Consider the following 55498-nt stretch of genomic DNA (forward strand, 5'->3'; position numbering starts at 1 on the left):
CACCCAGACGTAGGTAGCCACCAGGAGGGTTTCTGCGTCAAGATAGTACAGGGGGTGCTCTCTGTGGGTTTCCATAGCACCCCCTCTTTTTTACATCCCCTGGGGTAGGTCAAGTAGCACACGAAGGCATCTTCAAACTTGACCTCGCCCACCAAGCTAAGACCTTCAGCCGCCCCTCTCCCCCGAGATGGGGGTGAGGGGTCGGGGGAGAGGTGGTTAGAAGCAATCCGGGCCGGTTCGCGCCAGAACTCTTCCAGCCTTTTATAGCTGGTTGAGCCACGCTGGAAGATGGTGAGGGTCCAGCCCAATCCCACGATGGGCCAGCCCATCATCATCAGATAGGCGTTGAACTGTACAAACTGTCCGGCGGTCATCTCGCCTCGGATGACCATACCGCCGCCCATCCACAGCACGATCAGGGCAGCAGAGCCCATCAGCAGGCCCATCAAGGCCCGCACCGGGCCGTCCACGCGGGTCAGGGCCAGGCTCTTGGCGATGTAGTCCTTGTTGAGGGCTTGGAACGACTCGAGCTCGCGGTCTTCCAGGGCAAAGCCCTTGACCACCCGGATACCAGAGAAATTTTCTTGTGCGCGGGTGGAAATCTTGTCGAAGGACTCCTGGCTTTCGCGGTAGCGCCGATCAATCAGGCGCAAGACGTAGTACATGATCACAAAAATCGTAGGGAAGACCAGCGACAGGGCCAAGGCTAGCGGCACGCTCACTAGGTACATGGCTACGATAGCAAACACAATGAACATCAGCAGGCGGCTGCCCATGTTGATACCGCCCCCCAGCATCTCGCGCACCGCGCCCAGATCGGTGGTGAACTTGTTCATCAGGTCGCCGATGCGGTTTTTACCGTAGAAGTAGCTGTCCAGCGAGAGGGCCTTCTTGAACAGATCCATGCGCAGGTCGTGCTCGATGTAGCGGCTGGCCACCACTAAAAGCTGCCGGTTGGCCCAGGAGAAAAAGGCCGAAGCCACTGCTGCGCCAAAAATGGCCCAGACCCAGACCAGATAGGCCTCCCCGGCCTGAATTGCGTCAATGGCATGACGCAAAAAATAGGGCGACAAGGCCGCCACCCCCACGGAGGCAATTCCGGCCAGCATGCCCCACCAGTACTGGGGGCCATAGCGCCGCAGGTAAGGCATCAATGCTTTGAGGGGGCCGAATACTGACTGGTCAGTTCTGGGGGATGGGTCGGCTTGCATTTGCACCACTCTATTCCTCCGGGCGGTCTTGGAGCGTGAGCCTTTCCCTGTTTGAGGGGTCGCGGGGCCGGGATAGCCCCAAACAGGGGCACAGAAACCTAAGTCTATCAAATGCGGAGGTTCTTGGCTAGTTCATCTGCGACTTGGCGCCAGGGGGTTTCCAGGCCCACCATCCGCCAGGGCTTGGGCGGTTCCGATTTTTTCAGTAGTTTGCGCAAGGGGTTGGGCAAAGGCAGGTACTCGGGGTCATGCACGTACAGCAGTCCCTTAACCTTGCCCAGCCTCGAGAGGTAGCGGTGCATGCCGGCGGCCTCGAGGTCGGTCGGAAGCTCCAGCCCCAGTGCGAGGCTGGCGCCTTCCTGGCGAAGTTCGGCAGGGGCCTTGTCGGCCAGGAACAGGTTCAGCCCATGCTGGGCCAGCGCAGCCCGGAGGTCTGCCAGCCAGACCGGATCGTCGGTCAGCATGGGCTGGGTAACCAGCCCAATCAGATGGGTTCCGGGTTGCTTTGGGGGTTTGAAGGGGGGCTCGAGCAGGCGCTTGGTGCGTTCCAGGGCCCGCCGGGCCAGCATGGGGTTGCGGGTCAGGTTCTGCCCAATTTCCGCGGCCAGACCGGCCACCTCCGGCGAAAGCTCGGCGGGTACGGTCAGCGTCGGCGGCAGCCCTGGAACCAGTCGCCCCAGGGTCGCGGCCAGATCCACCATCCAGGGAGAAGGGCTGCCCTTGCGGTGCTCGATACCCAGTTGCACATCGGGCAGCAGCAAAAAATCTACCCCCTGGTTTTTCAAACTGAAGGCCTGTCCCAGCAACCGGCGGATCGGCAGGGGCATGGGAAGCTCGACCGAGTTCTCCTCCGGACGGACGGTTTCAACATCCAGCGCCTGCAAATAAGGCTCCCAGAAGGGCAGATAGCGGTGGCTCAACCAACAGTCGAGAAGACCAATGCGCACCGGATTATCCTAAGCGAGGGGACGCAGATGGGCAATCCGAGGCTCAGCCCACCCGCTCTGTGTCTGGTTTGACCAGTCCAGTGAGGGCTCCGGTCGGGGTCTGGGCCTGCAAAGGTGTTGGGTCTTTGGTGGGGGCCGACAAAAACTGGGTCAGGGCCTCGAGGCTCTCGAACTGGTAAAGCTGACCGCTCACCTGATCCTTGACCACAACCCAGGGGCCGCGCGCATCTTGCCACAGTTGCAACAAAAAGGTCTTGCTTTCCGACATAGCACCCTCTTGAGGCCAGAGGATAGCAAGACCGGCGTTATATCGTCGTTACAGTTTGCCGATTTCAGGCCTGGGCCAGCAGTTGCCGAACAAAACTGCGCAGGGCACGGGCTCCTAGTTGCAGGGATTCGGGCTCAACCCACTCCTCGGGGGTGTGCGCACCCCCCCCACGGTACACGCTCAACGTGATGGCCGGGATGCCCACTTCCACACCCGCCGAGCCATCGGTAGAGCCGGCGGTGAACTGGGCCTCGAGGCCCATCTCCAAAAAAGCCCGGCGGGCGGCTTCCAGCATGGCCGGGGTAGCGGTCATGCCCGCGGGGCGCTCACCCAAGACTTCAATTTCCAACCGAACGTTGAACCGGCGGGCTGCTTCCATCAAGGTTTCACGTACCTGGAGGGTCATGCGGCCCAATACCGAGGCTTCTAGTGCACGCAAATCCAGCTCGAAACCTACCTCGCCCGGGATGGCGTTGATGGCCTCGCCGCCCCACAGCTTGCCCACATTCAGGCTGGTATCGCCGGGGCGCTCGAGGGCGTACATCTGTGCAAGGGCCTGCCCCAGGGCCGGTACCGGTGAGGGCGCCTCGCGGTCGCCCCAGGCATGGCCGCCAGGGCCGATCAGATGGGCCCGCATCCGGTGCGAGCCGGCCGAGCGATGGACGATGCCGGGCAGATAGCCATCTACGGCGATCATCTGCTGGGGCTGCAGATGCTTCACCAGGTGCCGGGCCCCGCGCAGGTTGCCCAAACCCTCTTCGCCCACGCTAAAAGCCACCGTACAGCCCTGGGCTACCAGTTCCCCGGCCAGGGCCATCAAGACCGCTACCCCCGAGGAATTGTCCCCCACCGCCGGGCCATACCAGCGGTTTTTCTCCCGCCGCAAGGGTGTGGGGGTCAGAACGGTGTCAATGTGGGCGACCAACAGGGTAGGGCCATGGCCGGCCCAGACGTTGCCCAGTTCGTCGGTATAGGGCTCCAACCCCTGGGCCTGCAGGTTCCGGGCTACCCAGGCCCCGCGGGCGGCGTCGCCGCCGATTTCGGCAATCTCTCCCAGCAGCCTCACAGGATCGAGGGCAGTATGGGTGGTAAAGTCGCTCATTTACTGCTCGTCGCTCTTTTCTGCCAGCCCCTCGCGCAAAGCGTAGAGGGCCGCCTGGGTGCGGTTGTTGAGGTGGAGTTTCTGGAAGATGTCCGAAAGCCGGTTGCGCACGGTTTTTTCCGAGAGCGATAGCTCGGAGGCGATCTCGAGGTTGGTGTAGCCCTGGGCCACCAGGCGCAAAATCTGCACCTCGCGCTCGGAAAGCTCGGCATGGGCTTTAGGGGTGGTTTCCTGTTTGGCCTTGAAGTCCTGGATGATCTGCTCGGCCATCTCGGCATCCAGCAAGACCTCACCCTGATACACCCGCCGGATGGCCTCCAGAAGCTCCTTGGCATCCGCGTCCTTGAGCATATAGCCCCGTGCCCCGGCCTTCACCGCCTCAAAGACGTAGCCGTCCTGGCGGTACATGGTGAGCATAATGACCTTGGCCTGGGGCCATTCTTTTAGGATCTCCTGGGTGGCCTGCACACCGTCCAGGTTGGGCATCTGGATGTCCATCAGGATGATGTCGGGGTGGGCCTCGAGGGCGTGGCGCAGGGCTTCGCGCCCATCCTTGGCCTCGCCCATGACCTTAAAATCGGGTTCCGCTTCCAGAAGACTTTTGAGTCCCTGGCGAAAGAGGGCATGGTCGTCGGCGAGTAAGATGCGAATCATTGATATGTATTGTACACAGTAGCCCGACTCAAACGAGGGTGTAAGCACTGGGCATAACGTAATCTGGAGCAATGATGAACGGTTGGGTTTTACTGCTGCTGGCGATTGTGTCGGAAGTGATCGGCTCGACGGGTCTCAAGGCTTCGCAGGGCTTTAGCAAACTTCTGCCCTCTTTGGTGGTGGTGGTGGGCTATGCCAGTGCCTTCTACTTTCTGAGCTTGGCGCTCAAGACTATCCCGCTCAATACCGCCTATGCGGTCTGGTCGGGGCTGGGTACGGCCCTGATTGCGCTGCTGGGCTGGTGGGTGCTCAAAGAGCCCATGAACGGCGCCATTGCCCTGGGCATCGTGCTGATTATCGTGGGGGTGGTGGTGTTGAACCTGGCCTCGAGGGCGCAGGGATAGAGCTGATGGTCATGGCAGCTGCAAACGGTTTTTGCCTGCTTCACATGCCCCTAGGCTGCCCAGTGGCCCCCAAGACCTGCTGCCAGAGTTCGCTCTGAGGGTCAATTTGCTTGCGCTTTTGCGTAGCGAGTGCAAGGGGTACGTGGGTAAAGTGTTGATTCCAGTAGCCCACCATCATCTCGGTACGCCCACTCATACCGGCATGTACGGCATGTTGTCCTAGCGCAAGGCAATACTCCGAGTCCACCGCGTTGGCCGGTACGCTGCGGATGATGTAGCTGGGGTCAATGTATTTGATGGTGGTTTCCAGACCTTTTTGGTCGAAGTGGCGGGTTATGGCCTCCTTGAGGAAAAGCCCAATATCCTTGAGCTTGATGTTGCCCGAGGCATCTGTGGTGGTTTCCCCCTCGATCAAGTCCTGACCGGCCCCCTCGGCCAGAGCAATGACCGCATGGTGGCGGGTTCGCAGGCGTTCCTCCAGGGCCGCCAGAAAGCCTTCCAGGCTAAAGCGCACCTCCGGGACCAGGCAAAAGTTGACATCGGCGTTGGCCAGGGTGGCGTGGGCGGTGATGAAGCCGCTGTAGCGGCCCATTAGCTTGACCAGTCCGATGCCGTTGTAGGCTCCGCGGGCTTCGGCGTGGGCGGCTTCCAGCGCCCGGGTGGCTTCCTCTACAGCCGTGGCCACGCCAAAACTGCGTTCAATCCAGTGGATATCGTTGTCAATGGTCTTGGGAATGCCAATCACGCTGATAGGTAAGCCCCGCTTTTGCAGTTCTTGGGCCAGCGCCGAGGCTCCGCGCAGGGTGCCGTCCCCACCCACCGCAAACAGAATCCGTACACCCAGTTGCACCAAATGTTCAATCATGTCACCCGATTCCTGTGGCCCCCTCGAGGAGCCCAGCAAGGTGCCACCGTCGTCGTGGATGTCTTGCACCATCTCGGGGGTCAGGAGCAAGGGTTCGATGCCCTGGCTGGCCGCCACCCCGGCATAGCCGTAGCGGAACCCGTAGATGCGCTTCACGCCGTAGCTGTAGCTGAGGGTCATCACCACCGAACGAATCACGTCGTTCAGGCCGGGGCATAGCCCACCACAGGTCACGATGCCACAGGCAATTTCGGCGGGGTTGAAAAAAATGGTGCGGCGGGGGCCAGCCAACTCGAAAGTTATGGGTGGGTTTTGCAACTCGTCCAGCATAGAGGCCAGCAGTACCCGGCTGCTATCCTCTACGAAGACATCCCGCTGGCTTTGCAGGGGACTGGCGAAATGGCTTGTACCCAGGGTACGAATGTGGGTATTGGGAGAACCGTTTTGCACAGAGGCTATCTTATCCGTCGGTTGGGGCGGGGGCACAAGGGTCTTTAGCCCTCAAGCAGCCAGTGGATTTCGGTATAAGAGATGAAATTTCTTCTTCCCTGACGCAAGAAACCTATGTCTCTGGTGAGCCTGATAACCAAGGTGTACCCTGAGACTATGAGCAACCCCAACCCAAAGGCCAGTTTGGGGGTTTTGCTGGTAGACGACCATACCGTGGTGCGCCAGGGGTTGCGGATGTTTCTGGCAACCGATGAGGGGCTGCATGTGGTAGGTGAGGCCGAAAACGGGCAGGAAGCGTTGGATCGGGTAGCGCAATTGCGACCGGATGTGGTGTTGATGGATCTGCTGATGCCGGTGATGGATGGTGTGAGTGCCATTCGCCAGATCAAGGCCCGCTTTCCTGATGTGGAGGTAATTGCCTTGACCAGTGTTTTGGAAGACCAACTGGTGGTCGAAGCCATGCACGCGGGAGCTTCTGGTTATCTGCTCAAAGATACCCACCCCGAGGAATTGGTGGAGGCTATTCATGCGGCAGGTCGGGGCGAGGTGCGGCTGCATCCCGAGGCAGCCAAACGGCTCGCCCGCGAAGTGCGCACCCCCGAGATGCGTGAAGCCCTGACCCCCAGGGAAACCGAGATTTTGCGCATGGTGGGGCGGGGAATGTCCAACAAGCGAATTGCCCAGCAGCTCGAGCTTTCCGAACTGACCGTCAAGACCCACGTCTCTAACTTGCTTTCCAAGCTGGGGCTATCCTCGCGTACCCAGGCGGCTTTGTTTGCCATCCGGGAGGGGTTGGTTGGGCTTGAGTAACTTTTTGCATCGGCTCGAGGCCAAGACCCTGGCTGGATTTTTAGAGGCGACCCGCGACGCCATCCTAATTGCCTCATCCGAGCGCAAACTGGTCTACGCCAACCGTGCGGCCCAGGACTTGCTGGGCTATAGCCTGGAGGAGTTGCAGCAACTCGATATTCTGGACTGGATCGCACCCCCCTACCGCGAATGGGTGGCAGAACGCATCCGGCAGAACCGCACCGCCCAACCCGGCATTTTCGAGATTGCCTTGGTGCGGAAGGATGGAAGCTGGCGCTACGTGCGCTACGCCATCTTGTACCTAGAGATTGAGGGTCAGCGGTATGGTGCGGCCATTGCGCACGACATTACCGAAGCCCGTCAGAACTTGAAGAGCCTCGAGGCCCTCTACCTGGCCGACGAAAAGCTCTATGCTTCGCTCGAGCTCGATCAAGTGTTGCAAGCCCTAGCTGATGTGTGTGTAGATCTTTTGGGGGCAGACAAGAGCTGCATTCTGATCTGGGATGAAAACCACCAGCACCTGGTTACTCGAGCCCAGCGGGGTTTTACTTCCCAGTTCGTACAGGTCATGAACGAGTATTCTGGACGCGGCCTGATTGCCCATGCAGCCCGCAGCGGGGAGACGGTGGTGGTACAGGACACCTACCAGGATGCGCGGGTGGCCCGGCACATCACCGACCAAGAGGGTATTCGGGCCTTTATGCATATCCCTATTCGTCTGAATGGAGAATTATTTGGGGTTTTCAGCGTAGATAACCTACACCCCAACACCTTGGGTCATGAACAGCAGCGGGTTTTTTCCTCACTGGCGCGGCGGGCTGCCATGGCCATCCGCAACGCCCGCCTGTATGCCCAGGCCCAGGGTAAGGCGGCCCTGGAAGAGCGGCAAAAGCTGGCGCGCAACCTGCACGACTCGGTTTCGCAGGCCATCTACGGTATCGTGCTGGGGGTGCGCACCGCCCAAACCCAACTGGCCCGCAACCCCGAACTGGCCCCTGCCGCGCTGGACTTTGTGATGAACCTAGCCGAGGCCGCTACCGCCGAGATGCGGGCCTTGATCTTCGAACTGCGCCCAGAGTCGCTAGAGCAAGAAGGGTTGGTCGCGGCGCTTTCTAAGCAGGCAGCGGCAGCTAGGGCGCGCCACCAGCTTCGGCTCGAGGCCGAGCTGTGCCCCGAACCAGCCCTGAGCCTAGAGGCTAAAGAAGCCCTCTATCGCGTGGCCCAGGAAGCCCTCAACAACATCGCCAAGCACGCCAGGGCCAGCAAGGTTTTCCTGGGTCTGCACCAGGAAAATGGCACCGTGCAGCTCGAGATACGCGACGATGGCGTAGGCTTCGACAGCCAGCGCGAGTACCCCGGCCATCTGGGCCTGGTTTCCATGCGCGAGCGCATCGAGCGCCTAGGCGGTAGCTTCTGGTTGGAAAGTACCATGGGCGCAGGTACTACTGTGCGTGCTGTACTCAAGCTGGCCCACTAACCAACACCCAGATATTTTTGTCTGGGGTGCGTACCACCGCTTCCCAGCCTTGGTCGGTGGGGTGGGGGGTTTGTAGCCAGCTCAATTGGGTTTGGTGTTGGAGTCGCTGGTACAGTGCTTGCACATCGTTTACCCGTACCACCAGATCGGTGAACTGGCGGCTGGGTTGGGTGTGCAGCTCCAGTTGGTTTTTCCCATCGGGAAAACACAGCGTAGCGCTTTCAACATACTCTTTGGCCTCTTTGGGTGGATTCCTCGAGAGCAACTGAAAACCCAGGCTTTGATATAAGTTCAGGGCCGACTCGAGGTCGGGTACAAACAACACCACCCGTTCCAGACCCAGAAAAACAGCATTACACAACATAGAAGCCTCCTCGGTCGCTCCTCTACAGCTCGATTAATAGCTGGGCTGAGGGGCTTTGTCCTGCTGCAAAAGTTGTAGGGTAGAAAGGTGCAAGAGTTGCTGTGGCATTTGCTGGCCGCCACCCTGATTGGCTTTGCGGTGGGCCTCGAGCGCGAGCGTGCCAAGGTCGAGCGCCAGGGCTCGACCATCGGTGGGGTGCGCACCTTTACCCTGCTGGGCCTGCTGGGTGGGGTGGGCGCCCTCGGGCAAAACCAGTGGCTGCCCGTGGTGGGGCTGGCTGCGGTGGCGGGGCTGGCAGTGTACTCGCTCCGAAACAGCCGCGATGCTACCAGCCAGGTGGCCGCCCTGGTGGTGTATGTGCTGGGCGTGCTGTGTGGCCTGGGGATAGTACTGCCCGCGCTGTTCGCCGGGGCTTTGCTGTTGGGCTTTCTGGCCTTCCACGACGAGCTACACGCCTTCGCGGGTGGAATAGAGCGAAGCGAGGTGGAAGCGGCGGTGTTGCTGGCCCTGCTTCTGGGGGTGGTCTATCCTTTGCTGCCCGACGTCAACTATGGCCCCTATGGGGTATGGAACCCCCGCGAAATCTGGCAGGTAGTCTTGCTGGTGGCTGGGGTTAACTTTATGGGGTATCTGGCTCTGCGCTTGCTGGGCTCGAAGGGCTTGTGGGCAGCGGCCATACTGGGGGGGCTGGTTTCTTCTACTGCCGTTACCCTCTCGATGGTGACCCAAAGCCGGGCCAACCCCAGTAAAAACCTGCTCTGGGCCAGTGGGGCGGTGCTGGCCTCGCAGATGATGTTGGGGCGAATTCTGGTTTGGAGTGCCGCCATAGCGCCTGTTTTGCTGCAAAGGCTGTGGCCTGCGGTGTTGCTATGGTTGGTTTGGGGCCTGCTGGTGGCCTTCTGGCTGACCCGGCGCGACCCCAGCGAAGCCCAGCCGGTCTCGGTGCAGAATCCCCTGCAACTTCAGAGCGCCCTGCTTTTCGCGGGCGTCTATGCCCTGGTCAAGCTGCTGGCCAGGGTGGGCCTCGAGGTCTTTGGCAGTGCCGGGGTGTTTGTGGTGAGCGCTTTTTCGGGGGTGGCCGATGTGGATGCCATCACGCTCTCGCTGGCCCGGCTGGCGGCCAACGAGCAGCTAATGGTATCGGTGGCTTCCATTGCCATTGGGGTTGCTGCGCTGAGCAACACCGTGTTCAAAACCGCCCTGTCGTTTGGGGCTAAGGGATTGGGGGCATACGTGGCCCTTGGCCTGATACCAGGGGGTGTGCTGGCCTTGCTTGTTTTGCTTTTGATTTGATCCAATCCAGTACGCTACTTGCCAAACCTGCGCTCCCGCTTCTGGTAGTCGCGCACCGCCCGCAGAAAGTCCACCTTGCGGAAGGCGGGCCAGAAGGCATCGAAGAAGTAGTACTCGCTGTAGGCCGCCTGCCAGAGCAAAAAGCCCGAGAGCCGAATCTCGCCCGAGGTGCGGATGATAAAGTCGGGGTCGGGCACGCCGGCGGTATAGAGGCGCTCGGAGATGTGCTTCATATCCAGCTCGGCGGCCAGTTCTTCCGGCGACTTGCCGGTCTGGGCCGCTTCCAGCAGCAGGCTCTTGACAGCATCTACAATTTCTTCCCGTCCACCGTAGCCCATGGCAATGTTCAGGAGCATGCCGTTGTGGTGCTCGGTGGCCTTCTCCAGTTCTTCCAGGGCCTCCAACACCTTGGGGGGGAAGCGGTCGTGCCGCCCGATCACCTTGACCCGCACCTCGTTGGCATGGATGCGCGGGTCCTGGGCCATGCGCTTGGCTTCCTGCACGAAGAGCTGCATGAGGGTTTCTACCTCGGTCTGGCTGCGGTTGAAATTGTCGGTGGAAAAAACCCAGATGGTCACGGTAGGAATCCTGAGCTCGAGGCACCACTCCAAGACTTCGTAGGCTTTTTGTACCCCGAATTCGTGGCCTTCGTGCCCTTCCAAACCCAATTCCTTGGCAAAACGACGGTTGCCGTCCAGGATCATCCCCAGGTGCTTGGGGGCATGGCCCTGGCGTACCTCGGCCTCGACCCGTTTCTCGTACCACCAGTAGAGCGGCTTAAGCGCCGCCCCAAAGAGCTGTACGAGTTGTTGTCGAAGCGAACTTTTGGGAACGCGCACCGGTGTAGTTGCCGCCATGAACCACCTCAACCCATCTATCTTAGCGAGAAGTCCGCAGATAAGGTGTGAAAGTGGGCCAAGATCTTTCGAGACCGGCAAAATCCCTGCCAAGAACCACAGGGCAAACCCACCCTTGTTCAGCGCCGCAAACGATCTACCTTTAGCACAAAGCTCATCACAAAATTGCCATGTTTGGGGCTGCTCATCTGGATACTACTGCCCTGCAAGGTGAGGCTGGAGTTGCTCAGGGCCGTAATGGTTACGCTACCGCTGCCCCCCCAGCTTTTGCGGTTGTTGGGGTTGCGGTCGTCCAGATAGCTCAGGGTGCCCCGAACCTGGGGGTTGAGGGGATCGCCAATGCGGTAGGTCTGCCCTGGCTTGAGCGGCCCTTTGAGGTCAACGGAAAGAATGCGGGGGGCATAGGGGGGAGGGTTGCTGCCGGGATCGGCAAAAAAGTGGAGGCTGACTCGAGCCCGATCCCCGAACACATCGCCCGTTACCCGAATCTGGCGTTGTACAGGCAACTTGCCCAGATCGTATCCGCGTACCTGAAGCCTGAAACTCCCCCCCGTGGCAGGTGTAAGTCCCGTCTGTGCTAGGGCCATTGCCGCCAAGACCCATCCGACGCTCCATAATCTGGTCATGCTCCCAGGTAAACAGAGGGTTGGCTGAGGCACATGAAAGTTGTGTGCAGACTTCTTGATTTTGCCGTGGTTCCATGGGCACAACCGTTCTAGGCGCGCGGAACCTACCGCTCTAGCAACACCAACTAAGGTTTTGCTCTCCTGACCCATAGAAAATCTGTTCGAGAAGCACTTTTCGATATCTGCTGTGCAAATAAACCAACCTTTGCCCCAGAATCCTCTAATTTTTTAGATACAACGCTATATAGGCGTGCCTAATGACGTGGAGGTTCGTATGAAACCTGGGGGGTTTGGTCGCATAAGCCTGGTCTGTTTGGTGGTTTTTTGGATGGGAGGGGCTGTCCTGGCCCAAACCTTGCCGCGCGAGGTGCGCGAACGCATCATCGCGGCCACGGTGTTCATCACCTACCCCACAGGCAACAACTCGGCCAGCGTCGGTTCGGGTACCCTGATTAGCCCACAGGGTTTTATCCTGACCAACTATCACGTGATCGGCGATATTCAGAACCGCCAAATTGCCCCGCGCATTTTTGTGGGTACCATCCGCTTTGTGGATCAGCCCCCCGAGGTGCGTTTTCTGGCCGATGTGGTGGCTGCCGACCCCAACCTCGATATGGCCATTTTGCGCATCACCCGCACGTCCAACGGCCAGCCTATTGGCAATGTGGCCTTCCCGGCTGTGCCCATCGGTGATTCCAACAAGCTGATTGTGGGGGACCCCATCTATGTCTTTGGATTTCAAGGAACGGGGGGTAACACCCTCACCTTCTCGAGCGGCGCGGTGGGGGGTTTTACCGGCGAAGATATGGAGAGCGGGGGCAAGCAGTGGATCAAGCACGACGCCCAGACCGGTCCTGGTAACTCGGGGGGTGGCATTTACAACCAGGATGGGGAATTAGTGGGCATTCATACCCGTGGGGTGTCGGGGCAGGGGAACTCCCGCACCGCCTTCATGCGCCCCTCGGCCCTGGCCTGGGGCTTGGTGGGCCCCAACGTGGCGGGGCTGGTGAACCGGGCTCCCGCTGCCAGCACCCCCCAACCCCAAACCGCCACCGCGACCGCCTGGCCCCCAGCCATCAACACCGGCCAGACCTGGCAGGTGCGGGTGCAGGGTGGCCAGTGGACCGGGGAGTGGTCGGTGGTGGTGGGGCCGAAAGATGCGGATGGGGACTTTGAAGCGACGGCCAGCCTGGGGAGCCGCCGCACCGAGGCCCTGTTTTTCCAGCAAGACAACATCTTGCGCCTGAATATTGGCGACAAGTATCCGCTGGCCCGCTGCCGCTTCGACCCGCAAAACGGGAGTGGGGCCATCCAGGGCAAGCTGTTCGTGTTCAAAGATGCCAACAGCGATGCCGAAGAGATTGGAACCTGTGTGGCCAGCCAGCGGGGTGCTCAGGCCGTTCAGCCGGTGCAACCCCAGCAACCCCAGGCCGCAGCCTGGCCTCCTCGCTTGGCCGTGGGGCAGCGCTGGCAGCTCAGCGTGAGCGGAAAAGACCTGGAGGATGGCGGTACCGTTACCCTCTCCGAACGCGACAGCGATGGCGACCCCAAAGGTACGGTGGTCTTCAAGGAAAACTTCAAGATGGTGGCCTACTTCTACATGAGCCGCAGCGGGGCTGCCTTCCTGGATATGACCGTTCCGGACGGCGCCGAGAGCCACCGAGCCTGGTGGCGTTGCCGCTTTGACCAGCAGGGCAACGCGGCGAACCTCAAGGGAACCCTCCAGACCTTCAAGACCGACGCCAACGGTCAGATTAGCGACCTCAAGGACGTGGGGGCCTGTACGGCTACGCTGAGTAGGTAGCAACTCGAGCTAGCCGGGAAAAGCAGCAGCTCAACTTCTCTTACTGCCCCTGCGCTCCGGTATGCTTTGGGCATGAAGATTACCACCATCGTGCTGGATTCGGTGGGCCTGGGCTACCTACCCGATGCCGCGCAGTTTGGCGATGAAGGGGCTGATACCCTCGACCACACCGTGCTCAAAACCGGGATAGAACTGCCCCACCTGGCCGCGCTGGGGCTGGGCCACGTGCCGGGGGTGCACACCCTGCCCAAGGTGGCCACCCCACAGGGGGCCTTTGGTCGGATGCTGGAGGTTAACCCCGGCAAAGATACCTCTACCGGCCACTGGGAGTTTGTGGGGATTCAACTCGAGCACCCTTTTCAGGTTTTTCCACAGGGTTTTCCACAGGATTTTCTGGCCGAGTACTGCCGGCGCATTGGCGTGGAAGGGTATCTGCTCAACCAACCCTACTCGGGCACCGAGGCCATCCGCGACTATGGCGACGAGCACCTGCGCACCGGCTTTCCCATCGTGTACACCTCGGCCGACTCGGTCTTTCAGGTGGCGGCCCACATCGGCAAGGTTCCCCTCGAGACCCTCTACGAGTGGTGCAGGGTTGCGCGGGAGATGCTGGTGGGGCCGCTGGCCTGTGCCCGGGTGATCGCCCGCCCCTTCAAGGGCGAGCCCGGCCAGTACTACCGGCGTGAAGACCTGCGCAAAGACTTTGCCCTCGAGCCCCCCCACAACGTGCTGGACGAGATAAAAGCTGCGGGGCTGGAGGTGGTGGGGGTGGGCAAAATCCCCGATATCTACGCCCACCGGGGCTTTACCCGCGAGGTTAAGTCGGGCAGCAACCTCGAGGGGCTCGAGCGCACCCTGGAGCTTATGCGCCAGGGTTTTTCTGGCCTGGTCTTCACCAACCTGGTGGACTTCGATGCCAAGTACGGCCATCGGCGGAACCCGGGGGGCTATGCCCAGGCGCTCGTAGAATTCGATGCCCGGCTACCCGAGCTGCTGGCCGCCCTCGGCCCGGACGACTATCTCTTTATCGTCTCCGACCACGGCAACGACCCCACCTACCGCGGCACCGACCATACCCGCGAGTACGGGATGCTGCTGGTAGCAGGGCCGGGGATGGCCGGGCGGGATCTGGGCACCCGCGCCACCTTTGCCGATCTAGCCGCGAGCTGGGCCCAGGCTTTCGATCTGAGCTGGGCGGGGCCTGGAACCGGTATGTTCTAAGCGTTGTTGCGCACCTCTTCCCAGGTGTAGCGCCGCGTAATCACCCCGTTCTCAAATACGGTTTGCAGGATGCTCTGGGGGTGCGGCTGGGCGGCGTCTAGCGGCAGTTCCACCGTGCGGATGCCGCGCTCGTCCTGGATGACATCCAGGCGGCCCTTCTTGGAGAGTTTGCCGGGGTCGTCCACCGGGCTCTTACCCACCCCGTAGGTCTCGCCGTCTACCGTGACCAGGTGCAGCTTCTGGGCGAACTTCTGGGTGTCGCGGTGGGGGTGCTGCAAGAGGGCCCCGCCCATGCCGAAGGCCACGTTGGAGGCGCTGTAGCCCCACTGCTCCAGCAAAAACAACACCTTGCGGATGGTGTCGGCGTTCACCCCATCGCCCTGGATGACCCGCACCCCGTTCAGCACCTTGTAGCCCTTGCGGTTGAGGATGGTCCCGAACTTGGCCTCGAGGGTCTGCACGGTGCGCAGCACCACGAAGGGCGGGTCGCCCGAGTCGGGCCGGATGACCACGGTGGCCCCCGACTGCTGGATGAGCCCGCGCAATTCCTCGCCGATAATCTGGCCCACGGCGTGCTCGCGGTTGTACGAATCAATCACCATGGCCAGCAGGGCCCCCGGTTTGGCAAAGGCCTCGAGCATCTGGCGGTAAGCCTGGGCCTCGCCTGCGCGGCCAAAGCTGGTCACGGTGCTGTGCTCCATGGCCGGGATGCTGTAGCCGGCCATCTCGGCCCCGTAGTAGTTACGGGCGTAGACCAGGGCGCTGACGGTGTCGGTGCCCATAAAGTTTACCAGGTGGGCCATCCCGCCCAGTCCGGCGCTCTCGAGGCTGCTCACCCCCCGCGCGCCAAAGTCGTGCGGCTTGAAGGGCAGCTCGGCCTCGGGGTCGTCGGCGGTTTTCTCCAGGTACTCCTTGATGGTGTTACGGATGCCCCAGGAAACTGTGCAGACCGTGGTGGGGTACCAGACCGCCCGCAACAGCGCGGTCTCGAGCCAGCCCGGCAGCCAGGGTACCTTGGGATCGGTGCTCTCAATGATGACCAAGGGGTTGTGTACGGGAACCACCCTGCCCTCGGGCACGGCCCGGATGCGCACCGGCAGCCGCCCCCCTAAATCCTGGGCGATGTAGCGCCAGCCCTCGTAGGGGAAGGGCAGGCCGTGGGCCTGGAAGACCGCCTGGGCTTCCTCCACGTCGGCCAGGCTGACCCCTTTGCTCAGGTACTCGATTAAGAAGGCCTGCAGGCCAAAGAAGCGCACGAAGTTGGAGTCGCCCCCGCGGCTTTCGATGTACCAACTGGCATAGGTCATGCCCTGGGGGAACTGGGCATAGTGGCTGGCTTTGTAGCTGTCGGTATTGAGGATGAGGTTGTGGGGGTTGAGGGGTTTCACTTAGGCTCCTTTCCTTGGGACAGCGCGGGTTGGTGCGGTGCGCGCCCCAAAAACCAACAAATCTGCTGGTAGTGATCCTCAAAGAAGCGGGCCTGGTGGGGCTCGAGGCCGGCCAGGGGCAGCCAGAAAGCCCTTGCGGCGTCGTCCTGCCCCTGCACCAAAGGGGGTGGGGTCTGGCCTAAGTCAAAGAAGTGGCCCAGGCTGATCACCCTTCCGCGCAGGCTGCGGCCCGGATAGTCGAAGGCCTGGGTGGCCTTGAGGTGCTGGGCCTGTAGTTCCAGGCCAGTCTCCTCGCGCAGCTCACGCAGGGCCGATGCCAGCAGGGTCTCCTTGGGTTCCACGTAGCCCCCCGGCAGGGCCCAGGCCCCTTTGCTAAGCGATCCCTTGCGTTCGACCAGCAGCACCTGTTGCTGGGCCAGCACCATGGCATCGGTGGCGACGTGCAGGATGGGGTAGGGGTAGCGTCGCTCGAGCGTGCGGTAGTGCCGAATAGTTTTCCACTCGCCTTGCAGGCGTCTGAACTCGAGGGTGGTGGCAAACTCTTCCATATGCTGCCGCACCGCCTGCGGAACCATGGCCTTCCAATCGGTGCTCCCGCCAAAGTAGCTGTTGCGCACATCGGTGGCGTTGAGCCGGCTCACCACGCCGCTGGGCTCAAAGGGCCAGTCGCCAAAGCCGTGCAGGTAGTAGCTGCTCTCGTCCTTGTCGTAGCCGGTGATAGCAATGCGGGCGTTGGGGCCGGCGAAGGCCTCCACCGCCACCCGCACACTGCGGAACCAGCGGGGGTCGTCGTAGTAGTCGTCGGCGATGGCTACAAATTGCAAGCGGGTCGCATCCGTACCCAGGCTGGCCCGGATCATGGCCTCGCGCACCTCGGCGCTGAAGGGATTTTTGGGGGTGGGGTAGCAGTAGGCGCTGCCCAGCACCACGATCAGCCGGTCGAAGCGTTCCAGGGTGCGGGAGATGGTCTCGAGGTGGGCTAAGTGCGGCGGCTGGAAGCGCCCGATGAAGACAGCGGTTTTCACGGCACCCTCCGGAAGCGATAGAGTTCAGCAGGGCGGAAGTCGCGGCCTTGCTCGTGCTCGCCGGTGGCCTCGAGCATCCCCGAGGCCAGCATCTTGCGGCGAAAAGAGTCCTTGTTCAGTTTTTTTTGCAAGATGGTTTCATGGACTTCTTGTAACTGACGCAGGGTGAAGCGCCTGGGTAGCAGTTCAAAGCCGATGGAGGTATACCCCAGTTTGCCTCGGATGCGCTGGATCGCAACGGCTAGAATCTCGGCATGGTCAAAAGCCAGCGAATACTTTTTGTGCTTGCCATCATAAATTTCCACAGTAGCCGCTCCTTCTGGAATGCGTAACTTAAACAGTGCGGTTTCTTCGTTGATTTCTCGAACATGACTGGCTTCTACCAGCGCGTAATAGGCTACGCTGATGACACGCATACGGGGGTCACGCTGAGGGTTGCCAAAAGTGTAGAGCTGCTCGAGGTAGATGGGGTGGTGGTCGGGTTCTTCCCGGCTGGTATCTCCCACGACCCCTTCCAACCCGGCCTTTTGCCGCAGTACCCGCGCGGCGGCTTCGTCCAGCGATTCGTGCATCTGGACAAAACCGCCGGGCAGGCTCCAGTAGTTGAGGAAAGGGTGCTCCTTGCGCTTGACCAGGAGGGCTTCTAGATGCCCTTCCCGTAGGGTTAGGATAACCACATCCACCGTCACCGAGGGCCGATCGAACCTCGAGGCATCGTAGCGATCCAGGTATTGTTCTTCTTCGTTGCTGCGCTTGGTCATTCCGAACCCCCATTTGGCGGAAAACCTATCTTATATGCAATTAGCATATATGTAAATCAAAGATAAGTCAAGGGATTGTAATCAAATCACTTGAGCTGGAACTTGATCTGCAAAATGTACATAAATTTTGTGACATTCAGCTATAATAGTTAGAAATAAAGTATTGATTTTTGCCAATTTATGCTAATGTGTTCTGGTGTGCGGTTGGCCGTAAGGATGTTGGCTCTGGGGCAGTTAGATGTAGTAAGCAGATAAGCTGCACCAGCAAACGATCCGGCACCGCCCCAACGGAGGCAATGTGAACCACGACTTTGATGTAGTTTCGGCGGCCCGCAACTGGCGGTTCAAGGATGTGCGCAAGGTTTCCAGCGATATTGCCGGGGAGGTCTTCGCCAGCGATGTGTTGGATATGGACGAGCTGCGGGAGTTGGTTTCCAAGCCAGTCTGGAAATCCCTCCAGGCCACCATGGAAAAAGGTACTCCGCTCGATTCAAGCATTGCCGACACGGTAGCGCTGGCTATGAAAAAGTGGGCGCTGGAGAAAGGCGCGACCCACTATACCCACTGGTTTCATCCCCTCACCGGCTACACTGCCGAGAAACACGACAGCTTCTACACCCCGGTCTCGGATGGTAAAGCCATCGCCTCATTTACCGGCAAGGAGTTAATTCAGGCTGAACCTGATGCCTCTTCGTTCCCATCGGGCGGCCTGCGGGCCACCTTCGAGGCCCGTGGCTATACGGCTTGGGATCCCACCTCTCCAGCTTTCATCATGCGCCACTCCAACGGCGCGACCCTGTGTATCCCCACCGCTTTTGCCAGTTGGACCGGGGAAGCCCTCGACCTCAAAACCCCCTTGTTACGCTCCATCGAGGCCCTTAACAAGAGTGCCCAGCGTGCCCTCAAGCACTTTGGGGTGGAGGCCAGCAAGGTTTCCTCTACCCTGGGAGCTGAACAGGAGTATTTCCTGATTGACGAGGAGTTCTATTACCGCCGCCCCGACCTGGTGATGACCGGGCGTACCCTGTTTGGGGCCAAGCCACCGCGTGGCCAGGAGTTGGAAGATCATTACTTCGGCTCCATCCCCGACCGGGTACTCTCCTTCATGACCGATGTGGAAAACCAGCTCTACGCCCTGGGCATCCCGGTCAAGACCCGCCACAACGAGGTGGCCCCCGGCCAGTACGAAATTGCCCCTATCTTCGAGCCCTCCAACATCGCCGCCGACCACCAGCAGCTGATCATGCAGGTGCTCAAGAACACCGCCCGGCGCTACGGTATGGTGGCTTTGCTCCACGAGAAGCCCTTTGCTGGTATCAACGGCTCGGGCAAGCACTGCAACTGGAGCATGGGCACCGACACCGGCATTAACCTTCTGGAGCCCGGCGACACCCCACACGACAACCTGCAGTTCCTGTTTTTCTGTGCGGCGGTGATCAAGGCGGTGGATATGCACCAAGACCTGCTGCGCATTAGCGTGGCCTCGGCTTCCAACGACCACCGCCTGGGCGCCAACGAAGCGCCCCCGGCCATCCTCTCGATCTTCCTGGGTGACCAGCTCACCGATATCTTCGACCGGCTGTCCAACGGTAAGGGAGGTTCGGGCAAGAAGGCTGGTACCCTCGAGCTCGGCACCCCTGTGCTGCCCCCGCTGCCCAAACATGCCGGCGACCGCAACCGCACTTCACCCTTCGCCTTCACCGGCAACAAGTTCGAGTTCCGTGCGGTGGGCTCCTCGCAGAGCATCTCCTTCCCCATCACGGTGCTCAACACCATCGTGGCCGACGCCATTGATGCCCTGATGGACTCGGTGGAAGCCAAGATGAAGAAAAAGATGGGCTTCGAGCAGGCCGCTCTGGAGACCATCAAGGAAACCTATGCCAAGCACAAGCGCATCGTCTTCAACGGCGACGGCTACTCGGCGGCCTGGCACAAGGAAGCGGCCAAGCGTGGGCTGTTGAACCTGCGTACCGCCATTGATGCCATCGAACACTTCACCGACGAGAAAAACACCAAGCTCTTTGGTCGCCTGGGGGTGCTCAACGAACGCGAGATTCATGCCCGCCAGGAGATCATGTACGACATCTACTTCAAGCAGGTCAACATCGAGGGCGAGACCACCGAGTGGATTGCCCAGACCCAGATTCTGCCCGGTGCTTTAAGCTACCTGGCCGAACTCTCGGAGATCGAGGTTAAGTCTCGAGCGGCGGAGCGCTCCATCAAGCAGGTCGTGGAAGCTACCGATGCGCTATCGGATGCCCTGGAGAAGCTCAAAGCCCAAAACGCCGAACTGGGTGGCGATGAGGTACACGAGAAAGCCCACCACATGCGCGACAATGTACTGCCCGCCATGGCCGAGGTTCGCAAGGCAGCCGATATGCTCGAGCGCATCCTGGCCGATGCCTACTGGCCCTTGCCCAGCTATCGGGAGATGCTGTTCGTCAAGTAAGAACCTGCCGCTTTTACCTCAAAACACCCCCGACGTCGGGGGTGTTTTGGTGTTCCCAACCTGCGCTCCATCCAGCGCACGACCGAACCATGGCCCATTCCGAGGGACAAGGCCAATACGCTATAATCATATTTGCAAATCGTGTTATGCGGGAGGTATATGTATGTACGATTCGGTTTTGGGGGCTCTGCTGGACTCCTTTCAACGCAACAACACCATCTTGCTCAATCTGCTGCGGGCTTTGCCGGAGGGGGGGATGGACGCTAGGGCGATAGAGGGCAGTCAGTCGGTGGGGGTGCAGTTCTCGCACGTCCAGAACACCCGGCTGTTTTGGCTCGAGCAGGTTGCACCGGAGTTTTGGGAGGGCCAGACCCAGCTTTTTAGCAAGGACGGCGACAATTGGATCGCTGAGCGTGACCCCCAGCGCATCGAGGAAGCGCTCAGGGCCAGCGCCCAGGCGGTGTGTGATGCGGTGAAGGGTCGGCTCGAGACCGGCCAACCGATGAAGGGCGAGCACGCCAGCTACGACCATCCTGTTTTATTCCTACAGCACATGCTTTGGCACGAGGGCTACCACTTCGGGCAGATCAAGCTGGCGCTCAAGGCAGCGGGCCATGTGTGGAGCGACGAGCAAGAAGAAAAAGTAGTTTGGAGTCTATGGCGAACGGAGGTCTGGTAGCAGTGGGCCTCGAGTTCAGTGGCGAAATCTGGGAATGGCGCGGCCCCGCGCCGTTCTACTTCGTGACCGTTCCCGACGAGCAGAGCCAGGCCATTAAGAGCGCTGAGCGGTTTTTGACCTACGGCTGGGGCATGATTCCGGTAAAAGTCCGCATCGGCCAGACCGAGTGGAAGACCTCGCTGTGGCCCAAGAACGGCCTGTACGTCGTCCCCCTCAAGGATGCGGTTCGCCAAGCTGAAGGCCTCAAGGCGGGCCAGATGGTTGAGGTGTGGCTCGAGGTCAGTCCGGACGAGAAGAGGAAGCGATGAACATACCCGATATGTACAGCTACTTGGTTCGCGCCCGGCGAGAGCTGTGGGGAGCGCTCGAGGTTCTGCCAGATGAAGCATTGTCGCGCCCACTCCTAAACGGCGAGCGCTTTCACTGCATCAAAGACCTGTTGTTTCATATCGCTGCTGTAGAAGACTCTTGGCTGCACGAGGATATTTTGCGGGATGAGCCAGTATTTGTTGGCAACGCTTTACTCAATCACACCAATGGTGGCCCCGAGTACGCGGGCTTTGCGCTCGAGACGCTTTTGGAGTATTGGCGGGCCGTGGAGCAGAGCACCTTGGCCTATATCGCCAAACTAACCGATGAAGAACTTAACTGGTTGATGAGTCCGCACGACGATCCCGGAAAGCGCTACACCGTGAAGGGTCTGCTCTGGCATGTGATGGTTCACGAAATGCGCCATACCGCGCAGATTGCGGTGCTGCTGCGTACCCAAGGCATCAAGCCGCCCGCCCTCGATCTGCTGTGGTTTCTGCCCAAGCTGCAATGATACGCATTTCGGTAGTATCGCTCACTTTGACAAGCCTAAACGATACTACCGAAATGCTTTTCTACTCCCTTCGGTTGGCTTGAATCCTTCACCTCTGACTGCGTCCTACGGTGAAGGATTCAAGCGGAAACGGTATGATCTGGGCGATGGGCTGTCACCAACTGCCCGGCGCTAGGCACCGGGCTTGTCGGGGCGTTCAAGCTGTTCCCACAGCCGTTGCTCGATCTCGGTGGTCTGCTGGTGCAACTTGAGGATTTGCGCGTTGCCCTTGGCGCGTTGCCCTAGGCCCGGTGCTGCTCGATGGCTTTGCTGGTGGCGGTCTCGAGGTAGCTCAGGCGCAACAGCTCGGTGGCGGTCATGCCATCGCGGGTATGGCGGGCCTTGCGGGTGCGTCGGAAATCGGCGGAGTTCATCTTGAGCACGCTTTGGTTGGAGAGCGAGCTGACCTGCTGGTAGATGTTGCCTTCGCCGCCGTGCTTGGCGACCGTTGACATGAAACGCTTGCGTGACTCCACGCTCTCGAGCCGGGCCGAGAGCCAGCGCCGGTGCGCAGCCGAAGGGCTGCGCTCGGCAATTTCGGCGGCCAAGCCGATGTCGCCCTCCAGATAGCGGCGTAGGATTTCACGGGCCTTGCCGCGCCAGCGACGGGCCTCCAGCGTATCGAGGCCAAAGGCCAGCGTGGTGTAGTCAGCGTAGCTGAGCGTGGCTTCGCGTACCTCGGCAAAGCTGTGCAGGCTGGGGCGCAGTCCGTGTTCGCGGGCCAGGGCCTCGAGTTGCTCGGGGGTTCCGCTCAGACCCAGCGAGCGCAGGGCCTCGAGGGCGTGGATGCGTCCATCGGGTGTGGTGCGTACGTTGCTTCGGCCGAGTTTGACATTCGATGGGGGTTTGGGGTGGGCTGCCTTCACCCTCCCAGTATAGCACAGATTATGTTTTTAGCATAATCAAAATCCAGGCCGACTGGCCGGCAGGGCAGCGCTCGTCAATCTGAGCATTTTTGTTGTTCTAGAAATAGATAAACCTATCCTAAACACAGTCCAAAACAGCCTTGTAACAAAACACACCCAAAACCACGAGGTGGATTAGATTATGTAAAAAACAGAAATAATACCAAAGAATTTGGGGCTCGAATCACCGCTCTTCCTCATGAATGAACCGACTGTTTAAGAAAATCTATAAGCGTCTGCAACTCCGAAAGCTTGGCGTTGTAGGTCAGGTGGGTAGGGTTGCGACCCTCCCAACCGGCAAAGCCCTGAGGCAAGGTGGGCAGATCGGTGGGATAGGCCTGTACCTCGAGTTCGAGTTTGTCCGAGAAGATTCGATACGAAACGGCGGCTTTGGGTAGGTATTTAAGGTCGGTGCTGGCCAGGTAGTTTTGCAGCACCAAAAAGTGGGCGAAAAACTGCCCGATATGGTCGCGGGGACGAAACCCCAATCCATTGCATTCGAGGCGAAAACCAAAATGCCCTACCACATCAGCCTTGATCTGTAGGGCGCGGGGGTTTTCCAGCGCCACCCATTCCCCCTGACCGCTGACCAGAAGCTGCACCTCCAGAGGAGGCCTGGGCTTGTACGGCTGATAGCCTTCTTGAGACATGATTTTCACCCCTTGCTTCCATCATATCGCGCCTCCCGCTATTTTCGCTGCTGCTGCCAGTTGCAAAAAATAAGCTCTGTACAGTATTTTTCGCCCAGGGAATGGTCATCTCAGAACTTGCAGCGATACAAAACCGTGCAAAAGACGCAACATCAGGCATAAAAACCCTGTCATACCGGTTCCGCTTGAACCCTTCACCTTTGGGTGTAATCAAGGTGAGGGGTTCAAGCCGACCGAAGGGAGTAGGAATGCGTATCATTCCAAGGCGTAGTTGGCCGAGGAATCTACTAGGGTGCGGTCTAAGGAAATCACCCGTGTCCGTGCTGTATCAGATTGACAGATGTTCAGTGATTGGAGTTTGAGGATTCCTGCAGGGGATTCTTAGGTGCAAGTTTTGAGTCATCAAAACCCCGCTGGTTCGAAGGAAGGGCGCAGGGGGACGAAAGGAGCGAGGGATGGTTGCCCTCTTCTCTGCACCATTTCCTATGGCATCTCGGGGCAATTTGCCCTACCGGGGCATTTTGCCCTACACTCTTTTCTGGACAGCGCACGGCGGGGGCCGCAGGCACCTAGACCGTAGCCTGTGCGCCCCAGTTGGGCGCTGGAGGAGACCCGGATTCAAATTGGAGAAGCTCAAACGTTACACTGCCAAAGATGCCGAAGAAACCTACCTCGTCCCCCATTGGGCGGCGGGGTTTTTTCGGGTGGGCGAGGATGGCGAGCTCGAGGTCACACCCGAGGGCAACGATGGCCCCAGTGCTTCGCTCTACGAGATTGTGCAGGACTTGCGGGACGAGGGTCGCCCTCTGCCGGTCATGCTGCGCTTTCCCCAGATCCTTGAGGCCCGGGTGGAGGCACTCAACGAAGCCTTCAAGCGGGCCATTAAGAAGTATCACTTCGACGGGGAATACCGGGGCCTCTATCCGGTTAAGGTCAATCAGCGACGCATGGTGGTCGAGACCGTAGCCAGAGCTGGAAAGCCCTACGCCTATGGCCTCGAGGCCGGTTCCAAAGCCGAGCTGGCTCTAATTCTGGCCCAGGATCTGCACCCCGAGTCCATCATCGCCTGCAATGGCTTCAAGGACGACGACTTCATCCGCCTGGCCCTGATGGGTAAAAAACTGGGCAAAAACGTCATTATCACCTTAGAGAAATTCGCCGAGCTGGGGCGGGTGATCCGCATCGCCCAAGAATTGGGGGTCGAACCGCAAATCGGCATCCGCTACAAACTCAAAACCAAGGGCTCCGGCCAGTGGGAGGAATCGGGCGGTGAGGCGGCCAAGTTTGGTTTTACCACCCCCGAAATCATTCGTGCAGTGGACCTACTGGCCGAAGCCGGGATGCTGGGCACCATCGCCATGCTGCACTCGCACATCGGCAGCCAGGTGACCGACATCCGCCGCATCAAGCAGGCCGTGCGCGAGATCGCCCAGACTTACGTGCAACTGCGCAAGCTGGGAGCCCCGGTGCGCTACCTCAACCTAGGGGGTGGGCTGGCGGTAGACTACGACGGCTCCAAGACCGCCTTCTACGCCTCGGCCAACTACTCGCTAAATGAATATGCCGAAGATTTGGTCTACGTGACCAAAGAAGTCTGCGATGGGCACGGCGAACCCCACCCCTACCTCGTCACCGAGTCCGGCCGGGCCATCACCGCCTACCACAGCGTGCTGGTGCTGGAAGTGGTAGACACCATCCGCCCCCCTGGCGAAGAAAAAGTCGAGCAACCTAAAGACGCCCATCCGGTGGTCAAGGATATGTTCGATTTAGCCAAGAGCATTTCGGCCAAAAACTACCGTGAGGTCTACCACGATGCCTTTGCCAACAAGGACACCATCCAGAACCTCTACGACCTGGGCCTGATCTCGCTGCGCGACCGGGCTGCCGCCGAGGCCTTGTTCTACCAGATTGCCCGCAAGACCCTCAAGCTGGCCCTCGAGCTCGACTACCCCGCCGATGAGCTCGAGGATCTGCAAAAGATGCTGGCCGATAAGCTGGTCTGCAACTTCAGCCTGTTCCAGAGCCTGCCCGACTCCTGGGCCATCAAGCAGATGTTCCCCGTCGTACCGCTCTCGCGCCTGAACGAACGCCCTACCCGCGAGGCCACCCTGGTGGACATCACCTGCGACTCCGATGGCAAGTTTGACCGCTTCATTGACACCCACGATGTGCGCAACACCCTTCCCGTCCACGAAATCCGCGAAGGCGAGTACTACTACCTGGGGGTCTTCCTGACCGGGGCCTACCAGGATGTGCTGGGCATGAGCCACAACCTCTTTGGCCGCATTGGCGAGGCCCATGTGGTGGTAGACGAAGACGGTTACGACATCGAGCGCTTCATCCTGGGCGAAAAAGCCCGGCGGGTGATCGAGAAAATGGGCTATGAAGACGACGAGCTGGCCGAAGCAGTGGAGAAGCTGGTGCGCTCGTCCAAAAAACTCACCCCGGCCGAGAAGGGCGCTTTTATGGAGCAGTACGCGCGGGAGCTGGTGGGGTACACCTACCTGGAAGACTAGACGTTCCAGATGCACTCGTTAAGGCGGCCCTCGAGCGCCCTTTGATGTTTGAGGAGGCCCCGACCGATGAAGACGATCTCGGTGGGCTCTTGGTTGAGGGCCTCGAGCATCTGGTGGTAGCGGGCCTGTTCCTCGGGCGGCAGGGCCTCGAGCTCGTGCTGCCGCAGCAGCTCTATGCGGGGCTCGAGCACGATCTGCCTTCCGGCTTGCGAAAGCGTGGCCGGCACATGGTTACTGAACTTGACCCAGCCCTTGGCGCGCACGATATTCTTGGGCCAGTTGTGTAAGAACTGCTCGAAAGCCTGGGCATCGAAGCCCACCTCACTGCGGTAGACGAAGCTCTCGAAGCCGTACTCCTCGACCTCCGAACTGGGCCTGTTCCACTCAATCTCCCAGTCGGGGTGGGCCAGGCCCAGTTCGTAGTTGTAGAGGCCGGTGTGCATGAGCTTTTCAGGCTCAATCTGGCCTCGCACTGTGCGGTAGATCTGCGCATATGGGTTTAGCTCGTGGATGAAACCCTCGAGCTGGTTCAGGGTGGCCTCATCCACCCGGTCAGCCTTGTTAAGCAGCACAATAGAGGTGAACTCGAGCTGATCGGCCAGCAGGGGTGCCAGGGGTTGCTCCACCGGGTTGCCTTCCTCGTCTTCGACCGTATCTTTGCGATTCCAGTCGTCCCAGAAAGCCTCGGCGTCTACCACAGTGATGATGGCGTCGAGGCGCACCCGACCCGGCAGGTCTTCCATATGGAAGCTCTGGGCGATGGGCAGGGGTTCGCCGATGCCGGTGGACTCGATCAGGATGTAATCGAGCTCCATCTCCGAGAGTTCGCGCAGCTCTAGGAGCAGGTCTTCCCGCAGGGTGCAGCAGATGCAGCCGTTGGACATCTCGATCATGCGCTCGGTGGTGTGGCGCACCAGTCTGGCGTCTACGTTGACCTCGCCGAACTCGTTCACCACCACCGCTATTTTTTTGCCATGACTGCTTGAGAGCAGATGGTTGATCAGAGTGGTTTTGCCAGCGCCCAGGAAACCCACCAGGACGCCAACCGGAATCGGACTGGTTCTCACTGTTCATCTCCTCGAAGTTTTGAGCAACAGAACCTAAATGCGGGGCAGTTCAGCCCCGCAGGTGGTAAAGCACGTTTGACCTCAGTGCCGTACCCCATCCACCCATAGCCAGGCCACGCTGCCCGGAGCCCCGCCCACGTTAAAGCGACGCTTGACGACCATCTCGGCCAGCTCGACCTCGAGCACCTCTCCCTTGTCGGGCAGGGTTACAAAGGCTTTGCCGTCGCCTAGGGCCAGGCCGGGGCGCACCGCGCCCTCGCCGCTGGCGGTGATGGGTGCGGAGATTTTTAGGCTCGCGGTTACCTTGCCTGTGGGGGCCTCGAGGGTGTGCAGGCTGCCGTCGGCGGTGAGCACCACCAGCACCCCGTTCTTATCGAAGCCGAAGCGCACTGGGTTGGCGGGCAGGGGATAAACGCTGAGCTGGTTGTCTACACGCACCAGACCTTGCCCAAAATTGCCGATAAAGAAGGGGTACTTGGCGTGGCTAACCAGGGTGCCGACCCGCGCATTTTGCAGGGCTCCGGCAGGGTTGGGCAGTTTGCGGCTAACGAAACCATTGCCCTGGCGCTCCAGCAGCAAGACCCCGTCGCTGCAACCGAAGGCGATTCGGTTGCCCAGCGCAGCCTCGCCGTGCAGGCGTGGGCAACCGCTAAACGTAGTAATCTTCTGCCCGCCCTGGCTGAACACCTCCACCACCCCCCGGTTGAGGCTACCGGCCAGCACCACGTTCCCCATCGCCAGCGGCGCGCCGTGGTCAGGGGCTCCGGTGGCGACCTCGCGCATGCGCAGGCCCAGCCCCAGGCTCTTTTCGTCCAGTACAGCGACCGTGCCATCGCCATCGTTATAAATGGTGACTATTCCATCGTGGCTGCTGAAATGGGTGGGCTTGGGGCCGGTGGTGAAAGTCTGGAGGATGTAGGGAGCCTCCACTACCAGGTCTTTGTGATCACCGTGGTCTTCTTGCCTCAATCCACCGTATACCACGCTCACCCGGTTCTGCTCGCGGTGTACCGCAAAAGCGTATATCCCGTTGCCAGCGCCGTAGACATTGGCCGGGCCGGGGGCCGAGAAAGAACCCACCAGCTCGCCGGTCTCGAGGTCAATCACCCGCAGCAGCCCTGCTTTGCCGTCGGCCACTACCAGCCTCCCGGGATGCTTTGCGTCATCCGGCCCCGCCCACACGGGTAGGCCTAGCAAGAAGCCTGCTACCATCCAGTTTGCCCATCGCTTCATCATTCACCTCCGAGATAATATTGATATATCATTATCAAAAACTTTGCAAGATTCAGGCCCCACGTAAGGCTTGTTCCCTCTCAGCCCTAGCGGAAGGCCTGACACAGGGTCTGTCCATTGTGCTGAATGAGCGCTAGGTAGCTGGCCACCTGGGGGGTGAGTGTGTCGGAATACAGCGTGAAAATGCGGGCGTTGGTGGCCTCGGCCAGGGCCCGGGTCTCGGTCTGGGCAAACTGCGGCTCGGTGAAGATTACCTGCACCCCACGTTCGCGCATGGCGATGGCCAGGTTGGCAAGGGCGCGTGGGCCCTGCTGCTGGCCTGAGAAGCTGGCTATGGAGCCTACAAACTCGATGCCGTAGTGCCGCCCGGCATAGCGGTAGGCGTCGTGCTGTACCACCGCTTTGCGGTTGGCCGGTGGGGTGCGAGCCAGGCAGGCCCTCACCTTGGCATCGGCGGCCTGTACTCGAGCCCGGAAGTCGGCCAGCCGGGCTTCGTACAGGCCACGGCCTGCCGGATCGAGGCGGGCTAGTGCCTCGCGAATACGCTCGGCGTAGGCCAGGCCGTAGCTAGGGTCAAGCCAGAGGTGGGGGTCGCAGGGGCCGTGCAGATGGGCCCCGGGGGCCTCGCGGTCGGCCTGGGTGTAGCAGATGGGGTTGGGCAGCCCTTCCGCCAGCCGAACCACCTGTGCGTTGCGGGGAAGCTGGGCAACGATGCGATCCAGGAAGACCTCGAGGTTCATCCCGTTGGCGAAGAGCAGCCTCGAGCCAGTGATGGCCTGCACCGTGGAGGGCCGCGGCTCGAAGCTGTGGGGGTCGGCCCCCATCGGTACCACCGTGACCACCCGCACCCTCGAGCCCCCCACCTCACGCACCAGGTCGGCTATCACGGTGGTGGTTGCCGCTACTTGAAGCGGCTGGCCCAAAGCTAGGCCGATGAAAACAACCACTACAAACCACCGCTGCATATTAAGTATTTGATAACGTATTATCAATAATGTCAAGCAAGCTCCCCCGAGCCACTGTCTTACGCCTGCAAGGGAGGCCGCGTATGATGGGGCGCGTGGATTACGACGCACTGATTGTGGGCGCAGGCTTCGCCGGCTCCGAGGCGGCCTATGCCCTGGCCCAGAAAGGGGTTCGGGTGGGCCTGGTCAGCACCAGCCTGGACTCGGTCTACCTGCCCTTTACCCCCATCCAGAGCCCCTTTCCCCAGGGCTCGCTGCTGGCCGAGGTGGGTGAGGCCGGTTTGAAAGGCTGGGAGCTGCACCGCCGGGCCAAGTACGGGCTGGAAAACCACCCCCAGATTCACCTTCTGCAGCTCTCGGTTACACGCCTGATGCTCGAGGGCCCCACCGTGGTGGGCATCGAGAGCTGGGAGGGGCCGCGAAAAACCGCCCACAAGGTGGTGCTGGCGGTCGGGAGTTTTCTGAATCCTCGGCTATCCATAGGCCAAGTGACCGAGGAAGCCGGACGCCTCTCGGAGGTGGCCTACCCCGATCTGTACCAGCACCTGGTGCAGCTTGGTTTTGCCTTCACCTCCCAACAGGCCGAGGTGGCCGAGCAAGACACCACACCGGGTTACCGTGTCGAGTACAAGGTTTTTGCTGATGGAGAGTGGGACTCGGCCACTTTCCGGTTACACCGGTTGGAAGGGCTGTATGGACTGGGTTTGTGCGTACTGGGGCAGGGAACCTATGCCCAGATGGCCCAGGAGGGGTTGCGCCTAGCGGAAGCTTTGGGCCAACCGCATAGCCCTACCAAAGAGGCGTCTGGTGGGCCTTGACCAGCTCGAGTATTTTGCGATCCAGCCGCGATAAAGGGCGGTGCTCGGGGTTTTCGCTGGCCTCCCAGTGGGCTTTATAGACCCGGATGTAGAGCTTGCGGTGGGTGAAGTCGTGGCGTACGGTGCCCACCGCCTCGGCAGAATCCAGCCCAAAGCGGGCCAGCAAGCGCTCCAAAGCCCCTTGGCCCTCCTCCATCGGGAGGCCCCACAGCCCACCCAAAACGCGGCCCTGGCGCAGTTCTAGGTGGATTCCATCTGGCCCCTGCAAAACCAGCGCTACCACCTCGAGGCTTTTCTGCTTGCGCACTTTGGCGGCAGGATAGCGCTCGGGATGGCTTTTCCCCTGACAAAATGGAGCCACCGGACAGCTCCCGCAGCTTGGATTTTGCGGCGTGCAAATCGTAGCGCCCAGCTCCATCAGGGCCTGGTTCCAGTCGCCGGGCAGGGAGCCATCGGGTGTGTTCACATCCCCGCCCCAGTACACCAGCTCGGCCATTAGGGTATCGGCAGCGTCCTGCACTTGCTTTGGGGTCGGATTTTCCCAGGCATAAAAGCGCGCCAATACCCGCCGCACGTTGCCATCCACTGCCGCTACGGGCTCGCCAAAAGCAATGGAAGCCACGGCTGCAGCAGTGTAGGGGCCGATGCCGGGCAAGGCCCGCAACTCACCGGACGATTTGGGGAGGTGCTTGCTCTGAGCGACCACCCTTTGGGCCAGCTTGTGCAGGTTGCGGGCCCTGGCATAGTAACCGCAACCCTGCCAGGCTTTGAGCACGGCTTCCTGGTCGGCCCTAGCCAGGTCTTTGAGGGTTGGGAATTGCTGTAGAAAACGCTGGTAATAGGGAATGGCCTGCTCGACCCGGGTCTGCTGCAGCAACACCTCCGACAAGAGAATCTTGTAGGGGTCTGGCTCCCCCCGCCACGGCAGTTTGCGCTTGTGGAGTTGATACCAGGTAAGCAGGGTGCTGTGTAGATCGCTGGGCATGGGCGGAAAAAGTCGAGCACCAGGGGTTAGAGGTCCGATGATTATGAAGGGTGCTCTAGCCTACGAGTTGCCGATGAACCACCATCAAGCACCGATTCTGCACCACCTGAATCCCGGCCTGCCGAAGGGTTTCGGCAAAGCTGTCATTCAGAATGCCCGATTGCAGCCAGACCAGTTTGGGCCGGGCGGCCAGAATCTCTTCCAGATGGTCGGGCAGGGCCTCGCTGCGGCGAAACACATCCACAATATCTATGGGCTCCCCTAGATCGGTCAGTTTACGGACTACGGTCTGGCCCCAGAGCTCTTGTCCGGCATAGACCGGATTCACCGGAAACAACCGGTAGCCCTTACGCCCTAGGTAGTCGGGTACATAGAAAGCGGCTTTATTGGGGTTGGGGTGGGCTCCCAGCACCGCTATGGTGCGGGCTGAGACCAGAAAGTCGTGCAGGTTTCCCATAGCTAGGCTCCATATTGACGCAACAGGTCAGCAAGGGTGGTGTGCCCCCCTTCGGTAGCGAGTTGTAGGAGGGTCTTGCCCTGGAAGTTCTGCCAGCTCAGGTCGGGGTTGGCGTTTTCCAGCAGCCAGCGCACTGCATCGGCATGGCCCCGCCCCACTGCCAGCCCCAGTGCCATGCTGCTTCCCTGGTCTGCGCCACGGGCAAACACCAATTCCAGCATCTCCACCCGGCCCGAGAGGGCCGCATGGGGCAGCAACGGAATCCCGTGGGCACTTTTGTGCTGGGCCAGCGCAGGCTCGCGCTGTAGCATCTCCCGAACGGTTTCCACTTGCCCCAGCATGGCCGCCGTCGAAATTTCCAATGGTGCGCCTCTAGATAACAGAAATTCCACGATGGCCCGGCTACCCACATGGGCCGCCGCCTGAATGGCCGTCTCGGTATCGCCAGGCTGCCATTCGTGCGCCATGTTCAGCAGCTCGGGGGTTTCGCCCAGCATGGCCTGCACTTTTGCTAGGTCGCCATGCCCGGCCATCACAAACTCGCGGATGCGTTCAGGGGAAAGGCTCACATTACCAGCTTATCGCAGCCTTCACCACCGGGGTATCAGACAAAGCGTTCCGGGTAGGCAGCCTGATACAGCCGCCAGGACTCCCAGTCACGGGGAAGGTTCTGGCCCTCCGACCATTTCCAGAAGTTCATCAACATCGAGCGGGCGGTGCGGGTCTCGTGGTAGAAAATATCGGCCCCGAGGCCCCCCTCTTCCATCAGGCCTGAATCGTAATAGGCCTGCAGGGCAGCCTGTAGGTTGTAGGAAATCTGGCGGAAATCCACCTGAACGTGGTTTTCCCCAATTTCGACCACCACATATTGGGCTCGCACGTCCCCGTTGAAAGGGGCGCCCACCGCCCCGCTGTTGAGTACCAACGCTTCACCCAGTTGGTACATAAAGGGCCGATGGGTATGCGAACCCACCAAAAGCCGCGCTGGGTAGTCTTCGCTGATTTCGCTCAGGGTGCTCAGGGTCTGGTGTTCGTCGTAACCCTCGCGGTAGTGGCGGGGCGAACCATGCGTGGCCCGTACCAGAACCCTTTCGCCCATCCCCTCAGCCTTGTCCAGCCCAAAGATCCGTTGGGGGGTTTCCTCGAGGGCAACCTGAAAGGGTAGATTGCTGAGCCAGTCCAGGTGGGCCTGGGGGAGCTGGGCCACCGACCAGGCAGTGGGTTCGAACAAAGGATCGTTGTAGAGTTCGGCCAGCGAGGGGTCGTGCTGGGCCCACTTGACCACTAGATCGTCGTGGTTGCCCAGGGTGAACCAGAATCCCTGGGGGGCGAGGGTATGACCCTGTTTGGAAATAGACAGGTTTAGAAGGCACTCCAACACTTCGCGGTTGGAAGGCCCCCGGTTTACGATGTCGCCATTGACGATGACCAGATGGGCCCCCACCTGCCTTAAGTCGGCCAAGACGGCCTCGAGCGCCGGAAGATTGCCGTGGATATCCGAGATAACCGCAACGCGCATAGCTAGTTGGCCGGTGCGAAAGGGTTACGTTGAAGGGTAATGATGCCGGTTACCAAAGCGATGATGGCCAATACACTCACCACACTAAGAGCCTGCAACAACAGCCAGAAAAAGTCCCGTAGACCCCATAGCGGGGAGGTTTTGGGGGTTTGACGCAACACCAAAAAGCCCGCCAGGGTAACCACCCACAGAAATGCCAAGACAATCAGCGCTCTGCCCACGGTTTATTTAGGATAGCAGCGAAACCCAATTCCAAATAGAAGAGGGCTGACCTTCGTCACGCTCCCAACGGAAAGCTTGTTAGGGAGGGTGTGGAAATACTTGAGCAGTGGCTTTGGAATTTACTTGCCTTCCGAGTTATCGGGGTTTTCCTCTTCGGGGTTGGCATCGCTCGAGCCAGAACCAGACGTACTGCTTCCGGGCGGGGTTCCACCGGGCGGTGGGGGGGTACGCGGCTGGTTGGTGGGCGGGGTTGCTTGTCCCGTACTTACACTGGCCCAGGCATAAGAGGAGCGCAGCAAATCCAGGTCTTTTTGATCCACCACTCCATCACCGTTGAGATCACCCTCCAGCTTTTGGGCTGCTGGGGATGGCGCTGGAGCAGGCTGGCCTGGAGGCTGTGCTGCTGGGGTGCCGGCGGGTTGTGCGGGTTCAGGTTGAGGGGGCTGCGCTGGTCCAGGCTGGGGGGGCTGTGCTTGTCCAGGTTGGGGGGGCTGCGCTGGTGGGCTAGGAGGTGTTTGTTCGGTGGACGGTGTAGGTGGTTCTGCGGGAGAATCTTCTTGGGTTGTGTCCGCTTTCTGGTTTTCGGTGGGTGCGGTAGGGCTCCCCTGATCTCCAGCCTGGCCTTGGGGCGGGTTGTTCGCAGGGGCTTGGGGGGCAGTGGGAGCGGTTGTGCTGGGGGTTGCTGGGGTTAGGCGGCGGCCCCAGTTGCGGGCGATGGCCTCGAGGTCGCTGAACTTGTACCGGCCCTCGCTGGCCGTCCGCTCGATGGCCTGGGCGTTGCCGGCCAGCTTACCGTTTTTGTCGTAAAAGGCCACCTTGGTCTCGCGGAAACTCACCTCAGGCCGTACTTTTTTGTCGGGTAGAGGGGTTGCGGTAAAGCGGAAGGCTTCTAGGTCTTTGCGCGGGCCGGTGAAGGCCGCATCAATATCCACCAGGCCCTTTTCCTCGTTGTAGCGAAGCACATAGAGTACGCTGGCATCGGCCTTGAAGCTGTCCAGGGTGGTTTTCAGGTCTTTGAGCGGGATCTGAACCTGAAAACCCCTGGCCTCGCGGTCGCGTACCCGGAACAAATAGGGGAAGGGGTCGGAGACCTCGGCCAGCGGGAAGACCTGATCCAGGCGGGGCGGTGGGGTCTCACCGATGGTTAGGGTGATTTTCTGGGTACGGTTGGAGAGGTTGGCGTCCTCCACACTGATGATCAGCTCGAACGTACCGCGCTCCTGGGGGGTGCCGCTGATACGCCCGCTGTTGTAGCTCAGCCCTTTGGGCAGGTTGCCCTCGAGGCTAAACTTATAGGGTCGAATCCCCCCGTCCGCCGTGAGGGTGGTGTTGTAAGGTTCGTCCACATAACCCGTGTCGAATCGAAGGATCAGGCGCAAGGGCTGGCGGTTTTGGTCGTTTTGGTTGTCTGAACCACAAGATACAAGCAGGATGCTAAAGGCGAGTAGCAAACCCGGCAATACAATTCTCCATCCTGGTAGCTTGCGCATGGTATCAGTTTAGGCTCCAACATGAACCTTCGTTGTGAAAATACCCCGGATGTTAATCATGACAGGTAAATTATGGGTGCCTTCGTGCAATTTTTTTCGATGGACGAGGGGGTTTAGGGTTAAGGGCTCGAGGTCAAAGTTGCCGTAAATGCCTGTTGTGCTCGTTGCTGGCTGCAGGTTCTCCGACCCCAATGCCCCTTGTATAGTGTGGGTCATGAGTGTAAAGCCCGACTGGTGGATACGTGAAAAGGCCAAACAAGGTATGATTGAGCCTTTTGAGGAACGCTTGGTGCGTGATGGGGTGATTAGCTATGGGCTGTCGAGCTTTGGTTACGACTTACGGGCAGCACGGGAGTGGAAAATCTTCGCCAATGTATTTCACACCGTTGCCGACCCCAAGGGTCTCGACCCCAAGAGCTTTGTGGACTACGAGGGCGACGAGGTGATTATCCCGCCCAACTCCTTCGTGCTGGCCCGCAGCATGGAGTATATCCGCATGCCCGATAATGTTTTGGCGATCGCCATCGGCAAAAGCACCTATGCGCGGGTTGGTATTGTTGCCAATATCACGCCCCTGGAGCCAGGTTGGGAGGGGCACGTCACCCTCGAGTTCTCCAACACCACCCCCTTGCCAGCCAAGATGTATGCCGGTGAAGGCGTGGTACAACTGGTGTTCTTCGAGGGTGAGCGCCCCGAAGTGACCTACGGTGACCGCCAGGGCAAATACCAGGGCCAACGCGGCATTACCTTGCCAAAAATATAATTATCCATCGTGCGGGAGCAAGATGGACATAGATAGCTTGATTTTTGACAACCTGGCGGTTTTAGGGTTCCCGTTGGACTCCAAGAACTGGTTGCCAAGATGCTTGCTCGACAATAACGCCCAGGGTATCCGGATGGCCTAGCAGTTGTCCCTATTGGCGATTTCTCATCTACATCGGTACACTATCCCGGATGCGAATCGCCCTGATTGTTGCCATTCTGCTAGCCCTGGCAGCCGCTGCGTTTTTCTTGCTGCAAGGTGGGGGGGGAATCCCCGGCATTGCGGCGAACCGCAGTTTTGGAGGAAACATGGAAGCCCTGCCCTACAAGTCTGACAAGCCCGCCACCAAGTTCGCCAAGGCTGAGCAGGTGATTGACGCTACCAAGCTCGACTACTACGCCGAGCTCGAGACCAGCAAGGGTAAGGTCGGAATAGACCTGTTTGAAACCGAGGCACCCAATACCGTCAACTCCTTCGTGTTTCTGGCCCTCCATCGCTACTTCGAGGGTATCGTGTTCCACCGGGTGATTCCGGGGTTTGTGGCCCAGACCGGCGACCCCACCGGCACCGGCATGGGCGGCCCCGGCTACCAGTTTGGCCTGGAAGTGACCCCTAAGCTCAACTACGACAAGAAAGGCCTGCTGGGCATGGCCCGTACCATGGATCCCAACTCCAATGGCTCGCAGTTCTTCATCACCTATGGCCCCACCCCCAACCTCAACCAGCAGTACACCATCTTTGGGCAGGTAACCCAGGGTATGGATGTGGTGGAAAGCATCCATGCTACTGAAGGCCCCACCGCCCGGCGGGAGCGCGACAAGATCATCTCGGTGAGAATTTTCGCAAAGAGCAAATAGCCCAATTGCTCAGAAGTTAAGCAATCGGCTATGCACTACTGGCTAGTGGTCTGGTAAGTTAAAGATTGATATGCCATAAAGTCCCCGAAGCGAAGCGCTCAAAGCAACTCCCGGACATTAGAGGGGCTTAATCCATCTCAGAAATCAAGTTACCAGAGCACTAGCATGATTCCCGAAGGCACCCGCTATTTTCTGCCCCCTGAAGCCCGCTTGCGCCGCGAGTTGCAAGAGCGGCTGGCGGGGTTGCTGTATGGCTGGGGGTATGAGCCGGTGGAGCTACCTTCGCTGGAAGTCTACGATCCCCAGCACACCCTGGCAGAGCGTTCCTTCAAACTGGTGGACAAGAACGGCGGGGTGCTGGTGCTACGCTCGGAGTTCACGACGGCAGTGGCCGGCCTTTTGCGTAGCAACGGTCGGCTTGCGTCAGGCCAGCCGGTACGAATGCAGTATGCCGGAACCCTCTGGCTGCGCGAGGCCAATGCCGAACTGGGGCGCAGCCGCGAGTTTGGCCAGGTGGGGGCCGAGCTGATCGGGGTCTCGAGCCCCCAAGCCGATGCCGAAGTGTTGGAACTGGCCTGGGAAGCGCTGCGGTTGATTGGCTTCCCTGAAGCCAAAATTGAGGTGGGGCTGCCTGCTCTGGTGCGGGATCTGCTGGATTCGACGGGCTTATCGGACGCACAGAAAGAGTTTTTGCGCCAGGCCATTCACCGCAAGAACAGCCCCCAACTGGGTTTTTTGCTAAAGGATTATCAGGTTCACCCCGGTTTACAACAGGCGATTCAGGCCCTGCCCGACCTCTATGGTGGGCGCGAGGTGTTGGAAGAAGCCCGCAAGCTGTCCCTATCGGGCCGCGCTCAGGCCGATCTGGACTGGCTCGAGGCCGTTCTTAACTTGCTACCCGAAGTGCCCTTACTCCTTGACCTGGGCCGGGCCCGGCTCCTGACCTTCTATACGGGCCTCAACTTCCAGGCCTACACCCCCGACTTTGGCCTGCCCCTTTTGGGCGGGGGCCGCTACGATGGAGCCCTGCTGCCCTACGCAGCGGGTTTTGCCCTGGGTTTGGAGCGGGTGATGGAAGCCCTGCGCCTACCCCTTTCCGAGGCACCTCCCGAGGTGTTGGCGCTCGACCTGGCGATGGCCCGCAGGCTGCGCACCGAGGGCAAGCGGGTAGAACTGGCCTGGACGCATGACCTCCATGATTTGCGTGAATATGCACTGGATAGGGGCATCCGTTGGCTGGCTAGAGATGGGAAGCTAGAAGAAGTGCGCTCTGGTTGACACTCCCACAACGGGGAGTGCCTCAACAAGCGTGGCTTTAGAGTCCAGGGGATTGAAACTGACCCACCATTACCAGCAGCCAGCGCACCCCCACCGCTCCCGCCAGGCCCAGCGCAGCTGCCCAGCGTGGATTGCGGAAGAACAGGGCAGCAACGGCAATGAGCAGACCTGCTACCCCATAACCAATTAAGCCTTCCTGGTTGAAGTGTTCACGGGCTGCCCCTTGCAGGGTGAGCGGATAGGCTACCAACAAGGCCAGGCTGAGAGCTGCCACCAGTACCTCCCAGCGCCTGGCCCAGGTGCTGCCCAAAAGCAGGGCAATGGCCAGCACCATCAGCAAGGCGGTGATGGGGAAAATGAAGAGCATCATCTCGTTCCACAGCGGACGGGTGGTGTTCACGGCAAGGGCGAAACCAGGGTAGGCCAGGGCCACCAGGCTCCCCAGCAACAGCACCAGCCCTGGTACCACTTCGGGGATGCGCCGCAGAGGGACAAACCACTGCTTGAGTAGCAAGGCTGCGGTCGCAACCAGCGCAGCGGCCAGCCCCCAGGCTCCCCACCAGATGGGTGCGCCAGGTTGAAAGCTAAGGAAGAGCCAGATATGGCTAAAGCGCCAGCGGGCCGGTGACTCTGCCCATAGCACAAACAGGTCGAGCACAATCAATACGGCTGCCAGCCATACATAGCGGTTCCGTTCGGGATGTTGGCGTAGCGTCAGAATGGCAGCCAGTAGGGCCATCCCGCCCGCCAGCCCCACCAGCACAAAGTGTAGTGCGTTGGTCCAGTGCCAGAACTCACTAGTGTTGGGCACTCCGTAGAACTCGGTCATGAGTCGCTCACCTCCTGGGTAAGCCCTTTTTTGCTGGGGGCGTTGAGGTAGATCACCTTGGGACGGGTGCCCTGGTCAGGCCGCAGCACGTCGGAGCGCTCGGCGGCTTTCAACACCTTGGCAATTTCGCTGTTGGGGTCGTCGAGGTCGCCAAATACCCGGGCATAAGCTGGACAGGTTTCCACGCAGGCAGGTTGCTGGTCCTTGGCGAGGCGATGGGCACAGAAGTTGCACTTATCGGCATAGCCGCCTTTTTTGTTGGTGAAGCGAGCATCGTAGGGACAGGCGGCCGCACAGGCCCCACAGGCGATGCACTTGGCAACATCTACCTCTACCAGCCCATCCTTGGTCTGGTAGCTGGCCCCGGTGGGGCAGACCGGAACGCAGGGGGGGTTCTCGCAGTGGTTGCACTGCTCGGGGCGGAACTCCACTGCCAGGTTGGGGAAGCGGCCCACCTCGCGTTCACGGATCCAGAGCCTCGAGGCTCCGGCAGGCACCTGGTTTTCCATCTTGCAGGCCACCGCACAAGCCGCACAGCCCACACAGGCCGAAAGGTCAATTAGCATTCCCAAGCGTGCCATTTAGGCCCCCCTTTCCTTGATGAGCTGGGTCACGCTCTTGAGCTTGGGGGCTGGCGCTTTTTCCAGCTTGACGAAGTTGTTGCGCAGCCCGGCTCCGCCCGAGATGCGATCCAGGGTGTAGCGGGTCTGGAGGTAGCTGTCGGAGGCCCCACGTCCGTCGGCCAGGGCCATGCCTTTGGCCTTGTGACCAAAGCCGTGGGTGATGTAGACCGCGTCCTTGCGGATGCGCTGGGTGACCTTGAGGCGTACCGGGCCTTCCCGCACCCCATCCTGGTTGATTAGATAGGCATGGTCGCCTGGTTTGAAGCCCAGTCGGGCAGCCTCCTCGGCATTGAGCCAGACGCTGTTGGAGGATTCCATCTCCATCAGCACCGGGTTGTTCTGGGTGCGGGCGAAGGTGTGTACCGGGCTGCGCCCGTACAGCAGGCGGTAGAAGCCCTCGGGTACGGCCTGGGGTGCTTCGTACTTGGGCAGTGGATCGAAGCCAGCCTTGGCCAAAGCCTCGGAGTACAGCTCGATCTTGCCGGAGAGGGTGTTGAAGGGCAGGCTGTTCTCTTTTTCCCAGTCGGTGAGCCAGGGTTTGCCGTTTTGCACCATGGTGCCCATGCTTTTCATGGTCTCGAGGTCGAGCCCCACCGTCTGCATGCGGGTGTCGAGGTATTCCTCGATGTTTTGCCAGGGGAAGAACTGCTCGAGGCCGATTCGCTTGCCCAGTTCTTTGGCGATCCACCAGCCGGGTTTGGAGTCGTAGAGCGGCTCGTGGGCAGGCATGCGGAGCTGGATGAAGGGGGTCTTGTGGGCGACGGTGACAAAGTCGTCGTAGCGCTCCAAGTAGGTGGCCTCGGGCAGGATCACGTCGGCCCACATCACGTGCTCTTGCGGCAGGACATCAATCGCTACATACAGATCCAGCTTGCTCAGGGCCTCCTTGGTGCGCGGCACGTTGGGGATGGCGTGGAAGAGGTTGATGCCGTAGGCGAAGAGCCCCTTGATGGGGTAGGGCTGGCCGCTGACCATCGGCTCGATGAGTTCCTGGATCGCAGTGGTGTTGGCGAGGAACTTGCCTTTGTCGGCCCGGGGTTTGAAGCCCTCTGGCTCCGTGACCACAGCGGCTGGGCCTGCGCACCCGCCCGCAGCGGGCTCGAGGGGAAGCTGGGGTGTGGGGTATTTCTCCAGGTACGGGGCCATGGCGATGTAGAAACCCCCTTCGCGCCCGTAGTTGCCCAACAAGGTGTTGAGGATGTATGAAGCCCGCATGCGCTGGGTGTCGTTGCCGTACCAGACGGTGTGTCGGGTAGGGGGGAGTATCGCTTTGGGCTTGTGCTGGGCCATCTCGCGGGCTACTTGGCGGATGACCTGGGCCGGGATCTCGGTCTGTTGCTCGGCCCACTCGGGGGTGTAGGGCTTGATATGGGCCACCAGCTGATCCATCCCCACGGTGTACTTTTCGATGAAAGCCTGGTCGTAGAGGTTCTCACTAATTAGTACGTGAATCCAGGCCAGCAGCAAGGCGGTGTCGGTTCCGGGCTTGATGGGCAGCCAGCGGTCGGCCTTGGCCGCAGCAGTGGAGAAGCGGGGGTCTACCACCACGACCCTGGCCCCGTTTTTGCGGGCCTCGCTAAACTCCTGCAACTGGGTGTTGTGGGTGTCCTCACCGATGTGGTGGCCGATCAGCACGATGTACTTGGTGTTGGGCCAGTCTATGGGCTCGTGCCCGCCGATGGCCCGCCCGAAGGTGTACTGGGCAGCTACCTCGCGGGGGGCGGTGCAGAGCGAGACCGAAGGCTTGGCGGCGTTGGGGCTGCCCCAGGCCGCCGGTAGGAAGTCCACGAACCAGCCGTCCCCGGTGCCGTGCCCAAAGAAGGCGATGCTCTCGGTGCCGTACTGTTCTTTGAGGCCAAGCATCTTCTTGGCGATGTAGTCCAGGGCTTCTTCCCAACTGGCCTCGCGGTACCGCCCATCGCCGCGCTGGCTGCCTTCAATGCGAATCAGGGGCTTTTTGAGCCGGTCGGGGTCGTAGGTCTGGGCAGGGGCTGCTTGCCCTCTGGGGCAGAGCATGCCACGGCTCTTGGGGTTTTCTTTGTAGCCGTCTACTTTGTAGACCCGGTTACCCACCACGCTGGCCTTGATGCCGCAGCGCCAGAAGCAGTTCTCGCAGATCTGGAACACCTGCTTGACCTCTTTGGTGTACCAGGCGGGTGCAGCCTTGGCGCGGCTGGTCAGGGTGACCGCCCCACCCACGCTGACCGCGCCTACAGTAGCGGCGGAGAGCTTAAGAAAGTTGCGGCGCGGTAGTTTCACTTTGTACCACCTCCAGGGCTTGAGAAAGGAAGAGCGCAATGGCGCTGTAGAAGCTGGTGGAATCGGCTTCTCGAAGGATAGGGGTATAACGTTTGAGCCAGGGGTACAAGTAGTCCAGGGCCAAAGTGCGGGCCTGGGCCGGTTTGGTATCTAAGAGCGCGATGGCCTCACCCACGGCTGCTAGGTGGTCGGGCAGGTCGCGCCAGTCGGGGGAGGTCTCGAGGCCTACCTCCCGGTACAGCTCGAGTAGCCGGTCAAAACCTTCCCCAAACAGCCGCTCATCCAGGGCCATCCCCACATAGGGCGGGCAGGGCAGCCCCGCAGGGTTGCTAACAAACAGCGATGTATAGACGGCCTGAAGTTCGCTCAGGGGCATCTGAGGTAGATCGGGGATCGGCAGATCATGGGCCTTGGCCATCTCGGCCAGCGCGGCCTGCAAGGTTCCCGAGACCAAGTCGTGCTCGAGGGCGGCCTTGGGGGGCGCGAAAGCAGCGGCAGTAACCCAACCCAGCAGTTGCATATGTACCTCCTGCCTTTACCCTAGAATCCCACCGGTTTTTCGGGGTCAGGCTAGGTCTTACAGTGAAGTCAGAAGAATTCCTACAATCTAAAAAGAGCCCCCTCGCGCGACAAGTCGGACGAGGGGGCCGGAAGGCTCAGGAGACTTGTTATTCTTTTACGACGGGCAGATTGGCTGCGACCCAGCCTTTGTAGCCACCCATGATGCTCTTGACATTGTAGCCTTGGCCGCGCAGGAAGGGCACGGCCAGCGCGCCACGGTGGCCGATGCCGCAGTAGATCAGGATGGGTTTGTCCTTGGGCAGGCTGGCCAGCTTGGCAGGGAGCTCACGGATGGGAATATTCACTGCACCAGCGATGAAACCTTCCTTGTACTCACTGGCTTCGCGCACATCCAAGAGGAAGGGCTTGATGGCATCAATCTGGGCCTTGGCCGCTGCAGTCTGCACACCATAGAAGTCGGTGGGCAGGGTGGAGAGGAAGGTACCCATCTCGCGGACGGTGATGGCAGAGAAATTTGCGGAAGAAGCTAGAACGGGAACCAGGGCCAGCAGCACAACCAGGAGCAACTTTTGTTGTTTCATTTCCTAACCTCCTGATTCTAGGCTAGACCAACCTTGTAATTGCGAGGTCAGGGAAGGTCTTACAACTACGTCGGAAGAATTCCTACACCAGCCCGCGCTCTCTGGCCCACTGCACCAACTCGGGCTGGGATTCCAGGCCCAGTTTGTCCAAGGCACGGGCCTTGTAGGTTGCGGCAGTCTTGACCGAGATACCGAGTTTTTCGGCGGACTGGCTCAGGTTATAGCCTTGGGCCAGCAGCCCCACCACCGCACGCTCCCGCTCCGAGAGGGCCTCGGGGGTTGGCAGACCCATGTGTTCGGCCAGGTATGGGGCCAGTAGAGGGTGCAAATAGCGCTCTCCACGGGCAATGGCCGCTACTGCATCCAGCAAATCCCGATCTGCGGCCCGCTTGGGCAGGTAGCCGCTGGCCCCACCGGCAAAGGCTTCGGCGATATACTCTGCTTCCTCGTGCATGGAAAGCACCAATACCTTGGTCTGTGCACGCAACCTTGGTAGTGCTTCCAGCCCCGACATACCGGCCAGGTTGAGGTCGAGGATGAGCAAATCCGGCACAACTTTTTTGTCTTTAGAGAGCCAGGCCAGGGCTTCCTCAGCCCGGTCAAACTCGGCTTCGACCCAATGGTTGGCGGACTCGAGCAACAGCCGCAGGCCGGTGCGAATCAGGGCATGGTCTTCAATCAGCGCCACCCTCATAGCGGCACCACAAAACTGATGCGCGTACCCTGTCCTGGCCTGCTTTCCACACTCAGGCTGCCGCCCAACTGTTCGATCCGTTCGCGCATGCCCACCATCCCGATGGAGGTAGGGGTATGTTGCGGATCAAAGCCCTGCCCATCGTCGGCGATCAGACCCCGCACCCGCTTGTCCCAGGCAGAAAGCCCCACGTAGACCTGGTGAGCCTGGGCATGGCGGGCCACATTGGTCAGGGCCTCCTGGATCACCCGGAAGAGGGCGATCTGCTGGCTCTCGCGTAGGTTGGGACACTCGATCTCGGCCTGCACCTGCAGCCGGGTGCGTTGCTGGTACTCGTGCAGGTAGCGCTCGAGGGCCCTGGCCAGCCCCAGGTCGTCCAACACGGCAGGGCGCAGTTCGCGGGAGAGGCGGCGCACTTCTTCAAGCGCTTGCACCACTGCTTTGCGGGCCTCGCCCAGGTATTCCGGGCGTTTCTCAGTAATCTGCAAGGCCAGCAGCGCACCGGTAAGCTGACTGCCCACCTCGTCGTGCAATTCCCGCCCCACCCGGCGGCGTTCTTCCTCCTGGGCAAAAAGCAACTGGTGCATGAGCGTGCTGCGCTGGGCCTCGCGCCCCCGCAGCCGATCCACCTCGCTGGCGCGCAGGAGCCCCATCGCGACCAGCGCGGCGCTGAGGCTCAAAAATTCCTCTTCCGAAGGGGCCGGGTCGTCGGGCAGGTGCAACACATAAACTCCGCGCACCTGCCCAGCCGCTTGCAAAGGCAGGGCCACCACACGTCCGTGCCAGGTGGCCTGTTGTGTATCCGCGGCCATCTGAGCTAACTCCTGCGAGGTCTGGCTGAGGGGGCAGTCTATCTGGCAGTTTTGCAGGTGTTCCAGTACGGACTTTCCTTGCCAAAAGCGATAGACTTCGCCACAGCGCGCCCCCAGGTTGCAGCGCAGAACCTCGAGGCCTTTGCGTAAAAGAACTGCTTCATCTGAGCCAGAAGCTGCTGTCGAAGCCAGTTCGGCCAACGCATGACACCACTGCTGCGCTGCAATTTGAACCATGCTTTATATTGTAAAGATTTTACGCTACAACGTTTGTCCCTACTCACAAATGACAAGAATTCGACCGCCGCTAAGGGCTGGAACAGTCTGTCATACTGGCAACTCGGTGGTGCTCTTGACCTGCCGCAACACCGCCGAGGAGATCACCGTGCTCAGGCCCTGGATGGCCGTCAGGTGATCCAGCAAAAATTTCTGGAAGTCGTTCAGATCAGCGACCATGATTTTTAATAGGAAGTCGTCCTCGCCCATTACCACATGACACTCGGTTACCTCGGGGTATTGGAGCACCTCGCGCTCGAAATGCTCCACGTCGGCACGGCTCTTGTGGTCGAGCTTGACCCGCACGAACACACAAAGGCTGCGCCCCAGCTTTTCGGCATCCAGCAGGGCCACATAGCCGCGAATGACTCCCAGCTCTTCCAGCCGCCTGACCCGGCGCAGGCAGGTAGAAGGGGAAAGGTTGACCAGCTCGGCCAAGTCGTTGTTGGGGATGTTGCCCCGGTTTTGCAGGATGTTTAGAATCTTGCGGTCTTTTTTATCCAGCTCGATTGCTGCCATAAGATTGCACTATTTTATCTATTTTTGGCATCGGATTGCATAGCTTTGGGTTTAGATGGGCGTTATTGCACACACCTGCCGGGGTTGGGGTGCTATCTTGAAATCAAGCAACAATCCAGTTGGATCCAGAGGTAATGTATGAAACTCAGAACCCGCGCAGTTCACGCTGGACACCATCCCGATCCCCAGACTGGGGCGCACGTGGTGCCGATCTACAGCACCTCTACCTTTGCTTATGGTTCCTTTGCCAGGGGCGAGCGGCTGTTTGCTGGCGAGGAGCCGGGCTACATCTATGGGCGCATCGGCAACCCCACCGTGCGGGCCTTCGAAGAGAAACTGGCCGCCTTGGAAGGGGCCCAAGAAGCGGTGGCCTTTGCCAGTGGGATGGCTGCTATCAGCGCACTGTGCAACACCCTGCTGGCCCCCGGCGACGAGATCGTGTACCTGGCCCCGCTCTACGGCGGAACCGAGGGCTATTTTCTGGAAACCCTGACCAGGTTTGGGGTTCGCGTGAGGGATGCGGGGAGTGTGGAAAACCTGCCCAATATTGTTTCTGCTGCGACCAAGCTGATCTACTTCGAGACCCCCACCAACCCCACCCTGCGCATCTACGACCTGGCAGCGGTAGCCCAAATTGCACGGGCCAGGGGGGTCTTGACCGTGGTAGACAACACCTTTGCCACCCCCTATCTGACCCGCCCTTTGGAGCACGGTATTGATCTGGTGTTGCATTCCGCGACCAAATACATTGGCGGGCACGGCGACTGCCTGGCCGGTGTTTTGGCAGGGCCTAAGGAGCTGATGGAGGCTGTACGGGCCGAGGGACTGCGGCATATTGGTGGAACCCTGGGGGCTTTCGAGGGCTACCTGATGTTGCGGGGCCTCAAGACCTTGCCTTTACGCATGGAGGCCCACTGTGAAGGAGCGGCCAAAGTAGCGGAATATCTGTCAGCCCATCCCGCCGTCCAGCGTGTGCACTACCCTGGCCTGAGCGCCCATCCTGGCCACGAGGTTGCCAAGCGGCAGATGCAGGGCTTTGGCGGTCTGGTTTCCATCGAACTAGCTTCAAAGCAGGCGGCTGCAATCTTCCTGGATGGTTTGAAGCTTTTCACCCAGGCGGTGAGCCTGGGCGATGTGGAGTCGCTGGCCACCCACCCGGCCTCTACCACCCACCAGCTCCTGCCCCCCGAAATCCGCGAACTGCACGGAGTAACCGATACGTTGGTGCGGTTGTCGGTGGGCATCGAAGACCCCCAAGATCTAATAGCCGATCTGGCTCAAGCCCTGAACCAGGTGACACCGGCTGCGGTGGCATCCGGGTAGATCGCACAAGCACCGTGCTTTCCAGGTTGGACTTGAGATGGTATACCAAAGAGGGTAGCATAGCATCTACCTCTATGCTTGCACCGCAAACCGAAGAAGCCTATCGCCGCTTGCGCCGCTTAATTTTGTCGCTGGAATTACGCCCTGGAGAACCCCTGGTTGAGCGCAAGCTGGAAGAACTCCTGGCTGTTTCCCGCACGCCGATTCGGGCCGCGATTCAACAGCTTTTCCGCGAAGGGCTGGTACAGCGCACCGGCCGGGTCTACACCGTGGCCCCCATTGATCTGGCCGAGCTGGAAGAGGCCTTCGAGTTTAGAAGCTGGCTCGAGGGTCAGATCGTCCGGATGGCGGCGGCCCGGCGTCCCAACGCCCGCCAGCTCCGCGACCTGCTGGCCTCGGTAGAAGCCGACCTCGACCCCGAGGTCGAACTGGAAAAAGCCACCGACTTTCACCTGGCCCTGGCCAAACTCACCGGCAACCGCTTTGTGGTGGCTTCGCTGGCCCAGGTGCTGGGGCGGATTTACCGTGCCCGCTACCTCGAGATCACCCGTCCACAGGGGGCCGACCAGGCCCTGAGCGACCACCTCACCCTGATCGAGCTGGTGCAGCAGGGCAAGGGCGAGGAGGCCGCGGCTTTTTTGCAGCAGCACCTCGAGCGCTCGAGGGAAGCCCTGCTAAGGAGCCTCGAGGGTTCTGTTTTGCTGGCCCCTGGCAGGTCTTGACGGGCAGGTCAAGCGGGATAGAATCTTAGACACTCTGCACATGTGGCAACTTTGCCAAATAAGGAGGATTCATGATGCGACTGGCAACTTTAGCTGTGGTTTTGCTGGCTCTTGGCGGTGGACTGGCCCAGTTCACCCCGCGCAACCCCGAGTGCATCGCGCCTGCTGGCGCGGGGGGCGGCTGGGACTTCACCTGCCGCAGCGTGGCCCAGGTCATGCAAGATCTCAAGATTGTGACCCAACCGATTAAAACCACCAACGTAACCGGTGGCGGTGGGGGGGTGGCCTATGCCAATGTGGTCACCCAGCGGGGCGACGATGCCAACCTGATTGTGGCGGCCAGCCCGGCCACCACGGTGCGCCTGGCCCAGGGGCAGTTCAGCCGCTTTACCGAGCGCGATGTGCGCTGGCTGGGCGCAGTGGCTGCCGATTTCGGCCTGGTGGCGGTCAAGGCCGACGCCCCCTGGAAAACCATGCAGGAGCTGGTAGCTGCCTGGAAGGCCGACCCCTCCAAGATCGCGGTGGGCGGTGGGAGCGCCGTGGGCGGCCAAGACCACATGAAGGTGCTGTTGCTGGGCCGGGCGGCCGGTATCGAGCCGCGCTCGATCAAGTACGTGCCCTTCGACGGCGGTGGCCAGGCCCTGACCTCCTTGTTGGGGGGCTTTATCCAGGTATTTGCCGGGGATGCCTCGGAGCTTCGCGCCCAGGTCGAGGCCGGTACGGTGCGGGTGCTGGGGATGATGTCGCCCCGCCGCCTCCCCGCGCCCTACGCCAACGTGCCCACCCTCAAAGAGCTGGGTTACAACGTGGATTGGGTGGTCTGGCGCGGTTTTTATGCGCCCAAAAACATGCCGGCCAACGCCTACGAGTTCTGGGCTCGAGCTTTGCGGCAGGTGGAGCGCAGCCCCGAATGGGCCAAGATTCGCGAACAAAACAGCCTGGGCCAGTTCTTCATGACCGGGGCCGAGTTTCAGGTCTTTATTGACCGCCAGGTCAACCAGTTCCGCAACCTCTCCCGCGAGCTGGGCATCATCCGGTAGCCCCCAACCCGATGGCCGATAGCCCAGGGCCCACCGCTGCTGGGTGTCGGCCCTCACTTTGAGCCTCCCCTATGACCGACCGCATCGTAGGCATCCTGATTTTGTTGCTGGCCCTGGGGTATGGCCTCGAGGCCAGCCGGATGCAGGTGGGCTTCCTCTCCGACCCCCTGGGCCCCCGGCCTTTCCCGTATATCATCGCCATTCTGGTGGGGCTTTCGGCCCTGTGGCTCCTCTTCAAGCCCGACCCTAACCCCACCTGGCCGGCCCCGCGCTTTTGGCCGGTGCTGGGGCTGGTGCTCCTGAGCTTGGTAGCCTACGCCTACCTGGTGGTTCCGCTGGGCTTTATCCTCACCACCACCCTCGAGATGGCCCTGCTCTCGGTTTTGTTTGGGGCGCGCTGGTGGCAAGGGCTGGGCGGGGCGCTGGCTTTTACGCTGGCGGTCTACTTCCTGTTCACCGAAGGCCTGGGCGTAACCCTGCCGGTGGGCCGGATTTTCGGATAGGAGCGGCCTATGGACATCCTGCAAGCGCTCCTTAACGGCTTTGGGGTGGCCTTAGAGCCCCTCAACCTGCTCCTGGTGGTGCTGGGCTGCTTGGTAGGCACGCTCATCGGGGTGCTGCCCGGCATCGGCCCCATCAGCGGGGTGGCCCTGCTGGTGCCCCTCACCTTTGCCCTCAAGATGCCGCCCGAGTCGGCCCTGATTCTGCTGGCCGGCATCTACTACGGGGCCATGTACGGCGGCTCCACTACCAGCATCCTGCTCAACATCCCTGGCGAAACCTCGTCGGTAGTCACCGCAATTGACGGTAACAAGCTGGCCAAGCAGGGCAAAGCCGGCCCGGCCCTGGCCATGGCCGCCTGGGGCTCGTTTATCGCCGGCACCCTCTCGGTGGTGGGCCTGATGACCCTGGGCCCTCTGCTGGCCCAGTGGGCCATCCGCTTCGGGCCGGCCGAGTACTTCGCCCTGATGGTCTTTGGCTTCTCCACCCTCTCGGCCCTGGCGGGCAAGAACATGTTCAAAGCCCTGATCGCCACCGGCTTTGGCCTAATGCTGGCCACGGTGGGCCAGGACCCCCAGTCGGGCATCTCGCGCTACACCTTTGGCTTCTTGCAGCTCGAGGACGGCATGGATTTTCTGGTGGTGGCCATCGGCCTCTTCGCGGTGAGCGAGGTGCTCATGCTTCTGGAGGAGAAAACCCCTGGGGCCGTGCGGGCCCAGGTGGGGCGCATCTACCTCTCCTTCAAGGACTTCATGGGCTCGCTCTTCACCATTCTGCGCAGCAGCGTGCTGGGCTTCCTGATTGGGGTTTTGCCCGGTGCGGGGGCCTCCATCGCCAGCTTCGTGGCCTACACCACCGAGAAGCGTCTCTTGGGCGATAAGGCCCGGTTCGGTGAGGGTGACCTGCGCGGGGTGGCCGCCCCCGAGTCGGCCAACAACGCCGCGGCGGGCGGGGCCATGATTCCCCTGCTCACCCTGGGCCTGCCCGGTAGCGGCACCACCGCCATCATGCTGGGGGCCCTGATGAGCCTGGGGGTGACGCCGGGGCCGCAGATGTTTCAGCAGCACCCCGAGGTGGTCTGGGGTCTGATTGCCTCGATGTACGTGGGCAACGCGGTGCTGTTGCTCCTGAACCTGCCGCTGGTGGGCCTCTTTGTGCGGCTTCTGGCGGTGCCGGCCTGGTTCCTGATTCCGGCAGTGCTAGCCATCAGCTTCATTGGGGTCTATGCGGTCAACAACAACCCCTTCGATCTGCTCCTGATGGCGGTGTTTGGGCTGGTGGGCTACCTGATGCGCAAGCTCGAGTTTCCCCTGGCCCCGGTGCTATTGGGCCTGGTGCTGGGCTACCTGATGGAGATTAACCTGCGCCGGGCCATGACCATCAGCAACGGCGATGTGGGCTATCTGTTCAGCAGCCCCATTGCCGTTGGCTTGTGGGTGCTGGCGGGGCTCTCGCTGCTCGCGCCCGTGCTGGTGGCCCGCTTCCGCAAGCAGGGTTTGGGCCAGGGGGATGAGGAGCTTTGAAGTGTAAGGGGGCTTACCACCCCCACCCTCGGCTGCGCTACCCTCAAAGCATGGAACTCCTCGGGTGGTCGCTGGTTGTTCTCGCGGTTCTGGTGGTTACGGGATTGCTGGGGCCGATTCTGGGGGTGGCGCTGGCCATCGCGGCCCTACCGGCGCTGGCGGTGCTGGGGGTGTTGCTCTTCCCGCTGCTGCTGGTGTTGCTGGTTCTGGGGCCGGTGCTGTGGGTGGTGGGTAGTGCCGTTGGCGTGGCAGCAGGCTTGCTCGGGTTTTTGCTCCAGTGGGGGCTGCCCCTCATGCTGCTCCTGGCGGGCATCTGGCTGCTAACCCGGACGCGCCGCCCGCGCTTGCAGGCCTAAAATAAAAAGCCCCCTCGAGCGAGGGGGCTTTCATGTACCCCACGGGAAGCTTTGCGCCTTGGCCCGTTGCAGAAAACAACGTGTTCTTGTTCAATAACCTATTTGCGCTTCCCGCGGGGGCCCCAGGATGGGGAAATATCATACGCATTTCGGTAGTATCGTTCACTTTGATAAGCCTAAGAGATTGTCTTAATACTTTCTAGGAGGCCAATCTTCTGACCATAAGCCGGATCATCGCCGTGTAGATGAAGGTTTCTGAGGTCTCGGGTAGAAGCTCATAGTCTCGGTTCAGCCTGCGGCTGAAACTGAGCCAGGCAGGGCCAAGCAGACGTGCCTCCGTGTGCGGAGGCCCGCTTGTCTGCGTAAGGTGCGCTCCACCACCCATCTGCGGGGAATCACCACAAACCCCCGATGCCCCCGCGTCCTCTTCCGCAGTTCCTCCTCCAAGTCTTCCGGAAGAGGCCGGTCTTTGGGCCACCAAATCCCCCGGAAGTTGGCATCCGGCCTGCGCACCACCTCCACCGTCCAGCCCAAGGTGCGCCGGACCCATTCCTCGAACCTACGCTTGTACCCCCCATCCACAAACAGGTGCGATAACCGCTTCGACAGCCCCCTGGCCCCCTCCAGCAGCTCTCGCCCGCCCTCCGCATCCCTGAGGTGGGCGGGCAGCCCCTTGACCCCCAGCACCAGCCCCTGGGTATCCACCAAGAGATGCCGTTTGCGCCCCTTTACCTTCTTGCCCGCGTCATACCCCCTGACCCCCCTTTTCCCGAGGTCTTCACGCTCTGGCTGTCCAGAATCCCCGCACTGGGTTCAAGCAGGCGTCCTGCTCTACGGCGGGTTTTCTCGCGCAGGGTGGTGTGTATCTGTTGCAGGAAACCAGATTTGCGCCACAAACGGAAGTAGTGATAGACGGTTTTCCAGTGGGGCAGGTCGTAGGGCATCATGCGCCAGGCGCAACCGGCACGGGTGATGTAGAAGATGCCGTTCAGGATTTCCCGCCAGGGATGCTCCCTGGGGCGATGGAGGGAGGCGGAGGGCTGAGGCATCAGGGGCGCCAGGATGGCCCATTCCTGGTCGGTCAGATCGCTGGGGTAGCGGCTTTGTCTGAGTTCCATGCGCGACTATAGCATGAGGGAGGGTATTAAGACAGTCTCTTACGCAGAGAAGGGACTGGATGGTCAGATTATCTTGCGCAGAATCATGGCGATATGGCCTTTGCTCAGCTCCGCATCGTCCGCTGCAGCCTGGGCCTCCCAGACGTTCAGGTATTCCTCCAACACCACGCTGGCTACCGAGTCCATGGCTTTGCGGGTTGCATTGATCTGATCCAGTAGCTCGCTGAAGGGTCGCCCTTCCTGGGCCATCCGCTGCAAGCCCCGCACCTGGCCCTCAATGCGCTTGAGGCGACGAAGGAGGCCTTCCAGGGCCTCGAGGTCGGTAAAGGTACAGTCCAGCTTAGACCTGCGTGGCTTCATCTGTCCTCCCCTCACAACAGTTTTTGCAGCCACTCGGGGGTGATCCTGAGGAAGAAGCTGTTGAGCTGGGTATAGGTGCCGGTGAGCAGGAGAATTCCCACGGCGATCAGCGCCACACCGGCCACGATCTCCACCGTATGGGAAAGCCGCGCGGCGCGCCTCAGGAAGGCTCGAGCCCGCTCGGCAAAGAGGGCCACCAGCATAAAGGGCACGGCCAGGCCCAGGATGTAGGCCACCAGCAGATGGATGCCCCCGCCGGTAGCGGTGAGGGTGAGGATGCCTCCCAGAATGGGGCCAATGCAGGGCGTCCAGCCTAACCCCAGTACGATGCCCAGCACGAAGGCCCCCCAGGGGCGGTCGGTGGGGCCCTGGTAGCGCAGGTTCACCCCCCACTTGGGTTTGAGGCCCAGCATATACAGCCCCAGCAGGATGAGCACCCCACCCCCAATGCGCCCCAGCAGGTCGCGGTACTCGAAGAGCAAGCCCCCCAGCAGGGTGAAGGGCAGGCCCAGCAAAAAGAAGATGGCCGAAAAGCCCAGCACAAAGAAGAGGGCGTTGCGGATGGGGCGGCCCTGCTGTCCGCCCAGGTATAGCAGGTAGGTGGGCACCAGGGGGAGCACACAGGGCGACAGGAACGAGAGGATTCCTGCCAAAAAAGCGATGGGGAGGCTAAGGGTCATGGGCTGGGCTCGAGGTCTACCCCAAAACCGGGCAGGTGGTGGGCACCTTGGTGTGCTCGGCGTAGGGGATGACGGTGGCTTTGCTCACCTCTTCACGGGCCCGGGCGGTGGTGCGGAACAGGTCGCGCAGGGCTTGGTTCTGGGCCCGGAAAAACTCGTCGAACTGGGGGTTGCCTAAAAAGCCCATGGCGTAGGCTTCGTCCTTGGCGGCGTCGTACTCGAGCGCCACCGCGGCCAGGGCGTGGGGGGCCGGCCCCCCTTTGACCTCGCCGCCCCGGGCCACGTCAAAGGCCGAGAGGTGGGCGCAGCAGACCATCCGGGGGCCGCGATTCCCTTCGGGCTTGTAGTAGCCCATGGCCCCCAGGTTGGGGGCGGCGTAGCTGTAGCTATGCGGGCAGATGCTGGTGTAGGCCACGATGCTCCTACCCTTACCCACCCCGCCGGGCCAGCGGTAGTTCTTGCCGTCGGGCATCTTCACCTCCACCGGGGGTAGTTCGGCGTCCACATTGACCAGGATGTTGGGGGTGGCGGCGAAGGGATAGGCAAAAACAAAAGGCTCGTGGGGCTTGAGGGTGCTTAGCTTGAGGGGGTTGCCGGCCTTGTCTACCAGCAGGGCTTTGGGGAAGCTGGTGGCGCTGGACTGGGCCTGTACGAACTCGAGCATCCCCAAAGGGGAGAGCTTGAGCAGCAGGCCCAGCGAGGTGCCCTTGGCCAGTAGGTCGAGAAAATTGCGTCGGTCCATGCTTAACCTCTAAGGGAGCTTGATCCAGGGGAAGCGCTTCTGGGTGGTGGGGTCGAGCTCCAACAGGGCGCGGGCCGGCATCTGCACCTTGGGCAGGGTCTGGGCGTTCATGGGCTCGCTTTCGTCAATGATCCCGTTCTGGTAGAGGATGTAAGCCACCACCGCGTACACCTCGTCGTCGCTGAGAATGCCCGGCGTGGCAAAGGGCATGGCCCGGCGGGTGTAGTCGAAAAGGGTGGTGGCATACTGCCAGTAGTTCCCGATGGCAAAGTCCACCGAATCCACCTCTTTGGTGATGGGGAAGGGCTCGGAGACCAGCCGGGTGAAGGCCCCCCCTTCGCCGGTGGCCCCGTGGCAGCTGGCGCAGTGGGTGGCATAGACCTTGGCCCCCTCGTCTACCGTACCCTGGCCGGGGGGCAGGCCCACCCCGTTGGCCAGGATGGAGGGCCGGATGTTCCACTGCTGCACCTCCTGCTCGCTCAGCGGGGTGCCGATCTGATAACGCCCTTGGGCCAGCACCAAGGCCGAGAGGGCCAGGGCTAGAAGGGCCACATAAAACCGCTTGCGCCGCATCAGGACTCACCTCCACAGCCGCCCCAGCCCACCGCGCCGAGCCGGGCGGGGGCCCCGGCCAGGGTCTTATCGCCGTTGACCACCTTGCCGTCGGCCCCAATCCGCCAGGCCTGGATGGCGTTGTAGTGATAGCGGTTGTTGCGGGCCCACTTAGCAAAAAACTCCTCCTGGGTGGGCTGGGTGTTGCCTTTTTCGTCCCAGGCCCGGCTCATGATGACCGTCTCGCGGCCATCCCAGACCCAGTTGTACTTGAAGCGCACCACCGAGAGCGCATCGGGGGCGGGCTCGAGGCTGGCTTGTTTCCAGGTTTTGCCGCCATCCAGCGAGATCTCCACCCGGCGGATGCGCCCGTGGCCGCTCCAGGCCAGGCCGCGAATCTCGTGGAAACCCCGCGAAATCTGCTGCAACCCCGAAGGATAGGTGATGATGGACTCCGGATCCATCACCCAGGTAAAGGCATAGATTTTCCCGTCGGCCATCACGTCGGTGTATTCCGAGGTCTCGTCCTTGCTCATGACCGGGGTATCGGTCACCTGGATACGCCGCAGCCACTTGACCTGGATGCTCCCCTCCCAGCCCGGCACCACCAGGCGCACCGGGTAGCCCTGCTCGGGCCGGATGGCCTCGCCGTTTTGGGCATAGGCCACCAGCACATCGTCCAGGGCTTTTTCCAGCGGCAGACTGCGGGTATAAGCGGCAGCATCCTGCCCCTCGGGAATCAGCCAGCGGGCGCCCTCCTTGAGGCCCGCCTCCTTGAGCAGAATCGAGAGGGGCACCCCTGTCCAGGAAGAGTTGGAGACCAGGCCCCGGCTGCGGGTGGCGGTCAGGGTCATGTCGGGGGGGTTGCGGTAGCCGTTCTGCCCGTTGCCGGCGCACTCAATGAAGTAGGTGCGAGTGACCGAGGGCAGGCGCTTGAGATCCTGTAGGGTGAACATCAGGGGCCGCTCGACCATCCCGTGAATCACCAGCCGGTAGTCGGCGGGGTTTACGTTGGGCACCCCCCCGTGGTGCCGCTCGAAGTGCAGCGAGCTGGGGGTGATGACGCCCTCGAGCTTCTCCAACGGGGAAAAGTCGGCGCCGGTGTGGCGGCTGCGCAGGTTGGGCGAGATATAGCGAATCACGTCCTTTTCGAACTCGCTACGTTCCCCATACTCGCGCAGGGTAGCCCCCAACACCCTCATGGTCTCGGTAGCGCCTTGGGGAATTTTGCTCTGGGCCAGGCCCCCGGAGAGCTTTACAAAGGCTCCGGCAGTCGCCCCTTTGCTCAGAAGTTGCAACAGTTTACGACGGTTCATCCGGTGTGTTCTCCTAAGGAGGGGTGGGAGATCTCGCCCCCACCCCCGGTTTCCCAGGCTTAAGCGCCTGGGCCAAACATGTCGCCCCACAGGCCTCGAGCCCACTCGAAGGCCAGGGCCCCGTTGGGTTTGGAACGGTTGTTGTCCACGGTGGATTGCTGCCGGACCTGCCGGGCGGCCTCGTCCCAGTTGTGCTTGTGCGAGACCCAGATGGACTCCTCGCTGCTTACAAAGCTATAGCAGATGTTGTCGGGCAGCGGGTTGACAATCTCGTCCAGGCGCTTACTGGCAATGCGCTGGGCGATGTGCTCGGCGATGATCTTGCCATCGTTGTAGGCCACCTGCCCGCTCTTGGGGTAGGGCACATTGCCGATCACGTCGCCGATGATGTAAACCCGGTCATCCCGCTCGGAGAGGAACGAAGGCAGCCGCACGTTGGCCCAGCGGTCGCCCAGCCCTGCGGTACGCACAATTTCGCCGGCTTTCATGGGCGGGATGATGTTGGCCAGGTCGAACTTGAACTCGCCCAAAGGGGTCTTGACCTCCTTCTTGGCATAGTCAATGGCCGTGACCTCGGCCTGGGGGATGTACTGGATGTAGTCCTTGTAGAGGTCGTTGTAAGCGGCAATAAAGCCGGGGCCTTTGGAGACGGGGCCGGGGTTGGCGTCCAGCACAATCACCTTGCCCTTGATCTGGTTGGTCTTGAGGTAGTAGGCCAGCATGGCCGCCCGCTCATAAGGGCCCGGGGGGCAGCGGTAGGGGGGCTTGGGGATGGCCAGCACCAGATCGCCGCCCTCGAAGTTGTCGAGCTGACGTTTGAGGGCGATGTGCTCCCAGGGCTTGAAGCCCACCGGCAGGAACTGCTTGACCTCGCTGTAGCCCTGGATGGCCTCGTACATGTAGTCAAT

General features: G+C 60.9%; 58 protein-coding genes and 1 pseudogene (1 of these 59 cut by a window edge). 21 read left to right on the forward strand and 38 right to left on the reverse strand.

The window, feature by feature from the left end; translation table 11 throughout:
- The 5 genes from WKI89_RS06600 to WKI89_RS06620 form a co-directional block, all read right to left on the reverse strand.
- On the reverse strand, window positions 1–1211 hold a 1211-nt coding region (locus tag WKI89_RS06600), incomplete at its 3' end, for an ABC transporter transmembrane domain-containing protein (RefSeq protein WP_337868382.1).
- A gap of 107 nt (window positions 1212–1318) precedes the next feature.
- Window positions 1319–2158 carry a hypothetical protein gene (locus WKI89_RS06605; protein WP_337868383.1) on the reverse strand — a complete coding sequence of 280 codons (840 nt, stop codon included), beginning with the start codon at window positions 2156–2158 and terminating at the stop codon, window positions 1319–1321.
- A gap of 43 nt (window positions 2159–2201) precedes the next feature.
- Window positions 2202–2426 (reverse strand): hypothetical protein, encoded by a 225-nt coding sequence (locus WKI89_RS06610; RefSeq protein ID WP_337868384.1) that lies wholly within the window; start codon window positions 2424–2426, stop codon window positions 2202–2204.
- Between the two features lie 64 nt (window positions 2427–2490).
- Window positions 2491–3528: a M20/M25/M40 family metallo-hydrolase gene (locus WKI89_RS06615; RefSeq protein ID WP_337868385.1), complete on the reverse strand. Its 1038-nt coding sequence runs from the start codon at window positions 3526–3528 to the stop codon at window positions 2491–2493.
- Window positions 3529–4182 carry a response regulator transcription factor gene (locus tag WKI89_RS06620; protein WP_337868386.1) on the reverse strand — a complete coding sequence of 218 codons (654 nt, stop codon included), beginning with the start codon at window positions 4180–4182 and terminating at the stop codon, window positions 3529–3531.
- A 74-nt stretch (window positions 4183–4256) separates the two neighbouring features.
- Between WKI89_RS06620 and WKI89_RS06625 the strand changes: the two genes are divergently transcribed.
- A complete protein-coding gene (locus tag WKI89_RS06625; protein WP_337868486.1) occupies window positions 4257–4586 on the forward strand; it encodes a multidrug efflux SMR transporter in 330 nt (109 codons plus the stop codon).
- A gap of 40 nt (window positions 4587–4626) precedes the next feature.
- Here the strand turns inward: WKI89_RS06625 and WKI89_RS06630 are convergent, their stop codons facing one another.
- On the reverse strand, window positions 4627–5901 hold the full coding sequence (locus tag WKI89_RS06630; RefSeq protein WP_337868387.1) for an ATP-dependent 6-phosphofructokinase: 1275 nt from the start codon (window positions 5899–5901) through the stop codon (window positions 4627–4629).
- 156 nt (window positions 5902–6057) lie between these two features.
- Here WKI89_RS06630 and WKI89_RS06635 point away from each other — a divergent pair, with 156 nt between their 5' ends.
- Together WKI89_RS06635 and WKI89_RS06640 are read left to right on the forward strand one after the other, a co-directional pair.
- Window positions 6058–6711 (forward strand): response regulator transcription factor, encoded by a 654-nt coding sequence (locus tag WKI89_RS06635; protein WP_337868388.1) that lies wholly within the window; start codon window positions 6058–6060, stop codon window positions 6709–6711.
- Window positions 6704–8188, forward strand: a complete 1485-nt coding sequence (locus WKI89_RS06640) for a PAS domain S-box protein (RefSeq protein ID WP_337868389.1) — start codon at window positions 6704–6706, stop codon at window positions 8186–8188. The genes WKI89_RS06635 and WKI89_RS06640 overlap by 8 nt, the downstream gene beginning before the upstream one ends.
- On the opposite strand, the gene WKI89_RS06645 is transcribed toward WKI89_RS06640, so the two are convergent.
- On the reverse strand, window positions 8172–8552 hold the full coding sequence (locus WKI89_RS06645) for a VOC family protein (RefSeq protein ID WP_337868390.1): 381 nt from the start codon (window positions 8550–8552) through the stop codon (window positions 8172–8174). The two genes, WKI89_RS06640 and WKI89_RS06645, sit on opposite strands and share 17 nt — an antisense overlap.
- Before the next feature lie 87 nt (window positions 8553–8639).
- Here WKI89_RS06645 and WKI89_RS06650 point away from each other — a divergent pair, with 87 nt between their 5' ends.
- The gene (locus WKI89_RS06650) at window positions 8640–9845 is read left to right on the forward strand and encodes an MgtC/SapB family protein (RefSeq protein ID WP_337868391.1); all 1206 of its coding nucleotides are present in this window, start codon (window positions 8640–8642) and stop codon (window positions 9843–9845) included.
- 14 nt (window positions 9846–9859) lie between these two features.
- On the opposite strand, the gene WKI89_RS06655 is transcribed toward WKI89_RS06650, so the two are convergent.
- Together WKI89_RS06655 and WKI89_RS06660 are read right to left on the reverse strand one after the other, a co-directional pair.
- Complete coding sequence (locus tag WKI89_RS06655; protein WP_337868392.1) at window positions 9860–10702, reverse strand: isoprenyl transferase; 843 nt, start codon at window positions 10700–10702, stop codon at window positions 9860–9862.
- Window positions 10703–10821: 119 nt separating this feature from the next.
- Window positions 10822–11208, reverse strand: a complete 387-nt coding sequence (locus WKI89_RS06660; RefSeq protein WP_337868393.1) for a hypothetical protein — start codon at window positions 11206–11208, stop codon at window positions 10822–10824.
- Between the two features lie 394 nt (window positions 11209–11602).
- Between WKI89_RS06660 and WKI89_RS06665 the strand changes: the two genes are divergently transcribed.
- Together WKI89_RS06665 and WKI89_RS06670 are read left to right on the forward strand one after the other, a co-directional pair.
- Window positions 11603–13132, forward strand: coding sequence for a serine protease (locus tag WKI89_RS06665; RefSeq protein WP_337868394.1), 1530 nt, complete (start codon window positions 11603–11605; stop codon window positions 13130–13132).
- Between the two features lie 72 nt (window positions 13133–13204).
- Window positions 13205–14353, forward strand: coding sequence for a phosphopentomutase (locus WKI89_RS06670; RefSeq protein WP_337868395.1), 1149 nt, complete (start codon window positions 13205–13207; stop codon window positions 14351–14353).
- Here WKI89_RS06670 and WKI89_RS06675 read toward each other — a convergent pair.
- Genes WKI89_RS06675 through WKI89_RS06685 form a run of 3 tightly spaced genes read right to left on the reverse strand, consistent with a single transcriptional unit; the run spans window position 14350 to window position 17527 of the window.
- Complete coding sequence (locus WKI89_RS06675) at window positions 14350–15741, reverse strand: nicotinate phosphoribosyltransferase (RefSeq protein WP_337868396.1); 1392 nt, start codon at window positions 15739–15741, stop codon at window positions 14350–14352. The genes WKI89_RS06670 and WKI89_RS06675 overlap by 4 nt on opposite strands.
- Window positions 15738–16766, reverse strand: a complete 1029-nt coding sequence (locus WKI89_RS06680; RefSeq protein ID WP_337868397.1) for a bifunctional nicotinamide-nucleotide adenylyltransferase/Nudix hydroxylase — start codon at window positions 16764–16766, stop codon at window positions 15738–15740. The genes WKI89_RS06675 and WKI89_RS06680 overlap by 4 nt, the downstream gene beginning before the upstream one ends.
- Window positions 16763–17527: an NUDIX domain-containing protein gene (locus WKI89_RS06685; protein WP_337868398.1), complete on the reverse strand. Its 765-nt coding sequence runs from the start codon at window positions 17525–17527 to the stop codon at window positions 16763–16765. The genes WKI89_RS06680 and WKI89_RS06685 overlap by 4 nt, the downstream gene beginning before the upstream one ends.
- Before the next feature lie 298 nt (window positions 17528–17825).
- On the opposite strand from WKI89_RS06685, the gene WKI89_RS06690 reads away from it, so the two are divergent.
- From WKI89_RS06690 to WKI89_RS06705, 4 genes are all read left to right on the forward strand, one after another.
- Window positions 17826–19976 (forward strand): glutamine synthetase III, encoded by a 2151-nt coding sequence (locus WKI89_RS06690; protein WP_337868399.1) that lies wholly within the window; start codon window positions 17826–17828, stop codon window positions 19974–19976.
- A 163-nt stretch (window positions 19977–20139) separates the two neighbouring features.
- Entirely contained in the window at window positions 20140–20655 is a 516-nt protein-coding gene (locus WKI89_RS06695) for a DinB family protein (protein ID WP_337868400.1), read from the forward strand.
- The gene (locus WKI89_RS06700) at window positions 20634–20963 is read left to right on the forward strand and encodes a DUF1905 domain-containing protein (RefSeq protein ID WP_337868401.1); all 330 of its coding nucleotides are present in this window, start codon (window positions 20634–20636) and stop codon (window positions 20961–20963) included. The genes WKI89_RS06695 and WKI89_RS06700 overlap by 22 nt, the downstream gene beginning before the upstream one ends.
- Window positions 20960–21478, forward strand: coding sequence for a DinB family protein (locus WKI89_RS06705; RefSeq protein WP_337868402.1), 519 nt, complete (start codon window positions 20960–20962; stop codon window positions 21476–21478). The genes WKI89_RS06700 and WKI89_RS06705 overlap by 4 nt, the downstream gene beginning before the upstream one ends.
- 281 nt (window positions 21479–21759) lie before the next feature.
- On the opposite strand, the gene ddrC is transcribed toward WKI89_RS06705, so the two are convergent.
- On the reverse strand, window positions 21760–22383 hold the full coding sequence (gene ddrC / locus WKI89_RS06710) for a DNA damage response protein DdrC (protein ID WP_337868403.1): 624 nt from the start codon (window positions 22381–22383) through the stop codon (window positions 21760–21762).
- Window positions 22384–22619: 236 nt separating this feature from the next.
- On the reverse strand, window positions 22620–23072 hold the full coding sequence (locus WKI89_RS06715; protein WP_337868404.1) for a hypothetical protein: 453 nt from the start codon (window positions 23070–23072) through the stop codon (window positions 22620–22622).
- Window positions 23073–23695: 623 nt separating this feature from the next.
- Between WKI89_RS06715 and speA the strand changes: the two genes are divergently transcribed.
- Window positions 23696–25588, forward strand: a complete 1893-nt coding sequence (gene speA, locus WKI89_RS06720) for a biosynthetic arginine decarboxylase (RefSeq protein WP_337868405.1) — start codon at window positions 23696–23698, stop codon at window positions 25586–25588.
- Here the strand turns inward: speA and WKI89_RS06725 are convergent.
- The 3 genes from WKI89_RS06725 to WKI89_RS06735 form a co-directional block, all read right to left on the reverse strand.
- The gene (locus WKI89_RS06725) at window positions 25585–26655 is read right to left on the reverse strand and encodes a GTP-binding protein (protein ID WP_337868406.1); all 1071 of its coding nucleotides are present in this window, start codon (window positions 26653–26655) and stop codon (window positions 25585–25587) included. The two genes, speA and WKI89_RS06725, sit on opposite strands and share 4 nt — an antisense overlap.
- A gap of 81 nt (window positions 26656–26736) precedes the next feature.
- Window positions 26737–27888, reverse strand: coding sequence for a hypothetical protein (locus WKI89_RS06730; RefSeq protein ID WP_337868407.1), 1152 nt, complete (start codon window positions 27886–27888; stop codon window positions 26737–26739).
- Window positions 27889–27974: 86 nt separating this feature from the next.
- Window positions 27975–28853 carry a metal ABC transporter substrate-binding protein gene (locus WKI89_RS06735; protein ID WP_337868408.1) on the reverse strand — a complete coding sequence of 293 codons (879 nt, stop codon included), beginning with the start codon at window positions 28851–28853 and terminating at the stop codon, window positions 27975–27977.
- 83 nt (window positions 28854–28936) lie between these two features.
- On the opposite strand from WKI89_RS06735, the gene WKI89_RS06740 reads away from it, so the two are divergent.
- Window positions 28937–29671 (forward strand): FAD-dependent oxidoreductase, encoded by a 735-nt coding sequence (locus tag WKI89_RS06740; RefSeq protein WP_337868409.1) that lies wholly within the window; start codon window positions 28937–28939, stop codon window positions 29669–29671.
- Here WKI89_RS06740 and mutY read toward each other — a convergent pair.
- The 6 genes from mutY to WKI89_RS06770 form a co-directional block, all read right to left on the reverse strand.
- A complete protein-coding gene (mutY, locus tag WKI89_RS06745; RefSeq protein ID WP_337868410.1) occupies window positions 29643–30656 on the reverse strand; it encodes an A/G-specific adenine glycosylase in 1014 nt (337 codons plus the stop codon). The genes WKI89_RS06740 and mutY overlap by 29 nt on opposite strands.
- A gap of 55 nt (window positions 30657–30711) precedes the next feature.
- Complete coding sequence (locus WKI89_RS06750) at window positions 30712–31113, reverse strand: CoA-binding protein (RefSeq protein WP_337868411.1); 402 nt, start codon at window positions 31111–31113, stop codon at window positions 30712–30714.
- A 2-nt stretch (window positions 31114–31115) separates the two neighbouring features.
- Entirely contained in the window at window positions 31116–31682 is a 567-nt protein-coding gene (locus WKI89_RS06755; RefSeq protein ID WP_337868412.1) for an ankyrin repeat domain-containing protein, read from the reverse strand.
- 35 nt (window positions 31683–31717) lie between these two features.
- Window positions 31718–32632: a metallophosphoesterase gene (locus WKI89_RS06760; protein ID WP_337868413.1), complete on the reverse strand. Its 915-nt coding sequence runs from the start codon at window positions 32630–32632 to the stop codon at window positions 31718–31720.
- A gap of 2 nt (window positions 32633–32634) precedes the next feature.
- Window positions 32635–32853 (reverse strand): hypothetical protein, encoded by a 219-nt coding sequence (locus WKI89_RS06765; RefSeq protein WP_337868414.1) that lies wholly within the window; start codon window positions 32851–32853, stop codon window positions 32635–32637.
- Window positions 32854–32973: 120 nt separating this feature from the next.
- Window positions 32974–34344 (reverse strand): Ig family protein, encoded by a 1371-nt coding sequence (locus WKI89_RS06770; protein WP_337868415.1) that lies wholly within the window; start codon window positions 34342–34344, stop codon window positions 32974–32976.
- A gap of 214 nt (window positions 34345–34558) precedes the next feature.
- Between WKI89_RS06770 and dcd the strand changes: the two genes are divergently transcribed.
- From dcd to WKI89_RS06785, 3 genes are all read left to right on the forward strand, one after another.
- Window positions 34559–35107 carry a dCTP deaminase gene (dcd, locus tag WKI89_RS06775; protein WP_337868416.1) on the forward strand — a complete coding sequence of 183 codons (549 nt, stop codon included), beginning with the start codon at window positions 34559–34561 and terminating at the stop codon, window positions 35105–35107.
- 308 nt (window positions 35108–35415) lie between these two features.
- Window positions 35416–35964, forward strand: coding sequence for a peptidylprolyl isomerase (locus tag WKI89_RS06780; protein ID WP_337868487.1), 549 nt, complete (start codon window positions 35416–35418; stop codon window positions 35962–35964).
- A 165-nt stretch (window positions 35965–36129) separates the two neighbouring features.
- A complete protein-coding gene (locus WKI89_RS06785) occupies window positions 36130–37242 on the forward strand; it encodes an ATP phosphoribosyltransferase regulatory subunit (RefSeq protein ID WP_337868417.1) in 1113 nt (370 codons plus the stop codon).
- A gap of 37 nt (window positions 37243–37279) precedes the next feature.
- Here WKI89_RS06785 and WKI89_RS06790 read toward each other — a convergent pair whose 3' ends face one another.
- From WKI89_RS06790 to WKI89_RS06825, 8 genes are all read right to left on the reverse strand, one after another.
- The gene (locus WKI89_RS06790) at window positions 37280–38071 is read right to left on the reverse strand and encodes a hypothetical protein (protein ID WP_337868418.1); all 792 of its coding nucleotides are present in this window, start codon (window positions 38069–38071) and stop codon (window positions 37280–37282) included.
- Window positions 38068–38652, reverse strand: coding sequence for a 4Fe-4S dicluster domain-containing protein (locus tag WKI89_RS06795; protein ID WP_337868419.1), 585 nt, complete (start codon window positions 38650–38652; stop codon window positions 38068–38070). The genes WKI89_RS06790 and WKI89_RS06795 overlap by 4 nt, the downstream gene beginning before the upstream one ends.
- The gene (locus WKI89_RS06800) at window positions 38653–40953 is read right to left on the reverse strand and encodes a molybdopterin-dependent oxidoreductase (RefSeq protein ID WP_337868420.1); all 2301 of its coding nucleotides are present in this window, start codon (window positions 40951–40953) and stop codon (window positions 38653–38655) included.
- Entirely contained in the window at window positions 40925–41473 is a 549-nt protein-coding gene (locus tag WKI89_RS06805; protein ID WP_337868421.1) for a molecular chaperone TorD family protein, read from the reverse strand. Before WKI89_RS06805 ends, WKI89_RS06800 begins: the two co-directional genes overlap by 29 nt.
- Before the next feature lie 148 nt (window positions 41474–41621).
- Window positions 41622–42056 (reverse strand): rhodanese-like domain-containing protein, encoded by a 435-nt coding sequence (locus tag WKI89_RS06810; RefSeq protein ID WP_337868422.1) that lies wholly within the window; start codon window positions 42054–42056, stop codon window positions 41622–41624.
- Window positions 42057–42138: 82 nt separating this feature from the next.
- Window positions 42139–42750, reverse strand: coding sequence for a response regulator transcription factor (locus tag WKI89_RS06815; RefSeq protein ID WP_337868423.1), 612 nt, complete (start codon window positions 42748–42750; stop codon window positions 42139–42141).
- Window positions 42747–43799 carry a sensor histidine kinase gene (locus WKI89_RS06820; protein WP_337868424.1) on the reverse strand — a complete coding sequence of 351 codons (1053 nt, stop codon included), beginning with the start codon at window positions 43797–43799 and terminating at the stop codon, window positions 42747–42749. The genes WKI89_RS06815 and WKI89_RS06820 overlap by 4 nt, the downstream gene beginning before the upstream one ends.
- Before the next feature lie 90 nt (window positions 43800–43889).
- Entirely contained in the window at window positions 43890–44357 is a 468-nt protein-coding gene (locus tag WKI89_RS06825) for an Lrp/AsnC family transcriptional regulator (protein WP_337868425.1), read from the reverse strand.
- Between the two features lie 138 nt (window positions 44358–44495).
- Here WKI89_RS06825 and WKI89_RS06830 point away from each other — a divergent pair, with 138 nt between their 5' ends.
- From WKI89_RS06830 to WKI89_RS06855, 6 genes are all read left to right on the forward strand, one after another.
- A complete protein-coding gene (locus WKI89_RS06830) occupies window positions 44496–45680 on the forward strand; it encodes a PLP-dependent aspartate aminotransferase family protein (protein ID WP_337868426.1) in 1185 nt (394 codons plus the stop codon).
- 74 nt (window positions 45681–45754) lie between these two features.
- On the forward strand, window positions 45755–46402 hold the full coding sequence (locus WKI89_RS06835; protein ID WP_337868427.1) for a GntR family transcriptional regulator: 648 nt from the start codon (window positions 45755–45757) through the stop codon (window positions 46400–46402).
- 74 nt (window positions 46403–46476) lie between these two features.
- Complete coding sequence (locus WKI89_RS06840; protein ID WP_337868488.1) at window positions 46477–47442, forward strand: tripartite tricarboxylate transporter substrate-binding protein; 966 nt, start codon at window positions 46477–46479, stop codon at window positions 47440–47442.
- Window positions 47443–47513: 71 nt separating this feature from the next.
- The gene (locus WKI89_RS06845) at window positions 47514–47945 is read left to right on the forward strand and encodes a tripartite tricarboxylate transporter TctB family protein (RefSeq protein ID WP_337868428.1); all 432 of its coding nucleotides are present in this window, start codon (window positions 47514–47516) and stop codon (window positions 47943–47945) included.
- A gap of 9 nt (window positions 47946–47954) precedes the next feature.
- Entirely contained in the window at window positions 47955–49466 is a 1512-nt protein-coding gene (locus WKI89_RS06850) for a tripartite tricarboxylate transporter permease (RefSeq protein WP_337868429.1), read from the forward strand.
- Window positions 49467–49516: 50 nt separating this feature from the next.
- Window positions 49517–49822, forward strand: coding sequence for a hypothetical protein (locus WKI89_RS06855; protein WP_337868430.1), 306 nt, complete (start codon window positions 49517–49519; stop codon window positions 49820–49822).
- A 199-nt stretch (window positions 49823–50021) separates the two neighbouring features.
- Here the strand turns inward: WKI89_RS06855 and WKI89_RS06860 are convergent.
- From WKI89_RS06860 to WKI89_RS06890, 7 genes and pseudogenes are all read right to left on the reverse strand, one after another.
- A pseudogene (locus WKI89_RS06860) lies at window positions 50022–50940 on the reverse strand (IS5 family transposase).
- 63 nt (window positions 50941–51003) lie between these two features.
- Entirely contained in the window at window positions 51004–51300 is a 297-nt protein-coding gene (locus tag WKI89_RS06865; RefSeq protein WP_337868431.1) for a metal-sensitive transcriptional regulator, read from the reverse strand.
- Between the two features lie 11 nt (window positions 51301–51311).
- Complete coding sequence (locus WKI89_RS06870; protein WP_337868432.1) at window positions 51312–51980, reverse strand: cytochrome c biogenesis CcdA family protein; 669 nt, start codon at window positions 51978–51980, stop codon at window positions 51312–51314.
- 16 nt (window positions 51981–51996) lie between these two features.
- Entirely contained in the window at window positions 51997–52722 is a 726-nt protein-coding gene (locus WKI89_RS06875; RefSeq protein ID WP_337868433.1) for a Rieske (2Fe-2S) protein, read from the reverse strand.
- 9 nt (window positions 52723–52731) lie between these two features.
- Window positions 52732–53295, reverse strand: a complete 564-nt coding sequence (locus WKI89_RS06880) for a cytochrome c (RefSeq protein WP_337868434.1) — start codon at window positions 53293–53295, stop codon at window positions 52732–52734.
- Window positions 53295–54590, reverse strand: a complete 1296-nt coding sequence (gene soxC / locus WKI89_RS06885; RefSeq protein WP_337868435.1) for a sulfite dehydrogenase — start codon at window positions 54588–54590, stop codon at window positions 53295–53297. Before soxC ends, WKI89_RS06880 begins: the two co-directional genes overlap by 1 nt.
- Before the next feature lie 59 nt (window positions 54591–54649).
- Window positions 54650–55498 carry the 3' portion of an FAD-dependent oxidoreductase gene (locus WKI89_RS06890; RefSeq protein WP_337868436.1) on the reverse strand. The gene runs 432 nt beyond the window's last position, so the window shows 849 of its 1281 coding nt (coding positions 433–1281); its start codon lies off the right edge, out of view; its stop codon occupies window positions 54650–54652.

Origin of the sequence: Meiothermus sp., from assembly GCF_037443965.1 — a bacterium.
In the GTDB taxonomy this organism is placed as follows: domain Bacteria; phylum Deinococcota; class Deinococci; order Deinococcales; family Thermaceae; genus Meiothermus.

Coding starts and splice junctions, on each gene's coding strand:
- WKI89_RS06835 (WP_337868427.1), top strand. CDS start 45,755: ATGCTTGCACCGCAAACCGAAGAAGCCTATCGCCGCTTGCGCCGCTTA.
- WKI89_RS06700 (WP_337868401.1), top strand. CDS start 20,634: ATGGCGAACGGAGGTCTGGTAGCAGTGGGCCTCGAGTTCAGTGGCGAA.
- WKI89_RS06855 (WP_337868430.1), top strand. CDS start 49,517: ATGGAACTCCTCGGGTGGTCGCTGGTTGTTCTCGCGGTTCTGGTGGTT.
- WKI89_RS06615 (WP_337868385.1), bottom strand. CDS start 3,528: ATGAGCGACTTTACCACCCATACTGCCCTCGATCCTGTGAGGCTGCTG.
- WKI89_RS06715 (WP_337868404.1), bottom strand. CDS start 23,072: ATGTCTCAAGAAGGCTATCAGCCGTACAAGCCCAGGCCTCCTCTGGAG.
- WKI89_RS06865 (WP_337868431.1), bottom strand. CDS start 51,300: ATGAAGCCACGCAGGTCTAAGCTGGACTGTACCTTTACCGACCTCGAG.
- WKI89_RS06665 (WP_337868394.1), top strand. CDS start 11,603: ATGAAACCTGGGGGGTTTGGTCGCATAAGCCTGGTCTGTTTGGTGGTT.
- WKI89_RS06805 (WP_337868421.1), bottom strand. CDS start 41,473: ATGCAACTGCTGGGTTGGGTTACTGCCGCTGCTTTCGCGCCCCCCAAG.
- dcd (WP_337868416.1), top strand. CDS start 34,559: ATGAGTGTAAAGCCCGACTGGTGGATACGTGAAAAGGCCAAACAAGGT.
- WKI89_RS06695 (WP_337868400.1), top strand. CDS start 20,140: ATGTACGATTCGGTTTTGGGGGCTCTGCTGGACTCCTTTCAACGCAAC.
- WKI89_RS06795 (WP_337868419.1), bottom strand. CDS start 38,652: ATGGCACGCTTGGGAATGCTAATTGACCTTTCGGCCTGTGTGGGCTGT.
- WKI89_RS06790 (WP_337868418.1), bottom strand. CDS start 38,071: ATGACCGAGTTCTACGGAGTGCCCAACACTAGTGAGTTCTGGCACTGG.
- WKI89_RS06620 (WP_337868386.1), bottom strand. CDS start 4,182: ATGATTCGCATCTTACTCGCCGACGACCATGCCCTCTTTCGCCAGGGA.
- WKI89_RS06705 (WP_337868402.1), top strand. CDS start 20,960: ATGAACATACCCGATATGTACAGCTACTTGGTTCGCGCCCGGCGAGAG.
- WKI89_RS06780 (WP_337868487.1), top strand. CDS start 35,416: ATGGAAGCCCTGCCCTACAAGTCTGACAAGCCCGCCACCAAGTTCGCC.
- WKI89_RS06825 (WP_337868425.1), bottom strand. CDS start 44,357: ATGGCAGCAATCGAGCTGGATAAAAAAGACCGCAAGATTCTAAACATC.
- WKI89_RS06740 (WP_337868409.1), top strand. CDS start 28,937: ATGATGGGGCGCGTGGATTACGACGCACTGATTGTGGGCGCAGGCTTC.
- soxC (WP_337868435.1), bottom strand. CDS start 54,590: ATGAACCGTCGTAAACTGTTGCAACTTCTGAGCAAAGGGGCGACTGCC.
- WKI89_RS06635 (WP_337868388.1), top strand. CDS start 6,058: ATGAGCAACCCCAACCCAAAGGCCAGTTTGGGGGTTTTGCTGGTAGAC.
- WKI89_RS06810 (WP_337868422.1), bottom strand. CDS start 42,056: ATGAAACAACAAAAGTTGCTCCTGGTTGTGCTGCTGGCCCTGGTTCCC.
- WKI89_RS06670 (WP_337868395.1), top strand. CDS start 13,205: ATGAAGATTACCACCATCGTGCTGGATTCGGTGGGCCTGGGCTACCTA.
- WKI89_RS06870 (WP_337868432.1), bottom strand. CDS start 51,980: ATGACCCTTAGCCTCCCCATCGCTTTTTTGGCAGGAATCCTCTCGTTC.
- WKI89_RS06815 (WP_337868423.1), bottom strand. CDS start 42,750: ATGAGGGTGGCGCTGATTGAAGACCATGCCCTGATTCGCACCGGCCTG.
- WKI89_RS06875 (WP_337868433.1), bottom strand. CDS start 52,722: ATGGACCGACGCAATTTTCTCGACCTACTGGCCAAGGGCACCTCGCTG.
- WKI89_RS06645 (WP_337868390.1), bottom strand. CDS start 8,552: ATGTTGTGTAATGCTGTTTTTCTGGGTCTGGAACGGGTGGTGTTGTTT.
- WKI89_RS06820 (WP_337868424.1), bottom strand. CDS start 43,799: ATGGTTCAAATTGCAGCGCAGCAGTGGTGTCATGCGTTGGCCGAACTG.
- WKI89_RS06760 (WP_337868413.1), bottom strand. CDS start 32,632: ATGCGCGTTGCGGTTATCTCGGATATCCACGGCAATCTTCCGGCGCTC.
- mutY (WP_337868410.1), bottom strand. CDS start 30,656: ATGCCCAGCGATCTACACAGCACCCTGCTTACCTGGTATCAACTCCAC.
- WKI89_RS06785 (WP_337868417.1), top strand. CDS start 36,130: ATGATTCCCGAAGGCACCCGCTATTTTCTGCCCCCTGAAGCCCGCTTG.
- WKI89_RS06830 (WP_337868426.1), top strand. CDS start 44,496: ATGAAACTCAGAACCCGCGCAGTTCACGCTGGACACCATCCCGATCCC.
- WKI89_RS06880 (WP_337868434.1), bottom strand. CDS start 53,295: ATGCGGCGCAAGCGGTTTTATGTGGCCCTTCTAGCCCTGGCCCTCTCG.
- WKI89_RS06685 (WP_337868398.1), bottom strand. CDS start 17,527: ATGACCAAGCGCAGCAACGAAGAAGAACAATACCTGGATCGCTACGAT.
- WKI89_RS06625 (WP_337868486.1), top strand. CDS start 4,257: ATGAACGGTTGGGTTTTACTGCTGCTGGCGATTGTGTCGGAAGTGATC.
- WKI89_RS06770 (WP_337868415.1), bottom strand. CDS start 34,344: ATGCGCAAGCTACCAGGATGGAGAATTGTATTGCCGGGTTTGCTACTC.
- WKI89_RS06735 (WP_337868408.1), bottom strand. CDS start 28,853: ATGCAGCGGTGGTTTGTAGTGGTTGTTTTCATCGGCCTAGCTTTGGGC.
- WKI89_RS06610 (WP_337868384.1), bottom strand. CDS start 2,426: ATGTCGGAAAGCAAGACCTTTTTGTTGCAACTGTGGCAAGATGCGCGC.
- WKI89_RS06730 (WP_337868407.1), bottom strand. CDS start 27,888: ATGAAGCGATGGGCAAACTGGATGGTAGCAGGCTTCTTGCTAGGCCTA.
- WKI89_RS06655 (WP_337868392.1), bottom strand. CDS start 10,702: ATGGCGGCAACTACACCGGTGCGCGTTCCCAAAAGTTCGCTTCGACAA.
- WKI89_RS06840 (WP_337868488.1), top strand. CDS start 46,477: ATGCGACTGGCAACTTTAGCTGTGGTTTTGCTGGCTCTTGGCGGTGGA.
- WKI89_RS06750 (WP_337868411.1), bottom strand. CDS start 31,113: ATGGGAAACCTGCACGACTTTCTGGTCTCAGCCCGCACCATAGCGGTG.
- WKI89_RS06850 (WP_337868429.1), top strand. CDS start 47,955: ATGGACATCCTGCAAGCGCTCCTTAACGGCTTTGGGGTGGCCTTAGAG.
- WKI89_RS06845 (WP_337868428.1), top strand. CDS start 47,514: ATGACCGACCGCATCGTAGGCATCCTGATTTTGTTGCTGGCCCTGGGG.